This is a genomic window from Tsukamurella soli (genome assembly GCF_039541155.1).
Lineage (GTDB): Bacteria > Actinomycetota > Actinomycetes > Mycobacteriales > Mycobacteriaceae > Tsukamurella > Tsukamurella soli.
This window is the reverse complement of the sequence record NZ_BAABFR010000029.1, coordinates 1-54,838: the sequence shown is the minus strand read 5'-3', so window position 1 is coordinate 54,838 and position 54,838 is coordinate 1. Positions and strand designations below refer to the sequence as shown.

General features: G+C 70.1%; 47 protein-coding genes. 30 read left to right on the top strand and 17 right to left on the bottom strand.

The window, feature by feature from the left end; genetic code table 11:
- Window positions 1–305: 305 nt before the first annotated feature.
- The 3 genes from ABD908_RS11355 to ABD908_RS11345 form a co-directional block, all read right to left on the bottom strand.
- Window positions 306–866, bottom strand: coding sequence for a dihydrofolate reductase family protein (locus ABD908_RS11355; RefSeq protein WP_344995305.1), 561 nt, complete (start codon window positions 864–866; stop codon window positions 306–308).
- 70 nt (window positions 867–936) lie between these two features.
- Window positions 937–3,036: an HNH endonuclease signature motif containing protein gene (locus ABD908_RS11350; protein WP_344995302.1), complete on the bottom strand. Its 2,100-nt coding sequence runs from the start codon at window positions 3,034–3,036 to the stop codon at window positions 937–939.
- 122 nt (window positions 3,037–3,158) lie between these two features.
- Window positions 3,159–4,307, bottom strand: a complete 1,149-nt coding sequence (locus tag ABD908_RS11345; RefSeq protein WP_344995299.1) for a citrate/2-methylcitrate synthase — start codon at window positions 4,305–4,307, stop codon at window positions 3,159–3,161.
- 55 nt (window positions 4,308–4,362) lie between these two features.
- Between ABD908_RS11345 and ABD908_RS11340 the strand changes: the two genes are divergently transcribed.
- The 3 genes from ABD908_RS11340 to ABD908_RS11330 all read left to right on the top strand — a co-directional run bounded on the left by ABD908_RS11340 (window position 4,363) and on the right by ABD908_RS11330 (window position 7,984).
- Window positions 4,363–5,445, top strand: coding sequence for a citrate synthase (locus ABD908_RS11340; protein WP_344995296.1), 1,083 nt, complete (start codon window positions 4,363–4,365; stop codon window positions 5,443–5,445).
- An 83-nt stretch (window positions 5,446–5,528) separates the two neighbouring features.
- Window positions 5,529–6,422, top strand: a complete 894-nt coding sequence (locus tag ABD908_RS11335) for an SDR family NAD(P)-dependent oxidoreductase (RefSeq protein WP_344995293.1) — start codon at window positions 5,529–5,531, stop codon at window positions 6,420–6,422.
- A 2-nt stretch (window positions 6,423–6,424) separates the two neighbouring features.
- Complete coding sequence (locus ABD908_RS11330) at window positions 6,425–7,984, top strand: adenylate/guanylate cyclase domain-containing protein (RefSeq protein ID WP_344995291.1); 1,560 nt, start codon at window positions 6,425–6,427, stop codon at window positions 7,982–7,984.
- On the opposite strand, the gene ABD908_RS11325 is transcribed toward ABD908_RS11330, so the two are convergent.
- On the bottom strand, window positions 7,981–8,688 hold the full coding sequence (locus ABD908_RS11325) for a metal-dependent transcriptional regulator (protein WP_344995289.1): 708 nt from the start codon (window positions 8,686–8,688) through the stop codon (window positions 7,981–7,983). The genes ABD908_RS11330 and ABD908_RS11325 overlap by 4 nt on opposite strands.
- Before the next feature lie 35 nt (window positions 8,689–8,723).
- Between ABD908_RS11325 and ABD908_RS11320 the strand changes: the two genes are divergently transcribed.
- Window positions 8,724–9,686, top strand: a complete 963-nt coding sequence (locus tag ABD908_RS11320) for a bifunctional riboflavin kinase/FAD synthetase (RefSeq protein ID WP_344995286.1) — start codon at window positions 8,724–8,726, stop codon at window positions 9,684–9,686.
- A 136-nt stretch (window positions 9,687–9,822) separates the two neighbouring features.
- Window positions 9,823–10,092: a 30S ribosomal protein S15 gene (rpsO, locus tag ABD908_RS11315; protein ID WP_344995283.1), complete on the top strand. Its 270-nt coding sequence runs from the start codon at window positions 9,823–9,825 to the stop codon at window positions 10,090–10,092.
- 100 nt (window positions 10,093–10,192) lie between these two features.
- On the opposite strand, the gene ppk2 is transcribed toward rpsO, so the two are convergent.
- A complete protein-coding gene (gene ppk2 / locus ABD908_RS11310) occupies window positions 10,193–11,032 on the bottom strand; it encodes a polyphosphate kinase 2 (protein ID WP_344995280.1) in 840 nt (279 codons plus the stop codon).
- A 77-nt stretch (window positions 11,033–11,109) separates the two neighbouring features.
- Between ppk2 and ABD908_RS11305 the strand changes: the two genes are divergently transcribed.
- The gene (locus ABD908_RS11305; protein ID WP_344995277.1) at window positions 11,110–11,595 is read left to right on the top strand and encodes a nitroreductase family deazaflavin-dependent oxidoreductase; all 486 of its coding nucleotides are present in this window, start codon (window positions 11,110–11,112) and stop codon (window positions 11,593–11,595) included.
- Window positions 11,596–11,838: 243 nt separating this feature from the next.
- Here ABD908_RS11305 and lysX read toward each other — a convergent pair whose 3' ends face one another.
- Window positions 11,839–15,267, bottom strand: coding sequence for a bifunctional lysylphosphatidylglycerol synthetase/lysine--tRNA ligase LysX (gene lysX, locus ABD908_RS11300; protein WP_344995274.1), 3,429 nt, complete (start codon window positions 15,265–15,267; stop codon window positions 11,839–11,841).
- 290 nt (window positions 15,268–15,557) lie between these two features.
- On the opposite strand from lysX, the gene ABD908_RS11295 reads away from it, so the two are divergent.
- Genes ABD908_RS11295 through ABD908_RS11285 form a run of 3 tightly spaced genes read left to right on the top strand, consistent with a single transcriptional unit; the run spans window position 15,558 to window position 19,732 of the window.
- Complete coding sequence (locus ABD908_RS11295) at window positions 15,558–17,906, top strand: polyribonucleotide nucleotidyltransferase (RefSeq protein ID WP_344995271.1); 2,349 nt, start codon at window positions 15,558–15,560, stop codon at window positions 17,904–17,906.
- Between the two features lie 2 nt (window positions 17,907–17,908).
- Window positions 17,909–19,273: a M16 family metallopeptidase gene (locus ABD908_RS11290; protein WP_425584371.1), complete on the top strand. Its 1,365-nt coding sequence runs from the start codon at window positions 17,909–17,911 to the stop codon at window positions 19,271–19,273.
- A gap of 9 nt (window positions 19,274–19,282) precedes the next feature.
- The gene (locus ABD908_RS11285) at window positions 19,283–19,732 is read left to right on the top strand and encodes an SRPBCC family protein (RefSeq protein ID WP_344995265.1); all 450 of its coding nucleotides are present in this window, start codon (window positions 19,283–19,285) and stop codon (window positions 19,730–19,732) included.
- Between the two features lie 12 nt (window positions 19,733–19,744).
- Here the strand turns inward: ABD908_RS11285 and ABD908_RS11280 are convergent, their stop codons facing one another.
- From ABD908_RS11280 to ABD908_RS11265, 4 genes are read right to left on the bottom strand one after another with little or no spacing between them, the layout of a single operon-like run.
- Complete coding sequence (locus ABD908_RS11280) at window positions 19,745–21,298, bottom strand: AMP-binding protein (RefSeq protein WP_344995262.1); 1,554 nt, start codon at window positions 21,296–21,298, stop codon at window positions 19,745–19,747.
- A 4-nt stretch (window positions 21,299–21,302) separates the two neighbouring features.
- Complete coding sequence (locus tag ABD908_RS11275) at window positions 21,303–22,430, bottom strand: DUF5938 domain-containing protein (RefSeq protein ID WP_344995259.1); 1,128 nt, start codon at window positions 22,428–22,430, stop codon at window positions 21,303–21,305.
- Window positions 22,431–22,464: 34 nt separating this feature from the next.
- Entirely contained in the window at window positions 22,465–23,226 is a 762-nt protein-coding gene (locus tag ABD908_RS11270; RefSeq protein ID WP_344995256.1) for an SDR family NAD(P)-dependent oxidoreductase, read from the bottom strand.
- On the bottom strand, window positions 23,223–23,978 hold the full coding sequence (locus ABD908_RS11265; RefSeq protein WP_344995253.1) for an SDR family NAD(P)-dependent oxidoreductase: 756 nt from the start codon (window positions 23,976–23,978) through the stop codon (window positions 23,223–23,225). Before ABD908_RS11265 ends, ABD908_RS11270 begins: the two co-directional genes overlap by 4 nt.
- Before the next feature lie 149 nt (window positions 23,979–24,127).
- Here ABD908_RS11265 and ABD908_RS11260 point away from each other — a divergent pair, with 149 nt between their 5' ends.
- Window positions 24,128–24,745 (top strand): TetR/AcrR family transcriptional regulator, encoded by a 618-nt coding sequence (locus ABD908_RS11260; RefSeq protein WP_344995250.1) that lies wholly within the window; start codon window positions 24,128–24,130, stop codon window positions 24,743–24,745.
- A 22-nt stretch (window positions 24,746–24,767) separates the two neighbouring features.
- Here ABD908_RS11260 and ABD908_RS11255 read toward each other — a convergent pair whose 3' ends face one another.
- On the bottom strand, window positions 24,768–25,430 hold the full coding sequence (locus tag ABD908_RS11255; RefSeq protein WP_344995247.1) for a GntR family transcriptional regulator: 663 nt from the start codon (window positions 25,428–25,430) through the stop codon (window positions 24,768–24,770).
- Window positions 25,431–25,615: 185 nt separating this feature from the next.
- Here ABD908_RS11255 and ABD908_RS11250 point away from each other — a divergent pair, with 185 nt between their 5' ends.
- From ABD908_RS11250 to ABD908_RS11240, 3 genes are read left to right on the top strand one after another with little or no spacing between them, the layout of a single operon-like run.
- Window positions 25,616–27,142: an AMP-binding protein gene (locus tag ABD908_RS11250; RefSeq protein WP_344995244.1), complete on the top strand. Its 1,527-nt coding sequence runs from the start codon at window positions 25,616–25,618 to the stop codon at window positions 27,140–27,142.
- A 57-nt stretch (window positions 27,143–27,199) separates the two neighbouring features.
- Window positions 27,200–28,318, top strand: coding sequence for a helix-turn-helix domain-containing protein (locus tag ABD908_RS11245; RefSeq protein WP_344995241.1), 1,119 nt, complete (start codon window positions 27,200–27,202; stop codon window positions 28,316–28,318).
- The gene (locus ABD908_RS11240; protein WP_344995239.1) at window positions 28,315–28,854 is read left to right on the top strand and encodes a PIN domain-containing protein; all 540 of its coding nucleotides are present in this window, start codon (window positions 28,315–28,317) and stop codon (window positions 28,852–28,854) included. The genes ABD908_RS11245 and ABD908_RS11240 overlap by 4 nt, the downstream gene beginning before the upstream one ends.
- A gap of 111 nt (window positions 28,855–28,965) precedes the next feature.
- On the opposite strand, the gene ABD908_RS11235 is transcribed toward ABD908_RS11240, so the two are convergent.
- Entirely contained in the window at window positions 28,966–30,474 is a 1,509-nt protein-coding gene (locus ABD908_RS11235) for an amino acid permease (protein ID WP_344995236.1), read from the bottom strand.
- Between the two features lie 138 nt (window positions 30,475–30,612).
- On the opposite strand from ABD908_RS11235, the gene ABD908_RS11230 reads away from it, so the two are divergent.
- The gene (locus ABD908_RS11230; RefSeq protein WP_344995233.1) at window positions 30,613–32,505 is read left to right on the top strand and encodes a putative nucleotidyltransferase substrate binding domain-containing protein; all 1,893 of its coding nucleotides are present in this window, start codon (window positions 30,613–30,615) and stop codon (window positions 32,503–32,505) included.
- A gap of 35 nt (window positions 32,506–32,540) precedes the next feature.
- Here ABD908_RS11230 and ald read toward each other — a convergent pair whose 3' ends face one another.
- A complete protein-coding gene (ald, locus tag ABD908_RS11225; protein WP_344995230.1) occupies window positions 32,541–33,659 on the bottom strand; it encodes an alanine dehydrogenase in 1,119 nt (372 codons plus the stop codon).
- A gap of 165 nt (window positions 33,660–33,824) precedes the next feature.
- Here ald and ABD908_RS11220 point away from each other — a divergent pair, with 165 nt between their 5' ends.
- Window positions 33,825–34,256 carry an Lrp/AsnC family transcriptional regulator gene (locus ABD908_RS11220; RefSeq protein WP_344995308.1) on the top strand — a complete coding sequence of 144 codons (432 nt, stop codon included), beginning with the start codon at window positions 33,825–33,827 and terminating at the stop codon, window positions 34,254–34,256.
- Window positions 34,257–34,339: 83 nt separating this feature from the next.
- Window positions 34,340–35,269, top strand: coding sequence for a zinc-binding dehydrogenase (locus tag ABD908_RS11215; protein WP_344995227.1), 930 nt, complete (start codon window positions 34,340–34,342; stop codon window positions 35,267–35,269).
- A 28-nt stretch (window positions 35,270–35,297) separates the two neighbouring features.
- Here ABD908_RS11215 and ABD908_RS11210 read toward each other — a convergent pair whose 3' ends face one another.
- Both ABD908_RS11210 and ABD908_RS11205 read right to left on the bottom strand, forming a co-directional pair.
- The gene (locus tag ABD908_RS11210) at window positions 35,298–36,080 is read right to left on the bottom strand and encodes an SDR family NAD(P)-dependent oxidoreductase (protein WP_344995224.1); all 783 of its coding nucleotides are present in this window, start codon (window positions 36,078–36,080) and stop codon (window positions 35,298–35,300) included.
- Complete coding sequence (locus tag ABD908_RS11205; RefSeq protein WP_344995221.1) at window positions 36,080–37,168, bottom strand: S-(hydroxymethyl)mycothiol dehydrogenase; 1,089 nt, start codon at window positions 37,166–37,168, stop codon at window positions 36,080–36,082. Before ABD908_RS11205 ends, ABD908_RS11210 begins: the two co-directional genes overlap by 1 nt.
- Window positions 37,169–37,187: 19 nt before the next feature.
- Between ABD908_RS11205 and ABD908_RS11200 the strand changes: the two genes are divergently transcribed.
- Both ABD908_RS11200 and ABD908_RS11195 read left to right on the top strand, forming a co-directional pair.
- Window positions 37,188–37,937 (top strand): pirin family protein, encoded by a 750-nt coding sequence (locus ABD908_RS11200; RefSeq protein WP_344995218.1) that lies wholly within the window; start codon window positions 37,188–37,190, stop codon window positions 37,935–37,937.
- Window positions 37,938–37,949: 12 nt separating this feature from the next.
- The gene (locus tag ABD908_RS11195; protein ID WP_344995215.1) at window positions 37,950–40,685 is read left to right on the top strand and encodes an MGH1-like glycoside hydrolase domain-containing protein; all 2,736 of its coding nucleotides are present in this window, start codon (window positions 37,950–37,952) and stop codon (window positions 40,683–40,685) included.
- Between the two features lie 18 nt (window positions 40,686–40,703).
- Here the strand turns inward: ABD908_RS11195 and ABD908_RS11190 are convergent, their stop codons facing one another.
- Window positions 40,704–41,663: a magnesium transporter CorA family protein gene (locus ABD908_RS11190; protein WP_344995212.1), complete on the bottom strand. Its 960-nt coding sequence runs from the start codon at window positions 41,661–41,663 to the stop codon at window positions 40,704–40,706.
- A 33-nt stretch (window positions 41,664–41,696) separates the two neighbouring features.
- Here ABD908_RS11190 and dapB point away from each other — a divergent pair, with 33 nt between their 5' ends.
- The 5 genes from dapB to ABD908_RS11165 all read left to right on the top strand — a co-directional run bounded on the left by dapB (window position 41,697) and on the right by ABD908_RS11165 (window position 46,769).
- The gene (gene dapB / locus ABD908_RS11185) at window positions 41,697–42,440 is read left to right on the top strand and encodes a 4-hydroxy-tetrahydrodipicolinate reductase (RefSeq protein WP_344995209.1); all 744 of its coding nucleotides are present in this window, start codon (window positions 41,697–41,699) and stop codon (window positions 42,438–42,440) included.
- Window positions 42,437–42,910, top strand: coding sequence for a hypothetical protein (locus ABD908_RS11180; protein ID WP_344995206.1), 474 nt, complete (start codon window positions 42,437–42,439; stop codon window positions 42,908–42,910). The genes dapB and ABD908_RS11180 overlap by 4 nt, the downstream gene beginning before the upstream one ends.
- Complete coding sequence (locus tag ABD908_RS11175) at window positions 42,907–43,362, top strand: flavodoxin family protein (protein WP_344995203.1); 456 nt, start codon at window positions 42,907–42,909, stop codon at window positions 43,360–43,362. The genes ABD908_RS11180 and ABD908_RS11175 overlap by 4 nt, the downstream gene beginning before the upstream one ends.
- A gap of 159 nt (window positions 43,363–43,521) precedes the next feature.
- A complete protein-coding gene (locus ABD908_RS11170; RefSeq protein WP_344995200.1) occupies window positions 43,522–44,985 on the top strand; it encodes an MDR family MFS transporter in 1,464 nt (487 codons plus the stop codon).
- The gene (locus tag ABD908_RS11165) at window positions 44,982–46,769 is read left to right on the top strand and encodes an ATP-binding cassette domain-containing protein (RefSeq protein ID WP_344995197.1); all 1,788 of its coding nucleotides are present in this window, start codon (window positions 44,982–44,984) and stop codon (window positions 46,767–46,769) included. The genes ABD908_RS11170 and ABD908_RS11165 overlap by 4 nt, the downstream gene beginning before the upstream one ends.
- Before the next feature lie 125 nt (window positions 46,770–46,894).
- Here the strand turns inward: ABD908_RS11165 and ABD908_RS11160 are convergent, their stop codons facing one another.
- Complete coding sequence (locus tag ABD908_RS11160) at window positions 46,895–48,034, bottom strand: FAD-dependent oxidoreductase (protein ID WP_344995194.1); 1,140 nt, start codon at window positions 48,032–48,034, stop codon at window positions 46,895–46,897.
- Between the two features lie 81 nt (window positions 48,035–48,115).
- Between ABD908_RS11160 and ABD908_RS11155 the strand changes: the two genes are divergently transcribed.
- From ABD908_RS11155 to ABD908_RS11125, 7 genes are all read left to right on the top strand, one after another.
- Entirely contained in the window at window positions 48,116–48,781 is a 666-nt protein-coding gene (locus ABD908_RS11155; RefSeq protein WP_344995191.1) for a TetR/AcrR family transcriptional regulator, read from the top strand.
- Window positions 48,782–48,843: 62 nt separating this feature from the next.
- Window positions 48,844–49,470 (top strand): hypothetical protein, encoded by a 627-nt coding sequence (locus tag ABD908_RS11150; RefSeq protein ID WP_344995188.1) that lies wholly within the window; start codon window positions 48,844–48,846, stop codon window positions 49,468–49,470.
- A 224-nt stretch (window positions 49,471–49,694) separates the two neighbouring features.
- Window positions 49,695–50,492, top strand: a complete 798-nt coding sequence (locus ABD908_RS11145) for a thymidylate synthase (protein ID WP_344995185.1) — start codon at window positions 49,695–49,697, stop codon at window positions 50,490–50,492.
- Window positions 50,492–50,983 (top strand): dihydrofolate reductase, encoded by a 492-nt coding sequence (locus ABD908_RS11140; RefSeq protein ID WP_344995182.1) that lies wholly within the window; start codon window positions 50,492–50,494, stop codon window positions 50,981–50,983. Before ABD908_RS11145 ends, ABD908_RS11140 begins: the two co-directional genes overlap by 1 nt.
- 62 nt (window positions 50,984–51,045) lie before the next feature.
- Complete coding sequence (gene dapA, locus ABD908_RS11135) at window positions 51,046–51,942, top strand: 4-hydroxy-tetrahydrodipicolinate synthase (RefSeq protein ID WP_344995179.1); 897 nt, start codon at window positions 51,046–51,048, stop codon at window positions 51,940–51,942.
- The gene (locus tag ABD908_RS11130) at window positions 51,939–53,927 is read left to right on the top strand and encodes a ribonuclease J (protein ID WP_344995177.1); all 1,989 of its coding nucleotides are present in this window, start codon (window positions 51,939–51,941) and stop codon (window positions 53,925–53,927) included. Before dapA ends, ABD908_RS11130 begins: the two co-directional genes overlap by 4 nt.
- Before the next feature lie 85 nt (window positions 53,928–54,012).
- A complete protein-coding gene (locus tag ABD908_RS11125; RefSeq protein ID WP_344995174.1) occupies window positions 54,013–54,630 on the top strand; it encodes a TIGR03085 family metal-binding protein in 618 nt (205 codons plus the stop codon).
- Window positions 54,631–54,838: the final 208 nt, after the last annotated feature.

Sequence of the window (54,838 nt, the reverse complement as noted above, 5' to 3'; positions counted from 1 at the left end):
CAACGGCAGACTCGAGCACCTGCGCGGCTCCGCCCTCGGGTTCCGCAACCTCACCCACTACATCGCACGATCACTGCTGGAAGCCGGCGGCTTCCGACCGCGACTACACCCCGGATTGTGAAGAGCCCGTTTATCCACTGGTGGGCGGCACGGCGATGTCGATGGTTCATGCGCTCCTGCACCCGTACCAGAAGTGCCGGCGGCAGGTGGTGTAGCGCACGACTGATACGGGGACGCCTTCCGCTGGCCGGTGTCGGAGTTGAGTCGGTTGCGCGGACCGGCGGGGCGGGGCTGCGCTCAGACCGCTACCGGCTCGGCAGGTACCGCATCGCCACCGCGCCCGAGTCGAACTCCCGCCGGTCTACCAGTGTCAGGTCGACGGATCGCGAGAGTCCTGCGAACAGCGTCGGTCCGTGGCCCGCGAGCCGGGGATGGACGATGAACTCGTACTCGTCGATCAAGTCCAGCTCCGCCAAGGCCAGTGGGAGGCGGACGCCGCCCACGTACAGCCCGCTGCCTGGTCCGTCGTCTGGTTGTCGCTTGAGTCGCCGAACGGCATCGGCCAGGTCTCCGCGCACCAGTTCCGCGTTCCAGTCGACCTGCGGCAAGGTGCTCGACACGACGTACTTCTTGGCCGCGTCGATCGTTCGGGCGAAGGGCTCCATCCAGTCCGGTCGAGTTCCGACGGGCGTCGGGGGCCGCCACGCCGACTCCATCATCTGGTAGGTCACCCGGCCGAGGAGAAGAGCGTCGACCTGTTGGAGGATCTCGGTCGCATGATGATGCAGGTCTTCATCCGCCGGGATGGCCCGGTGATCGCAGCATCCGTCCACCGTGATGTTGATGGAGTACCGCAGGGGCCGCACGGCGCAAGGATATCGCCGATGCGCCGCTATCCACCGGCGATGGACCGGACCGGCAGCCGGCCGATGCTGATCAGAAGGGCGGCGGTCCGTCGGCTTCGTGGGGTGGCTTCGTGGAGGGCGGCTGGGGTTGCGGTGGTGGGGGTGGCGAGTCTTGGCCGTTCTGCTCGGCAGCTTCGCATTGCCACACCCAGCGGACGTGGTCCCACTCGTAGTCGTCGAGCGCGTTGGTGTACTCGGCGATGTCGCGGTTGTGGATGCGCTTCTGCTCCTCGTACTCGGCGAGGCGACGCTGTTCCTCGGCCTGCTCCTGTGCTTCGTGCAGGAGGCGGGCGTCCTCGTTGGCCCGATGCCGTCGCCGGCGGATGCGTTCGGCGCGTTGGCTGCGGGGTTTCGACGCCGGGGGCTGTCCGTCGGCGGGGGCGGGGGCGGTCCAGGCGAGGTCGACACCGGTAAACAGGTCCGGGAACATCTCCCGCATGGCGGCGCCGGTGTCGCTGCTGAACACCCTCCCGGTGGGGTCGGTCCAGTCGATCACTCCGGGACAGCCGGGACGGGCGGTGCACGCCCAGTCCCCGAACGTCTTCAGGGCGTGGTGGAACTTGCAGAGCGGCTGTAGGTTCGACGCACTGGTAGGGCCGCCGCCCACCGGGTTCCGGTGGTCGTACGCGATCCGGTGATCCAACTCGCACCCCGCCGCGGGACGGGTGCAGCCGGGAAAGGTGCACGCGGGAAACACGATCCGCACCAACCGCGCCAACGACACCGACGGCCGGTACCCGGCGGACACGGCACCGGATGCCGAAGAGTCGTTCACCGCACCGTGTTTCGTGGCACCGGAGTCCGACTCGACCCATTCCGGTTCGGTCGGAACAAGCTGGGTCGGAACAAGCTGGGTCGGAACAAGCTGGGTCGGAACAAGCTGGGTCGGAACAAGCTGGGTCGGAACAGGCTGGGTCGGAACAGGCTGGGTCGGAACAGGCTGGGTCGGAACAGGCGCGGGATGCTCGGGGCTCTGGACGTCTGTCACCCCATCGTTTGTCACCGTGCTGCCAGCGGCCACCGCCTCGTCGGCCGCCGACGCCTCCGACGCAGCAGGCCCGGCGGGTCCGACGGCTGCGGCGGGTGCCGACGCGCCGGTGTCGTCGGGTGTGGTGGTCCCGTCGGGCACGGTGACCGGCCGCAGGCGCGCATCCGGGCGGGCGGCGAGATCCCGCACATGCCCGGCGGAGATCACCCCGTGCCCCGCCAGATACCCGGGCCGCTGGTCCGTACCGGCCAGGGTCGCAGCGTTGGCGACGACCAGGATCTCCACGATCGTGTCCAACCCGGCCCCGCCACCCCGACGCCGCTCCCGCAACGTGCAGCCGGCGAGCGGGCAGCGGCAGCCCAGGGTGGCGTAGCCCTCCATCACCGCCATCAGCGCGTCCGCCCACAACTGATCCCGAGTCCGCGGATCCTCCGAGCAGACGGTGCCGGCGAGCTTCTCCAACCGTCCGTGCACCTCCCGCGCCTCACTCGCCGTCAGATGCGCGTTCACCCACGCCATACCGTCCAGGTCGGGGGTGAACTCCACCCGCCGGTCCTGCTTCGCCGTCTCGTTCTGCTGCTCCACCCCATCCGGATCGATGTGATGCACCAGCCGGTCACACAGGTCGATCAATTGCCCCTTGGAGAAGATCCGCTCCGGTTCCGCCTCCAACTCGCCCGCGAGCAGCGCATCGAACCGGGCCGCCTGCTCCGTGTCGAGGATCCGGGCACGGTGCAGGATCAGCTCCACCCGGTAGTACGGGATCACCGCCAACCCGGCCAGAGCGAACACTCGCGGCAGGCGTTCGACGAGGGCGACGGCGGTGTCGATCTGCGCCCGCGCTGCGAACGTGGACACCCGCAGCCGGACCGCGATCGCCGCATACATGTCGGCCTCGCGAACAGCCAGTCCCTGCCGTTTCCGCGCTGCCTCCGCCGCCGTGCCCTGCGGCGCGGCCAGGATCTGCTGTTCGATCCGCCCGTACATCTCCTGATACAGCACATACACCGCCACGATCCGGTGCGCCCACCCCGCCGCCTCACCGACCACCCGCGCCCGCAACACATCCCCGGCACCCGTCACATCCCCCGCGGGGGCCAGCGCGGGCACCAGGTGCGGTGCGAGGTGTTCGATCGATATCATGCGACCCACATTACAGTTCGATCAACGCGTTAGTCTGAGAACTATATGAGAATGCATGTTCGATTATCGATGGGTTCGAGGTGTGTGCTGTGCGAGCGCCGGGCCGGCGTCTCGGACCGGTGTCAGGCGTGCGCGGGCGCCGCGACCGGCGGCCCCACGTACCGGGCCGACGGCCGGATGATCTTGCCGTCGCGGGCCTGTTCGAGGATGTTCGCCGTCCAACCGACGGTGCGCGCGACGCAGAACGTCGGCGTGAACATCTCCGGCGCGAGGCCGACGAGGCTCATCACGACCCCCGCGTAGTACTCGACGTTCGCGTACAGGCGGTGGTCGGGTTTGAGCTCCGCGATCGCCGACTCGATCTCCTCCTCGACGGCGCCCGCCCGCGTGACAAGATCCGCCGCTTCCGTTCCCGGCGCCGAACGATATTGCTGTGCAACTGTCTTCAATAGTTCGGAACGGGGATCGTGCGTGCGGTACACGGCGTGCCCGAATCCCATCACCTTCTCGCCCGCCGCGATCTTCGCCCGCACCCACGCACGCGTGTTCGCGGGATCGCCGATCTCGTCGAGCGCCGCCAGGGCACGGCTCGGTGCGCCGCCGTGCAGCGGCCCGAGGAAGGCGCCGACCGCGCCGAGTAGGCACGACGCCATGTCCGACCCCGTCGACGCCACGACTCGGCCGGCGAACGTGGACGCGTTGAAGCCGTGGTCGACGGTGGCGATCAGGTACGTCTGCAGCGCGGCGACATCGTCGGGAGCGGCGGTGCCCGTGCTCATCCGCAGATAGTCGGCGGCGTGCCCGGCCGCCGGATCGGGCGCGAGAACGGGTAACCCCTGCGAGACCCGGTGTGCCGCAGCGAGGATCGTCGGCGCCGCGGCGGCGTACCGCAGTGCGGCCGCACGCCGTTCCTCTTCGTCCAGGTCGTACATGGGACGGTCGGCCAGGCCCATCGCTGCGATCGCCAGCCGCAGCACGTGCAGCGGGTCGATCGATGGGCCGGCGTGCGAACGCACCAGGTCGACGACCGTCCCCGGCACCTCCCGCAGCACGCCGACCCGCCGGGCGAACGCCTCCTCGCCATCGGGCCCGGGCAGTTCCCCGAACAGCATGAGGTGCCACACCGCCTCGAACGACGCGGTCTTCGCCAGCGTCACGGCGTCGTATCGTCGGTAGTGGTAAAACCCCTCAGCCCCGCGCACGTCGCCGAGCGCGGTGTCGGCGACGACGACGTTCTTCAGTCCTCGTGGGACGGTGATCTGTTCGGTCATGCCTCGACTATGGCGCTGTTGATCAACACCGGTCAATCTTGATTGAATCAACATCGTGGATCAGTGGATCACCACGTCGGAGGCGGCGCGCCGCCTCGGCGTCAAGCGCGGCACCCTGTACTCCTACGTCAGCCGGGGCGTGCTCACCTCGGTCCGACGGCCGGGGCAACAGGAGTCGCTGTTCGACCGCACCCAGGTCGACTCGCTCGCGGCGGTCAAGCACGACGGCCGGCGCGCGGGAGAGCGGCTGCTGCGGTTCCGTTCGGTGGCCACCCGGGTCTCGGCAGTCCGGGACGACCGTCTCTATCTGCGTGGGCGCGATATCGAGACCGTCTGCGCAACGATGTCGTTCGGCGAGGCGGCGCGACTCACGCTGCAGTACGACGGTGCCGTGCCGCCCGCGCCGGCGCTCGACGCCGCCCGCATCCGCACCGTGCCGCTCGAGCGACGGATCCCGCTCGCCGTCGCCGAGATCGCCGCCCGCGACCCGTGCCGCGGCGAACGCGCCGAGGTCGAGGCTCGGGTGCTCGCGCTGCTGCCGGCGCTCGCCACGGTCGTACCCGAGGTCCCGCTCGCGCACCCATGGGTCGACCTGCTCGCCACCTGCCTGATCGACAACGGGCTCGCGGCCTCGACCACCGCCGCCCGGGTCGCCGCGAGCGCCCGCGCGGGCGTGTACGACGCGCTGCTGTCCGGGCTCGGGGCGATGGCCGGTCACCTGCACGGCGGGGCGCCCGTGCGCGCCGCGCGGCTGCTCGGCGCGGTTGCGGCGTCTCACGGTGGGGGTGCCGCCGTCGACGCGGCGATCGCGGAGGCGGTATCGGTGGGTGGGCGACTGCACGGCTTCGGCCACCTGATCTACACCGGCGATGATCCGCGCGCCACCGTGGTGCTGGACCGCATCCGCGCCGACGACCCCGGCAGTCCTGCGTTGGAAGCGGTTGCCGCGCTGGTAGATCGAGTGCACCAACCGGTCAACGTCGACCTCGCCGGCGCCGTCGTGGCCGTGGCGCTGGGTTTGCCCGCGCACGCCACCGAGGTCGTGTTCCAGTACGCGCGGATCGTCGGCATGGCCGCGCACGTGGTGGAGGAGTACGACGAGACGCCACTGCGGTGGCGCGCCCGAGGCGAGGGCTGATCGGCGCGGCTGAGGGGGGACCGATGAGGCGCTGGTCCGTCGGTTCCGGTCGGCTGGGCGGTGACCGACGATACGCTGTGCGCGTGACGGAAGTGGCGGTGGTGACGGGGACCTCGTCGGGGATGGGCCTGCACGCGGCGGTGGAGCTGGCGCGCCGCGGCATGACGGTGGTGGCGACGGTGCGTGAGCCCGGTCGCGCCGATCGTCTACTGGCGGAGGCCGAGCGTGCCGGCGTCGCCGTCGACGTCCGGGCACTGGAGGTCACCGACCGCGAGGCGGGCACGGCCCTCGTCGCCGGAGTGCTCGCCGACCACGGCCACATCGACGTGCTGGTCAACAACGCCGGCCGGGGCGCGGTCGGCACCGCCGAGCAGCTCACCATGGCGGAGATCGAGGCGCAGATGGAGCTGAACTACCTTGCGCCCGTGCATCTCACGAAGGCCGTGCTGCCCGCCATGCGCGCGGCCGGGCGGGGTCGGGTGCTCACGGTGACCAGCGTCGGCGGCGCCGTGGGGCAGCCGTTCGCCGACGCGTACTGCGGCGCCAAGTTCGCCGTCGAGGGCTTCATGCAGTCGCTGGCGCCCGTCGCGGAGCGGTTCGGCGTGTGGGTCAGCGTGATCGAGCCGGCGGCCGTCGCCAGCGAGTTCACCACGAACGCCGCCCGGCCGGAGGTGGTCGACGGCGACCCGTACACCCCCTACCTCGTCGGCTACCTGTCCCGCACCGCGGGGGCGTTCGCCGCGGCCCAGCCGGCCTCCCGCGCCGGGGCCGCGATCGCCGACGCCGCGACCTCCGCGGAGTACCGGTTCCGCTGGCAGACGTCGGATGTGGCCCGGCAGTTCGTCTCCGCGTCGTTGGCCGATGTCGACGGTGCCCGAGTGCTCGGCTTCACCCGCTCCTGGATCGACAGCCCGGCATCCGCGGAAGCGGCGGCCCCGGGCCGCCCGGAAGAGCCGGCCCCGGGCGGCGCCGGGTGAGGGTGGGACGTGTCGCCGAGTTCGGCTCGATCCTGCTCGGCTCGCGCTCCGATTCGCCGACCCGCAGGCGGCTGCGGGTGCAGATCCTCATCACCGCCGGGGTCCTGATCGCCAACGCGGTCGGGGTGGGTGCGGTGGTGCTGCTGGGCACCGTCGGGATCCCGAACCCGTCGGTCTTCACACGCAACCTGCTGGTGGTCGACTTCGTATACGTCCCGATCTACATCACGCTGGCCTTCCTCGTCGGCGTGCTGTGGGGGACGATGGTCGTGGTCCGGATGCTGCGCTGGGCCGCAGACGACCGGCCGACGATCACCGCCCGCGACGCGCGGTCGGTCTTCCGTGCGCCGCGGGTGCTCACGTTCCTGGAGGCGGTGCTGTGGGTGGGCGGCGCCGGGCTGTTCATGCTGCTCTACGGGCTGCGCGACCCCGACCTGATCCTCAAGGTCGCCCTCGTATCGCTGTTCAGCGCCGCGGTCGTGTGTGCTGTGTCCTACCTGGTCACCGAGTTCGCCCTGCGCCCGTACGCCGCCCTGGCGCTGGCCGAGTTCCCGACGATGCGGCGCCGCGGGCTGGGGATTCGTGCGATGGTGACGTGGATGCTCGGTTCCGGGGTACCCCTGGCCGGCATGGTCCTGGTCACCGTGTTCGGCGCCGCGAACCCCGAGACCAGCAAGTGGAACCTCGCGATCTCGGTCTCGATCCTGGGCGCCACGGCGCTCTTCACCGGCCTCCTGCTGACCTACATGGGAACCGACCGGGTGGGTGCGCCGCTGCGGTCGGTGATCAACGGGATGGCGCAGGTCCGCACCGGCGAGCGTGGATCCGCCCTCGCCGTGTACGACGGTACCGAACTGGGCGAGTTGCAGGCGGGGTTCAATGCGATGGTCGAGGGTCTGGCCGAGCGCGAACGCCTGCGCGATCTGTTCGGGCGCCATGTGGGGCCGGGCGTGGTGCAGGAGGCGCTCCAGCGCGGCGTCCAGCTGGGCGGCGAGACCCGCACGGCCGGCGTGCTGTTCGTGGACGTCGTCGGGTCGACCGCGCTCGCGATGCGGCTCGCGCCCGAGGACGTGGTCGCCCTGCTCAACAGGTTCTTCGCGGTCGTGGTGGGTGCCGTGAACCGCAACGGCGGACTGATCAACAAGTTCGAGGGTGACGCCGCACTGGCGATCTTCGGTGCGCCGACCGCGCTGGACGACCCGGCCGGCGCGGCGCTCACGGCCGCCGCGGAGATCGCCCGCGAACTCGGACGGGCGGAGATCGGTCTACAGGCCGGGGTGGGCGTGTCCTACGGCGAGGTCGTCGCCGGCAACGTCGGCGCCGAGGACCGATACGAGTACACGGTGATCGGGGACCCGGTCAACGAGGCGGCGCGGCTGACGGAGCTGGCCAAGCGCGACACCTCCCTGCCGCTGGCCTCGGCCCGGGCCGTCGCCGCGGCGTGGCCCGGAGTGGCGAAACAGTGGCGGGCAGCCGACACCGTCGTCCTGCGCGGTCGGCACGAGCCGACGCAGCTGTATGAGCCGCTGCAGCGGAGCCGTGTCCTCGGTGGTCGTGGCTAGGCCCTGATCCAGATCGATTCGGCGGCGATGTCGCCCAGGTCCAGCAGCGCCGCGGGGGTGCTCGCCCCGTCACCGTCGTCGCCCACGCGGACGGCGACGGTGCCGAGGAAGCGGCGCAACTCGACCACCTGCACCCGCGCGTCCGGGGCGATGCCGACCTCCTCGAAGTACCGCAGCATCTCCGGGTCGGCGTCCGAGATGCGGGCGACGGTGCCGGACTCGCCCGCCTCCAGCTCGGTGAGCGGCCGCGCGTCCGGTGCGGCGATCGTGCCGTCGGCCTTGGGGATGGGGTCGCCGTGCGGATCGCGCTCGGGGAACCCGAGGCGCTCGTCGAGCCGCGAGAGGAACCGGTCGGACACGGCGTGCTCGAGCACCTCGGCCTCGTCGTGCACCTCGTCCCAGCCGTACCCGAGCTCGGACACCAGGAAGGTCTCGAGCAGACGGTGCCGGCGCACCATGGTGACCGCAGCGCTGCGACCGGCGTCGGTGAGCGTGACGGCACCGTACTTGGCGTGGTTCACCAGCCCCTGGTCGGCGAGCTTGCGGATCGCCTCGGAGGCGGTCGACGCCGACACCCCCAGGGACTCCGCGAGCGACTTGGTACTCACCTTGGCGGGGGACCATTCCTGCGCGGTCCAGATCCGCTTGAGGTAGTCCTGCGTCACTGCGGACAGCTCCGTCACGGGCGGCGGGGGTTTGCTCACGACACCAGCTTAGGTGGTCCTATAGGCTTGGCCGCGTGCTTCGCTGGCGAGGGCTAGACGACGTTCCCGCGGACTGGGGACGCTGCGTGGTGACGATCGGCGTATTCGACGGGGTACATCGTGGGCACGCCCAGTTGATCGAACGGGCGACCGACGAGGCCGCTGCGCGGGGGGTACCGAGCGTCCTGATGACGTTCGACCCGCATCCCGCGGAGGTGGTCCGGCCAGGCTCGCACCCGCCGCAGCTGACGACCCTCACCCGCCGGGCGGAGCTCGCCGAGGAACTGGGCATCGACGTCTTCTGCGTCATGCCGTTCACCCCGACGCTGGCCGCGCAGCCGGCCGAGGACTTCGTGCACTCGGCCCTGGTCGAGCGGCTGCACGTGGCGTTGGTCGTGGTGGGGGACAACTTCACGTTCGGTTACAAGGCCCTCGGTGACGTCGCGATGCTGCGGACTCTGGGCCGACGGTTCGGTTTCTCGGCCGATATGGTGCCGCTGCTCACCGAGCACACCGTCACCTACTCGTCCACTTACATCCGCTCGTGCGTCGACGCGGGCGACGTCGCGGCGGCGGCCGAGGCGCTGGGTCGGCCCCACCGGGTCGAGGGCGTCGTGGTGCGCGGCGACGGCCGCGGGCGTGAGCTCGGATTCCCGACGGCCAACGTCGCGCCGCCCATGTACGCCGCGATTCCCGCCGACGGTGTCTACGCCGCCCGGTTCACCGTCCTGGGAGTGGGACCGGTGGTGGGTCAGGTGACGCCGGGGGAGAGTTACCCGGCCGCGGTGTCGGTGGGCAGCAACCCCACGTTCTCCGGTCGCACCCGTACCGTCGAGGCCTTCGTCCTGGACACGTCCGCGGACCTGTACGGCCAGCACGTCGCCGTCGACTTCGTGGATCGGATCCGCGGGATGGAACGGTTCGCATCCGTCGACGACCTGATCACGGCCATGGACGGCGACGTGGAGCGGACGCGGCAGATCATCGACGGGGTCTGAGCCGGGTCGCAGGCGATTAGGGTGCGACCAGCCCGGCTGGTAACCTGGATGATCGTGCCTGCTGTGGTTCGCGGCGGCGGCACGGAGTCTTGCAACGCGACACTGGAACAACGACGCTGAAACAAGGAGTCACCCGATGGCGCTGACCGCTGCCGAGAAGAAGACCATCCTCACCGAGTACGGCCTGCACGAGAGCGACACGGGCTCGCCCGAGGCGCAGGTCGCGCTGCTCACCAAGCGCATCACCGACCTCACCGAGCACCTCAAGGAGCACAAGCACGACCACCACAGCCGCCGCGGCCTGCTGCTGCTGGTCGGCCGTCGTCGCCGTCTGCTGAAGTACGTCGCCGAGGTCGATGTGAAGCGCTACCGCTCGCTGATCGAGCGTCTCGGCCTGCGTCGCTGAGTACGCCGCTCCGAGGTCGCTGAGCGCAGCCTCCTACGAGAAGGCCCGTCCCGAGATCGATTCGGGTACGGGTCTTCTCGGTTGTCTGGAGCACGTGGCGTCACGTCTCGAGCAGGCGCTGCGCAGCGTCGGGCACGTAGCGGAAGCCCGCACGCGGGGGGCGCTCGTAGTCGCGGGCCTTCGGCCGCTTGGGGATCGGCACCTCGGGCGGGGTGAGGTGCTCGTACGGGATCAGCGAGAGCAGGTGCGTGATCACGTTGATCCGCGACCGCTTCTTGTCCTCGCTCTCCACCGTGTACCACGGAGCCTCGGGGATATCGGTGTGCACGAACATCTGATCCTTCGCCCGCGAGTAGTCCTCCCACCGGCTGATCGATTCGACGTCCATCGGCGAGAGCTTCCACCGGCGCATCGGATCGGTGGCGCGGGAGCGGAACCGCTTCTCCTGCTCGACATCCGACACCGAGAACCAGTACTTCAGCAGCAGGATCCCGTCCTCTACCAGCAGCCGCTCGAAGATGGGCGCCTGATGCAGGAAGCGGCGGTACTCGTCGGCGGTACAGAATCCCATCACATGCTCGACCCCGGCACGGTTGTACCAGGATCGGTCGAACAGCACGATCTCACCGGCGGCGGGCAGATGCTCGATGTAGCGCTGGAAGTACCACTGCGTCCGCTGCCGCTCGGTCGGCGCCGGCAGGGCGACGATCCGGCAGATGCGGGGGTTGAGGTATTCGGTGATCCGCTTGATCGCCGAGCCCTTGCCGGCGGCGTCGCGGCCCTCGAACAGCACCACCACGCGGGCGCCGGTCTCCCGGACCCACTGCTGCATCGCGACGAGTTCGCTCTGCAGGCGGCGCAGCTCGGCCTCGTACCGGTCGTTGGGCAGCTTCGGTGGCTTGTTTCTCGTCTTCGTCTTCTTGACGATCGTGTCGGTCATCTGCGCGAGGCTACCGATATCCGCGCCCGCGACCAGGCGTTTCGCCGGATCAGGGTGCGGCAGGCCAGAATCGAGGAATGCCCTCACCGCTGTATGTGACCCGCGCGGCGGTCGCCTGGGTCTCTCGTACCCAGCTGTTCCGCACCGTCGGACCCACCGTCGTCCCGCCCCTCGAACACGTCCTCGCGTTCGCCACCGGTGGCCGCGTGCAGCTGAGCGGGCTGCTCGTGCCGTCGCTGGTGCTGCACACGACGGGCGCCAAGAGCGGTGTGGAGCGCGAGAGTCCGCTGATGTACTGTCCCGAGCCGGGCGGCCGGATGCTGGTCACGGGCAGCAACTTCGCGCGCCAGACGCACCCGGCCTGGACCTTCAACCTGCTCGCGCATCCGGACGCCGTGGCGGTGGTGCACGGCAGGCGCGTGCCGGTGCATGCCGAGCTCGTCGACCCCGACGAACGGGAGGCGGTGTGGGCTCGGATCGAGCGCCAGTGGCCCGGTTATCGCGGCTATGAACGGTCCAGCGGCCGGGAGCTGCGGATCTTCCGCCTCACGCCCGTCCGGTAGTGGGATGTCGCCCGTCGTGTGCACTTCTTCCACACGAGCGCCTGTGTGGGAGATGGCTTTCGATGAGGCGCCGGCCGTCTTCGCCGGGAGAGTGCGGACAGGGGTCGGCGATTTCGGTAGGCGGCTGCATCGTCGGTACGCGATGACGCCTCGTCGTCCGGGGTGGGGCGGGTCACGGCGATCCCGCGATCCGCGCCCGAACATCCTTTGCTCAGGCGACTCCGGCCGGCTGCACGACTCCGTTCAGTCGCGCGGCTTCACGAACGGGAACGCGAGGGTGGCGCGGATGTTCACGCCGGCCAGCAGCATCACGATGCGGTCGACCCCCAGGCCGAGGCCGCCGGTGGGCGGCATGGCGTAGGCGAGGGCCTCCAGGAACGACTCGTCGAGCTGCATCGCCTCCAGGTCGCCGGCCGCGGCGGCCAGGGACTGCCGGGTCAGGCGCTCCCGCTGGTCGATGGGGTCGGTGAGCTCGGTGTAGGCGCAGCCGAGCTCGGCGCCGAAGCCCACCAGGTCCCACTGCTCGGTGAGCTGCGGGTCGTGGCGGTGCTTGCGGGCCAGCGGCGAGACCTCGATGGGGAAGTCGCAGTAGAACGTGGGGAAGTGCGTCTGCTTCTCGACCAGAGCCTCGTACAGCTCCATCACCAGCTTGCCGGCCGAGGCCCCGGGTGGCACCGCGAGGTCGAACCGGGCGCACACCGCGGCCACCTCGTCGCGCGGTGTCGACGAGGTCAGCGTGGTCCCCGTCGCCTTCGACACGGCAGCGTGGATCGTCACTACAGGCCACTCGGGCGTGAGGTCGACCTCCTGGAGGACCCCGTCACCGTCGGGCCGCAGCGCGACCGGCCGCCCGTTGACCGCCGTGGCGACGGCGAGGATCACCTCGCGGGTGAGCACCCGCATCGTGTTGTAGTCGCCGTACGCCTCGTACGCCTCGAGCGCCGTGAACTCGGGGTTGTGCGTGGCGTCGGCGCCCTCGTTGCGGAAGTTGCGGTTGATCTCGAAGATGCGGCCCAGGCCGCCTACCGCGAGGCGCTTGAGGTACAGCTCGGGCGCGATCCGTAGGAACAGGTCCATGTCGTAGGCGTTGATGTGCGTCGTGAACGGCCGGGCCGCGGCGCCGCCGTGCACCGCCTGCAGCATCGGTGTCTCGACCTCGGTGAAGCCGCGCCCGGTGAACGCCTGCCGCAGCGCCGCGACACCCGCCGCTCGCCGGTACAGCAGGTCCACCGCCCCGCGGTTGGTGATCAGGTCGAGCGGGCGGTTGCGGATCCGCGCCTCCTCGGCCAGCCGGGCCCGCAGACCCGGCACCGGGCTGAGGCACTTGCCGGCCATCGCCCACGAGTGCAGATGAATCGACAGCTCACCTGTGCGGGACGTCATCACCTCGCCGGTCACCGACACCAGATCGCCGAGATCGGTGCCCGAGCGCCAGGCGGCGCGCGTGTCGGCGGGGGATCCGTCGCGGTCGGCGAGCGCCTGCAGTCGCGCGCCGTCCTCCTCGAGCACCGTGAAGGTGACGCCGCCGTAGTCGCGGATCGCCCGGATCCGCCCGGTCACAGAGACGACGGTGCCGGTGTGCTCGCCGGCCGCGAGCCCTTCGTGGGCGGCCCGCACCTCGGCGAGCGTATGCGTGCGCGGGACGGACGCCGGGTAGCCCGGGATACCGGCCCGCTCCAGGGCGTCGAGCTTGCGGCGCCGCACCCGCTGCTGCTCGGAGAGCCGCACCAGAGGCACGACGGGGGTCAGTAGCCGTTGCTCCTCGGCGATCAGGAGATCGTTGAACTCCGCGTCGCGCGGCTCCTGCCGATCGGGCACCTTGGGGCCGGCGAGGAAGCCCGGGCCCAGCCGCGGCAGGAAGCCTTCGGCCGTGCCTACGGCGATCCCGGCGCGGACCGCGGTGAGCGCCGGGTCGTAGCACATCACCCGCGGCACCCACTCGGGCCGATACTTGTCGTTGGACCGGTACAGCGTCTCGAGCTGGTAGAACTTCGATGCGAAGCTGAGCAGCGCGTCGGTCAGCCGCGTGATCGGCCCGGCGCCCACGCGGTCGGCCTCGAAGAACACGGACCGGAACACCGCGAAGTTCAGCGAGATCCGGCGCACCCCGATCGTGGGGCAGAACTCGGCGAGCCTGGCCACCATGAACTCGTTGAGGCCGTTCTCAGCGGAGCGGTCCCGGCGCATCAGGTCCAGGGACAGGCCGCGGGTGCCCCACGGGACGAATGAGAGGAAGCCGCGGACGGTGCCCGTGCGGTCGTTGGCGGTGATCACCACGCATCGGCCGTCGACGGGGTCGCCCACGCGGTTGAGCGCCATCGAGAAGCCGCGCTCGGTCTCCTCGCCCCGCCAGGCGTCGGCGAGGCGCTCGAGCTCGGCGAGTTCGGCGGGGCTGAGGTCGGCGTGGCGGCGCACCTCGACCGTGTACCCGGCCGCGGTGACGCGGGCGACGGCCTGGCGCACCTGGCGCATGGACCGGCCCTTGAGAGTGAACGTGTCGACGTCGATGATCGCCTCGTCGCCGATGGTCAGCGTGCGGAGACCGGCCTCCTCGTAGACCTTGGCACCGTCGGCCGACGCCGCGAGTACGGCGGGGTAGTGGCTGCCGCGTCGGCAGTCATCGAGCCATACATCGACCGCGGCCGCCCACGACGCGCGGTCGCCGATCGGATCGGCGCTGGCCATCGACACGCTGCCGAGCACGCGATAGGTGACTGCGGCCTTGCCGTCGGGGGAGAACAGCGCGCTCTTGTCGCGGCGGGTCGCGAAGTAGCCGAGCGAGTCGTCCTCGCCGTACTCGAGCAGGAGGCGCCGCACATGCAGCTCCTCGTCCTCCGAGATCATCGGGCCGCCGTGGCTCGCGCGCCAGAACACCATCAGGGCCAGCACCAGCGCCGCCGCGGACAGGACTCCGGACACCGAGTAGATCCAGTGATAGCCGGTGCGCCCGCCCAGTACGAGGTCCGAATCGCGCCCCACGACCACACCGAACGTGCCGCGCAGTGCCCACGCCGTCTTGTCGCCCAATCCCTGGAGGGTGCGCGGGAAGCTCAGCGTCAGCGCGAACGTGACGAGGAAGGACACGACGAAGCCGCCGATGAGGACCCCGACGGCCGCGGTCCGCGAGCCGCGGGCCAGCTTGGCGGGAAAGGATCGACGCGCTGCGATGACGGCGACGAGCACCGCGAGGCTGACGACCACCGCGATCGCGGTGCCCCACACCGACTCGCGTGGAGTCCAGTACACGCCGTGCTGGAGCGGGGTGTCGCTGTCGACGTCGACGTCGACGTCGATCTGTTTCGCGCCGCCCACCACGATCGAGAGGAGGTCGGCCACGTTGCTCAGGACGGTGAGCGCCATGAGCACGACGGCGACGGTGTGCGCGGCTCGCAGGCGACGACGAAGCGCCCCCGCGAGAACCGCTAGGAGGGCCACCACGAACACGCTCGGGGCGGTCGGGATGCCGAGCGTGTTGATGATGTTGTTCAGCACCCCCAGACCGTGGACATCCCGCACGAACACGGACAGCAGCGACACGATCGCGGCGAGCAGCACGGCACGTGCCAGCCACACCGCCGTGACCTCGGAGAACCGGCTGCACCGCCGTCGATTCGACCTCGGCGTATGCGGATCCGGCGCGACGGTTCGGCGGCGCGCGACGGTCAGCGACATGTAGTCCTCCCGGTTGGCAGGAGCCCGATGATAGCCTTGTAACCAGTCTGTTCGACGTTGGTGTTTGCTGTGAGGCAGCCGAGACGATGTGGTCGCGCCCTCAGTGGGTGGTCCTCGGTAGTGGTCGCCGGAACGACTCTGTCAGGAACGATGCTGTCAGGTCCGGCGACTTCGATCGATGGCCGCGCCCGGGTGGGTGTCACCGCAGCCGCGTCGTGCGACGAGGCCCTGCGCTCCGCGCGTGGCCGGGCACGGACAGACGCGTAACCGAAAGGTCTACTTCTTCCTCCATGAGTGAGAACTCCACCATCTCCGACGCTGCCGTCGAGGTCGATCTCGACGATTCGATCACCGAATCCGTCGCCGTCATCGACAACGGAGCGTTCGGTAAGCGCACCATCCGCTTCGAGACCGGGCGCTTCGCGCTGCAGGCCGCCGGCGCCGTCGCCGCCTACCTGGACGACGACACGATGCTGCTGTCGACCACGGCCCACAGCAAGCACCCGAAGGACCACTTCGACTTCTTCCCGCTCACCGTGGACGTCGAGGAGCGGATGTACGCCGCCGGCCGCATCCCCGGCTCGTTTTTCCGCCGCGAGGGCCGCCCGTCCACCGACGCGATCCTCACCTGCCGCCTGATCGACCGGCCGCTGCGCCCGTCGTTCGTCGACGGCCTCCGCAACGAGATCCAGGTGGTCGTCACCGTCCTGTCCCTGGACCCTAAGGACCTGTACGACGTCGTCGCGATCAACGCCGCGTCGGCCTCCACCCAGATCGCGGGCCTCCCGTTCTCCGGCCCCGTCGGCGGCGTACGCGTCGCCCTGATCCCCACCCCGAGCGAAGCGGGCGATTCCGGCACCGCCGGCCAGTCCGCTCAATGGGTCGCGTTCCCCACCGTCGAGCAGCTCGAGGGTGCGGTCTTCGACATGGTCGTCGCTGGCCGGGTGGTCAATGCAGGCTCGGGTACGCCCGCTTCCGCCGCCGACGTCGCGATCATGATGGTCGAGGCCGAGGCCACCGAGAACGTGATCGAGCTGGTCGCGGGCGGCGCGCAGGCGCCGACCGAGGCCGTCGTCGCGCAGGGCCTCGAGGCCGCCAAGCCGTTCATCGCCGTGCTGTGCGAGGCCCAGCGCGAGCTGGCCGCCGGTGCCGCGAAGCCGACCGGCGAGTTCCCGCTGTTCCCGGCGTACCAGGATGACGTCTTCGCCGCGGTCGAGGCCGCGGCCGCCGGCAAGCTCGACACGGTGCTGTCCATCGCCGGCAAGCAGGAGCGCGAAGAGGCCACCGACGCCCTCAAACGTGAGGTGCTCGAGGCGCTGGCCCCGAACTTCGAGGGCCGCGAGGGCGAGATCGGCGCGGCCTTCCGCTCGCTGACCAAGAAGCTGGTGCGGGGGCGCATCCTCACCGACCACTTCCGCATCGACGGCCGCGGCATCACCGACATCCGCGCCCTGAGCGCCGAGATCGGCGTGGTGCCCCGCGCCCACGGCAGCGCACTGTTCGAGCGCGGCGAGACCCAGATCCTGGGTGTCACCACGCTGGACATGGTCAAGATGGCGCAGCAGATCGATTCGCTGGGCCCCGAGACCAGCAAGCGCTACATGCACCACTACAACTTCCCGCCGTATTCGACCGGTGAGACCGGACGCGTCGGCTCGCCGAAGCGCCGCGAGATCGGCCACGGTGCGCTCGCCGAGCGCGCGCTCGTGCCGGTGCTGCCGTCGGTGGAGGAGTTCCCATACGCCATCCGTCAGGTCTCCGAGGCGCTGAGCTCCAACGGCTCGACCTCGATGGGCTCGGTCTGCGCGTCGACGATGTCGCTGCTCAATGCCGGCGTGCCGCTCAAGGCGCCGGTCGCGGGCATCGCCATGGGCCTGGTGTCCGACACCGTCACCGGCGCCGATGGCACTCAGGAGAAGCGTTACGTCGCGCTGACCGACATCCTCGGCGCCGAGGACGCGTTCGGCGACATGGACTTCAAGGTCGCCGGGACCAGCGAGTTCGTCACCGCGCTGCAGCTGGACACCAAGCTCGACGGTATCCCGTCGCAGGTGTTGGCCGGCGCGCTCGCACAGGCCAAGGACGCCCGCACCACGATCCTCGAGGTCATGGCCGAGGCGATCGCCGAGCCCGACGAGATGAGCCCGTTCGCGCCGCGGATCACCACCATCAAGGTGCCCGTGGACAAGATCGGTGAGGTCATCGGCCCCAAGGGCAAGACCATCAACGCGATCACCGACGAGACCGGCGCCAGCATCTCCATCGAGGACGACGGCACGGTGTTCGTGGGTGCGGCCGACGGCCCGTCGGCCCAGGCGGCGATCGATCGCATCAACGCGATCGCGAACCCGCAGCTTCCCAAGGTGGGCGAGCGGTTCCTCGGGACCGTGGTCAAGACGACCGCCTTCGGCGCGTTCGTGTCGCTGGTGCCCGGCCGTGACGGCCTGGTGCACATCAGCAAGCTGGGCAACGGCAAGCGGATCAACAAGGTCGAGGACGTGGTGAACGTCGGCTCCAAGCTGCAGGTGGAGATCGCGGACATCGACGACCGCGGCAAGATCAGCTTGATCCCCGTCGTCGAAGAAGGCACTGCGGACGCGTCGTCCGCTTCTGCCTCGGCGTCGGCCGCAGGGGAGTAGATCTGACGACCAGTCGCGCCGGCGCCGCTCGCACAGCGGCGCCGGCGCGCCCGTCTCCCCAGACGCGGGTCACCGGCACCCGCGAGCCGGCGGTGCGCCGCACGGTGCTGCCCGGGGGACTGCGGATCGTGACGGAGACGGTGCCGGGGTCGCGCTCGGCCGCGGTCGGCCTGTGGGTCGGTACCGGCTCGCGGGACGAGCACCCGGCGTCGGCGGGTGCGGCGCACTTCCTCGAGCACCTGCTGTTCAAGTCGACTCCCACGCGTACCGCGGCGTCGATGGCCGCAGAGATGGACGCCGTGGGCGGCGAGTTCAATGCCTTCACGTCCAAGGAACTCACCTGCTACCACGCGCACGTGCTGGACACCGACCTCGAACTCGCCGTCGACCTGGTCACCGACGTGGTGCTGCGCGGCGAGTGCCGCTCCGCCGATGTCGAGATCGAGCGCGAGGTGGTGCTCGAGGAGATCGCGATGCGCGACGACGACCCGGAGGACCTCGCGATCGACTGCGCGTCGGCGGCGCTGCTGGGCGACAACCCGCTAGGCCGACCCGTCACCGGCACCGTCGAGACCGTGTCGGCGATGAGCCGGGACCGGCTGCGCGGCTTCCACCGCCGCAGGTATACGCCGGAGCGCATGGTGCTCGCGGTGGCCGGAAACGTCACGCACGCCCAGGTCGTGCGTCTCGCACGGCGCGCGTTCGCGGGGCATCTGGACGAGGCCGCGGAGTCGGCGCCCGTACGGGCCGGCACCCGGCGCCTCACCGGCCTGCCCGAGTTCGATGCGGTGGGCCGCGACAGTGAGCAGGCACATCTGGTCGTGGGGGTGCGATCGTTCGGCAGGTTCGAGCGCGACCGGTGGGCGCTGTCGGTGCTCAACTCCGCGGTGGGCGGGGGCCTGAGCTCGCGCCTGTTCCTGCAGATCCGTGAGGAGCGGGGGCTCGCCTACAGCGTCTACTCCGCCGTCGACACCTACTCGGACACCGGCATGTGGTTCCTGTATGCCGGCTGCTCGCCCGAGCGGCTCGGCGAGGTGACCACGCTCGCCCGTGGCGTGCTCGAGGACGTCCGGGACAACGGCATCGCCGCCGACGAGCTGGCCCGCGCCAAGGGCTCGCTGCGCGGGGGGCTGGTGTTGGGGCTCGAGGACGCGCAGTCCCGCATGCATCGCATCGGGCGCAGCGAGATCCGCTACCAGAACCAGCGATCGGTGGCCCGCACCCTGCGGGATATCGATGCTGTGCGGCTCGAGGACGTCAATCGTGTTGCTCGTGAGTTGTTCTCGCGTCCCGTGGGCGGTGCGTTGGTGGGCCCGTACCGCAATCGGCGGACGCAGCCGCCCGCGATCCGTAGCTGGCTCGGGTAGGTTGCGGTCGTGACCACGATCTCGCACACCGCGGTGGCCCGGGTGCTCGTCGGTACCGCGTTCGCGTATGTGGCCGACTACCGTACCGTCCCCGACTGGTTCTTCGGCGTCTCGCGGTTCGTGCCCCTCGGCCACCTCGACCACGGGCTCGGCGCGTGCTTCGACGTCGCGATCAAGGTGGGGCCCAAGGCGATCCGGACCACCGTCGAGGTCACCGAGTTCGAGCCCGACCGGTTGATCACGCTGCAGTCGCAGGGCACGCACGGGGCCGTGTCGCGGTGGACGTTCGCACCCGGCGTCGACGTGGGCACGACCGCGCTGTCGGCCGAATTCGTCTACTCGTTACCCGGCGGATTCGCGGGCCGGGCCCTGGGTGCGCTCGTCGACCCGTTCGCGACGCAGGCGATCCGCGCCACGGACGCTGCGCTGCGCCGGAACCTGGAGCGCGCGGCGGGCTGAGTCGGCCTCGGCTCAGCCCGCCGTGATCTGCTGTTTGATCTCGTTCTTGAGCACCTTCCCCAGCTTCGAGCGGGGCAGGTCGTCCCACACCCGCACCTCCTTCGGGCTCTTCACGCTGCCGATCCGCTCCTTGACGAACGCCTTGACCTCGGCCGCGTCCACCGTCTGTCCCGTATGCAGCTGCAACACCGCGGTGACCCGCTCGCCCCACTTGTCGTCGGGCAGGCCGATCACGGCGCAGTCCCGGACGGAGGGGTGCTGCATCAGCGCGTTCTCGACCTCGATCGAGTACACGTTGAAGCCGCCGGTGATGATCATGTCCTTCGCGCGGTCCACGACGAACAGATAGCCGTCGTCGTCGAGGTAGCCGATGTCGCCGGTGTGGTGCCACCCGAACCGCGACGCCTCGGCAGTGGCGTCGGGATTCCGGTAGTACCCCGGTGACACCAGCGGCCCGCGCACGACGATCTCGCCGCGTTCGCCGGTGGGGAGTAGGTCGCCGCGCTCGGACATGATCGCCACCAGCGTCAGCGGGCTTGGGCGCCCCGCGGATCGCAGGCGCTCGGCCGCGAGCGAACCGTCGGGCAGGAAGTGCTCCGCCGGCGACATCGTCGAGATCATCATCGGGGCCTCAGATTGCCCGAACAACTGCGCCATCACCGGCCCGATCCGCGTGATCGCCTCTGTGAGCCGGGTGGCCGACATCGGCGCGGCGCCGTACCAGAAGCATTGCAGCGAGGACAGATCCGCGTCCGGCAGCCCTGCGTGATCGAGCAGCAGATAGATCAGCGTGGGCGGCAGGAACGTGTGCGTGATCCGGTGTCGCGCGATCGCCGCGAGGAAGTCGCCGACATCGGGTCGCCGCAGCACCACGATCTCGCCGCCCAACGCCATGATCGGGAAGCACAGCACGCCCGCCGCGTGCGTGAGCGGGGCGAGCGCCAGGTACCGCGGGCGACCCTCGAACGGGTAGCTCATCAGCGTGATCGCGCTCATCGCCTCGACGTTGTGCCCCGTCAGCTGCACGCCCTTCGGCGCGCCCGTGGTGCCGCCGGTGCCGACGAGCATCGCCACGTCGTCGACGGTGTCGGCCTGCCACGGCCCGTCGTCGGAGTCGGCGAGCCAGGCGGTCAGCGCCACGGCCCCCGCCACGGCACCGTCTGCGGCGGCGCCGTCTGCGTCCAGGCACACGAGGGTCGTCATCCGTGGCAGGTCGGTGCGGATCCGGCCGATCACCGGCGCGAAGGCCGATTGGTACAGGACCGCCGAGCAGTCGAACAGGTCGAGCAGCTGGCAGTTCTCGGCGGCCTCGTTGCGCGGGTTCACCGGGCACCACACCGCGCCGGCCCGCGAGATCCCGAAGACACACGCGAAGGCCGTCGGGTCGTTGGCCGAGAGGATCGCCACCTTCTCGCCCGGGTGGATCCCCGACCGCTCCAGCGCCCGCGCGACCCGCCACGACAGCGCCTGGACCTGGGCGTAGCTCAGCGAAGCGTCGTCGGCGGTGAGACAGAGTGCGTCGGGGCCGAGGCTCGCGCCCTTGTCGAGGTAGTCGATCAACCGCATCGCGTCACCGGTGGACCGTGAGCACCGGTTCGAGCACCAGCCCGAAAGCCCGCAGCTGCCCGAGCAACGTGCGGTGGCCGAACGCCTGGCACGCGGATGCGAAGCCGGTGCGTCGCGGCGCCTGCTGCAGCAGCGAGTATGCGCAGTACGCCTGGAGCAGGGCCGTCTGCTTGTAGTTGCAGTTGCCGTAGATGACGCAGTGCGCGCGCCCGAGCGGCCCGGAGGCGTACACGGAGTCGGTGGACGTGTTGATGCGCGTGTTCTCGCGCGGCGGCATCTCGGAGCGCACCTGGGCGGACGTCGCGGCCAACACCTCCAGCTTGGCGGCCTCGTCGAGGCCGGCGACCTGCTCGACCACGCCGGCGACGATCTGCGGCACGCCCAGCATGAGCGGCTTGTTCTGCACGCCGCCCAGGACCCGCACGTTCGCCACGCGCGGATCCCGCCTATACCAGACCGGGTGGCTGGTGCCGCCCCACGGCAGGGCCAGCCCCGTCTCGTGCTGCCCCGGCACCGTGACGGTCTCGAGGCCCTGGTCGGCCGGCCATTCGACGTACTGGTTCTGCTCCAGGTAGTACGCCTTCGCCAGCGCGGCGTTGACCAGGATGGTCAGGGTGGACGCCACCGTCGGGAAGCCCTTCCAGAACACCTGGATGTCGAGGGTGTCGAGGCCGTGGTTCTCGAGGCAGATCTCGGCCGCGATCTCACCGGTCGTGTACATCTGCGCGGTGCCGGGGGCGAGTAGCAGGCCCTTGTCGGCCATTCCCGCGGAGTACTTCTCGTCGCAGTCGATCAGCCAGTCCTGCTCGCCCGACGTGTCCAGGTAGTGGACCCCGGCCGCTGTGGCCGCCTCGACCACCTCGTGGCCCAGCGTCGCGAACGGTCCGACCGTGTTGCACACCACCTGCGCACCCGTGAACAACTCGGTCAGCGCGGCGACGTCGTTTCCCACCTCGGCGATCTCGTACGTCGCGGTCTCGATGCCCGGGACCCTCGCCAGCGTCTCCTCGAGCCGGGCGCGGTCCCGCCCGGCGGCGATGAACGGCACGTTGAACTCGCGCAGATACTCACATACCTGCTTTCCGGTGTAACCCGTTGCGCCGTAGACGATCACGGGGTGCTTGGTTGCCATATCGGCGGTCCTTTCGGGGAACTGGGGATCGGGGTCAGACCAGGGACGCGGTGGCGCCACCGTCGACGACGTAGGTGCCGCCGGAACAGAACGACGAGCGATCGGAGGCGAGGAACACCGCCAGCGGCGCGATCTCGGCAGGCTCGCCGAGCCGACCCTGCAGGTGGCCGATCACCGCGCCCATGTCGACGCCGAGAGCGCTCTCGAGCTCGGCCGTGCGGTCGAAGACCATGTCGGTGCCGATCCAGCCGGGGCAGATGGCGTTCGCGCGGATGCCGTGGTCCCGCATCTCGAGCGCGAGGGTCTTGGTCAGCGAGACGACGCCGGCTTTGGCCGCGCCGTAGTGGCCGATCGCGGGGGAGCCGCCGAACGCCTTGATCGAGGCGATGGTGATGATCGACCCGCCGCCCGTGGTGGACATCGCCGCGGCGGCGCGCGTCGCGCACAGGAACACCCCGTCGAGGTCGACGGACAGCACCGAATGCCAGTCGGCCAGCGACATCCCGACCAGGGGCCCGACTCGTGCGACACCCGCCGCCGCAACGAGGACGTCGACGCGGGAGCGCTCCGCGACCACCTCGTCGAACAGACGCCCGACTGCCGCCTCGTCGCGCACGTCGCACTGCTTGGCGGTCGCCGAGGCCAGCGCGGCGGCGGTCGCGGCGGCACCGTCGCCGTCGATGTCCACCGCCACGACGTGTGCGCCTGCGGCGGAGAGCGCCTCGGCGACGGCCCGCCCGATTCCCTTCGCCGCGCCCGTCACGACGGCGGTCTTGCCCTCGAGTACGCCGTTCATAGCACCCTCGCAGTCAGTGTGTTGTCCAAGGTGTAGAAGGAGCCGGTGATGAATCCGGCGTCGTCGGAGACCAGGAAGGCGGCCATCTCGGCTACCTCCTCGGCGGTGCCGAGGCGGCCCTGCGCGGCCGCGACCAGGTCGCCGAAGTCGGCGCCGGTCGCGGCCTCGAACGGGGCTACCAACCGGTCGACCATCGCGGTGCCGATGAAGGCCGGGCACAGCGCGTTCACCCGGATGCCGGCGTCGCGCAGCTCGATCGCCGCGGTCTGCGTCAACCGGATCACCGCGGCCTTCGTGGCGCAGTACGCGCCGAGCAGCGGTACGCCGGCGAGACCCGCCACGGACGAGAGGTTGAGGATCGTCCCCCTGGTCTGCGCCAGCGCGGCGATCGAGTACTTGATCCCGTAGAACGTGCCCTTGACGTTGACGTCCAGGATCTGCGCGAACTCCTCGTCGGACGTCTCGGGGATCGGCTTGCCGATCTCGATGCCGGCGTTGTTGACCATCACGTACAGCGCGCCGAATGCCGCGACCGCACCGTCGATCGCCGCACGCACCGATGCGGGATCCGTGACGTCGCACGCCAGGCCGACGGCGCCGCCGCCGATGGCCGTCGCGGCGGCGCGCGCGGTGTCGCCATCGATGTCTGCGAGCGCCACCCGGGCACCCCCGGCGGCGAATCGCTGCGCGATCGCCAGCCCCAGTCCGCGCGCCGCGCCCGTGATGAGTGCGGTCTTGCCGTCCAGTTCCACGTGTACCTCCTCGGTGAGATGTAGATCACACTAGAGACGGATTTGGACGGTCGTCAAGACTTTCCTTGACGAGCGTCCAAATCCGGCTTCCAGCGAGCCGTGCCGGGCGGCTACACTCGTGCCACAGCAGGGGATCCGAGGCGGGAACGATGGTGATCGACGATTCGCGGGTCGGCCGAACGCGTTCGCGGGTCGACAAGTTCGAGACGCGCCGCGTCCAACTGGCCGCCGCCGCGCTGCAGACCCTCGCCGAACTCGGCTATGCCCGCACCAGCCTGCGCGAGATCGCGCAGCACTCGGAGTTCTCGCACGGGGTGTTGCACTACTACTTCGAGGACAAGGACGACCTGCTCGCGGAGAGCGTGCGCCAGTTCGAGGCGGCGTGCGTGGGTCGGTACGACGACATCGTGGCGACGGCCGGATCCGCGGAGGGGTTGCGTCTCGACTTCGGCGAGGCCGTTGCGGCGACGCTGCGCGCGGATGCCCCGGTGCACCGGCTCTGGTACGACCTGAGGAACCAGAGCATGTTCGTCGAGTCGTTCCGCGCAGACGTGCTCGACATCGAGCAGCGGCGTTTGGAGATGATCTGGAACGTCGTGCACAGGCACGCGGAGCTGGGTGGGCGTGAGCCCACGGTCTCGCCGGAAGCCGCGTACGCCACTCTGGACGGGTTGTTCCAACGGGCGCTCCTGCGGCACATGGACGGCCGTCCGGAGGCCGCGGACGAGCTACGGACGGCCGTGCGGGCGGCGCTGGCGGGGATGTGACCGCAGCGTCTGCCGGGTAGCGTCATCCCGTGGACGGTCGGCGCAGCGTGCGCACCAGTCGGCTGAACTCCTGGACCTGCACGAGCACGTGCTCGCGGGCGGCCTCCTCGGCCGTCGCCGCGTCGCCCGCGGCGACCGAATCGGCGATCCGGCGGTGCTCGGCCAGTGAACGGCGCATCCGGTCGGGGACCCGTAGCTGCAGCCGACGGTACGGCTGTAGGGCTCGCGTCAGCGCCGCGGCCTGGTCACGGAGGAACTCGTTGCCACACGAGTCGTAGACGACGCCGTGGAACCGTTCGTTGGCGTGGTAGTAGGCGTCGGCGTCGCCGGCGACTGCGTACCGCTCGCAGTCGGCGAGCGCTGCGCGTAGGTCGACCAGGGTCGCCGCCTCGATGCGACGCGACGCGAGCCGGGCGGCCATACCCTCGAGCTCGGCCATCACCTCGAACCGCTCGGCGAGCTCGAGCGCGTCGAGTTCGGTGACGTACGTGCCCTGCTTGGGGCGGATATATACCAGGCCGGAGCGTTCCAGTGCCTGCAGCGCCTCCCGGATCGGCGTGCGCGAGCAGCTGAACTCCTGCTCGAGCCGGGCGGGATCCAGGCGGTCGCCGGGGCGGTAGCGGCCCTCGACGACGGCGGCCTCGATCGCCTCGCGCACTCGCTGGGACTCGGGGACCCGCGCCATCCGGCACCTCCGTTCGTTCAGCCATTGTGCCCGCTACATCCATACCGTATGGTCGATGTTATATATAACAGAGATGGTATCGAATACAGCGGGGGTCGCATGCCGTCCGGCGCAGGTCCGGCGTCGGTCGTACGGCGTGATGATCGACTACCGGTACGACCCCGCCGCGCAGAGAGGAACCCCGCATGACCTTCCAGGCCATCCACCGCTCGTTCGCCGGCCGCGTGGCGGAGCGCCCCGACGCCACGCTGTTCGAACTGCCCGGCGGCCGGGTCGTCACGTACGGCGAGACCGCCGAGCTGGCGCAGCGCATCGCTGCTCGCCTGGTGGCCGACGGCGTCGTGGCCGGCGACCGGGTGGCGATGCAGGTGGACAAGTCGTGGGAGGCGATCGCCCTGTACCTCGCGGTCCTGCAGGTCGGGGGCATGTTCCTGCCGCTGAACACCGCCTACACCGGCCACGAGATGGAGCACTTCCTCACCGACGCGGAGCCCCGGGTCCTCGTGTGCTCGCCGGCGCGACTCGGCGAGTACGCCGGCCGCGCGTCCGAGTCGCTGGTCGTCGAGACCCTCGGCGCCGACGGTGACGGCACGCTGCTCGCCGGGCTCGACGCCGTCGCGCCGCACACGGACGTGTACGCGGCGGCACCGTCGGACCCGGCCGCGATCCTGTACACCTCCGGCACCACCGGCCGTTCCAAGGGCGCGGTGCTCACGCACCGTAACCTCGCCTCCAACTGCGCGGCGCTGACGGAGGCGTGGCGCTACACGTCAGGCGACCGACTGATCCACGCCCTGCCGATCTTCCACACCCACGGCCTGTTCGTCGCGATGAACCTGACGCTCACCACCGGCGCGTCGGTGTTCTACCTGCCCAGGTTCGACCTCGACACCGTCATCGCGCTGCTGCCGAAGGCCACCGTGCTGATGGGCGTGCCCACCTTCTACACCCGGCTGGCGGGCGACGGTCGGTTGGACCGCGAGCGCGTGGCGACGATGCGGCTGTTCGTCTCCGGCTCGGCACCACTGCTCGCGAGCGACCACGAGGCGTTCGCCGGGCGCACCGGCCAGGCCATCCTCGAGCGCTACGGCATGACCGAGACCTGCATGAACACCTCGAACCCGTACGACGGCGCGCGTAAGCCCGGCACCGTCGGGCCCGCGCTGCCCGGCATCGAGGTGCGGGTGGCCGACCGTGAGACGGGTGCGCAGGTGCCAGACGGCGAGGTGGGCAGCATCGAGGTCCGCGGCCCCAACGTGTTCGCCGGCTACTGGAGGCTGCCCGAGAAGACGGCCGCCGAGTTCCGCGCGGACGGCTTCTTCATCACCGGCGACGTGGGCCGGATCGACGAGGACGGGTACGTGGTGATCGTGGGCCGCGACAAGGACCTGGTGATCTCCGGCGGGTTCAACGTGTACCCCAAGGAGATCGAGGAGCTCATCGATGCGCATCCCGACGTGCTCGAGTCGGCCGTGATCGGTGTGCCGCACCCCGACTTCGGCGAGACCGTGGTGGCGGTCGTGGTGCTGCGACCGGGTGTCGACGCGGGAGCCGTGGACGGTGCCGGGATCCTCGCGTTCATCGCGCCGGATCTGGCCCGATTCAAGCAGCCCCGGGCGGTGCAGATCGTCGAGTCCCTGCCGCGCAACGTGATGGGCAAGGTGCAGAAGGCCGAACTGCGCAAGCGGTACGCCGGGCTGTTCACGGCCTGACCTGGGACGAGCCTGATCCGGCGGCCGCTCCGAGCAGAATGTTCTAGAATCGCACACATGGTTCTGGATTTCGCTGCCCTCGGCGAGCGGGTCGCTCAGGCTCGGCTACGCGCGGGCCTGACACAGGCGGAGCTCAGCGCCGCGATCGACGTGGACCGCTCCGGCGTCGCGAAGATCGAGACCGGGTCTCGCCGCATCGGTGCGCTCGAGCTCGCGCGTATCGCGGAGGCCACAGGGGAACGTATCGAGTGGTTCGTCACGGACACTCCCGCGGCGATCGTGTCGCACCGCAATGCCTCGTCGTCAGTCGATCGTGCGCCGACGATCGATGCGGTCGTCGAGCGCTGCGCGCGTGCCGTGGAGTTCGTCATCGCCCACGACCAGCGATTCGGTCAGTCTGCCGTGCGCTTGCCTGCGTATCCGATACCGACCTCAGGAAACGATGCCGAGACCCTCGCCGTCGCCGCGCGGCAGTTGCTCAAGGTCACGCCGCACGAGCCTGTGCGCGATCTGGTGGCGATGCTGAGCGGCATCGGTGTCTTCGCGTTCAGCGTGGAGTTGGGCCTGGACTCACCGGATGCGGCGACGATCCTGCTCGACCAGGGCGCCGTCACCGTCGTCAACGGGACCCGGTACGGCGGACAGCGGAGGCTGTCGCTGGCACACGAACTGGGCCATGTCCTCGTAGCGGACCAATACACGGTGGACTGGCGGGTGGCGGGCGACAGCGGCAGTTGTGAGGGCCTGCTCGACCGGTTCGCACGCGCGCTACTCCTGCCCGAGGCGGATCTCATCCATCGCTGGGTGGAGTGGCGCGGTGGTGACGGCGGCCTGCGCCAAGCGGCAGTCAAGGCGGGCAGCTGGTACGGCGTCGACATGACGACCTTGGCCCGGCGTCTGTCGGAGCTGGCGATCGTGTCCACAGAGGACGCCGACCGGGTCCGAGCTGTCCGAACGACGCAGGCCGACATCGTCACCCACGGGCTCGTGGTCCGCGACTCGGCGGCCGCCGGCGCTGTGCCGCGGGCCTACGCGGCCGCCGTCGTGCGACTGTACGAGCGCGAGGCCGTCAGCCCTGAGCGCGCGTTGGACCTGATGTTCGACACATGGGGCCCGGATGACCTGCCTCCGCTGCCGACGCTCCCGGAATCGGCGATCTGGCAGTTCGTCTCGTGACGGATGTCGAGGGCGCCCTCGTCCTCGACACGGGTCCACTGAGCCACCTCGCGCAATCCGGGTGGCTGGGCGTTCTGCGATCTGTGGCGGGGGAGCGGCAGGTCGTGATCACCGACGCGGTCGAGGCGGAGCGACGCATGGGACTGCCTGGCCGACCGCACCTTCAGATGGTGCTCGACTCGGACTGGATCGTTGTCGAGCGATTGGAATCGCCGAGCGAGATCTCCGCGTTCGCCGATGTGGCCGCGCGGCTCGTGGTCGGCGATCGGAACGTCGGCGAGGCGTCGGTCCTCGCGTACGCCCGGGTACACCGTGCGACCGCGGTGGTCGACGACGGTGCGGCTCGCACTGCGGCACAGGAGATGAGGATCGCACGGAAGGGAACACTGGCTCTGCTGTGCGACGCGATCCGCGGTGGACTGCTCACCATCGACCTGGTGAGCGACATAGCCGATCATCTGCTCGCCACAACCTACCGCCTCCCGTTCGCGCCTGGCGGCTTCGAGCGATGGGCTTCGGAGCAGGGGCTGGTGTGACAGCCTGAGCGGGCGTCCGCTGAGCGATCGTAAGAACAGGCCCTACGGGAAGCGCCTACCCACCTGCAGATGCAGGCGGGTAGGCGCTTCCCGTGGGGGAGTGGGCCGGGGCTACTTGTAGGTCGGTCCCGAGTTGTTCCACATCGGGGCGATCTGGCCGTCGGTGTTGTCGATCACGCTGCGGCGCACGGCGAACCAGCCGGCGACGAGCAGGACCGCCAGTACCGGGATGCCGATCACCACCACGATGAAGTCGGTCTTCTCCCAGAAGTGCGTCGAGCTCTGCCAGCCGGATATCGCCATGCCGGCGAGCACGAACACCAGGAACGCCAGGCCGATGTAGCTCGTCCAGGGCGAGAGCGGTGCCCGGAAGGAACTCGGCGGCAGCACACCGCGGTCCGTCAGCTGCCGGAACCTGATCTGGCAGGCGAAGATCGAGCCCCACACGAAGACGATGGCGACCGACGCAGCCTCGAGCGCGATGTCGAACGCGTCCCCGGGGAACTTGTAGTTGAGGAACGCGCCGAGCAGGTAGATCACGGAGGTGCCGACGATGCCGACCCACGGCACGCCCGACGGGCTCATCTTGGTGGCGATCCTCGGCGCCTCCTTGCTCATGCCGAGGCTGCGGAGGACTCGCCCGGTGGTGTAAAGACCGGAGTTCAGCGAGCTCATCGCCGCCACGATCAGGACGGCCTGGATGACGTCGGCCATCCATCCGAGCCCCATCCTCCCGAACACCGTGACGAAGGGAGACACGTTGACGCCGTTGACCTTCTCACCGTAGACGGTGGCCGGCAGCATACACACGAGCAGGAGGATCGAACCGCAGTAGAAGATGGCGATACGCATGATCACCGCGTTCACGGCCTTGGGGACCTCACGCGCCGGGTTCTCCATCTCGCCGGCTGCGATGCCCACCATCTCGATGGCCGAGTAGGCGAAGACGACGCCGGACATCACGAGGATCGGCCCGTACCAGTGGAAATCGCCACTGGTGGGCCAGAAGCCGCCGGGATTGCTCCACAGGTTGGAGATGCCGGCCCGGTGCGCGCCGGCGCCGGAGCCGATCTTGATCGAGCCGACCACCATCACGATGCCGACCACGAGGAAGATCACGATCGCGCCGACCTTGAGCACGGACGCCCAGAACTCGAACTCGCCGAACGCGCGGGCCGAGAGCAGGTTGATGACGAGCACCACCGCGAGCGCGATGAGAACCGTCAGCCAGGACGGCATGTTGGCCCACCAGTGCTTGACGTAGGCGCCGACGGCAGAGAGCTCGGCGATGCCGGTGAGCGCCCAGTTCAGCCAGTACATCCAGCCGGTCACGTAGGCGGCCTTCTCGCCGAAGAACTCCCGCGCGTACGAGACGAACGCGCCCGATGTCGCCCGATACAGCACCAGTTCGCCCAGTGCGCGCATCAGGAAGAAGGCGATCACGCCGACGAACGCGTAGCTGAACAGCAACGCGGGGCCGTTGCTGCCCAGCCGAGAGGCGGAGCCGAGGAAGAGGCCGGTACCGATGGCGCCGCCGATGGCGATCATCTGCACCTGGCGGCGGCCGAGGGATTGCTTGTAGCCCTCCTGCTCGGCGGCGAACTTGTCGACCTGTGTCATGGGTTCACTTTCTTGAGATTCGCATTAGGTACTTATCGCGTTCGGATGGCAAATCTAGCCCTGTGCCACCGTTGCGTGGGGACGTTACGTGGATATGACCGGATGATGACTGGGGGACCTGATGTGTAAACATGTGGCATGACCGACTTCTCGGCCCCTGAGCAGCTGGTGGCGTTCCTGGGGCGGTACGCGCCGTTCGACGGCCTCGACGGTGACGAGCTGGGCCGCCTCATCGAGGAGTCGGCGCTGCGCGACTTCCCCGAGAACGCGGTGATCCTCGACGGGCTCTCGTCGTCGCCGGAACACGCCTGGGTGGTGCTACGGGGGAGGGTGGGGCTGTGGAACTTCCCGACGGTGCCGCTCGCCCAGGGTGCTGAGCTGCCCGGGCTGGACGACGTGGTGGGTCCCGGTGGGGTGTTCGGCTATGTGGTGATCCTGGCCGGCGCGAAGGGCGGCCCGCGCGCGGTGGCGCTGTCCGACGTGACCCTGCTCCGTCTGCCGGCGTGGTCGGTGGCCCCGATGTTCTCCACGCCGGCGGGCGCGGCGTTCCTCGCGAGCGAGCTCGCGCGGGAGCCCGTCGTGCAGGGCGTCGCGTCGGAGCGGCGAGAGCGCACCGCGGCCGAGATCGTGCGGCGCGACCCCGTGGTCTGCGGGCCGGACGTGACGATTCGGGACGCGGCCGTGCAGATGACGGGAGCCAGGTCCGGCTACGTGGTGGTGAGCGGGCCCGACGGTCCGGCCGGCATCGTCACCGACCACGACCTGCGCGCACGGGTGATCTCGACCGGTCGCCCCGTCACCGACCCCGTCGGAGAGGTGATGACGGCGCCGCTGTATTCGGTGCAGGCGCAGGCGATCTCGTCCGACGTGCTGATCGATATGCTGGACCGCAAGCTGCACTACATGCCCGTGCTGGACGACGGTGGCGGACTGCTCGGTGTCGTGCAGGACGTCGACTTCCTGACGTCGCCCACCACGTCGACGTTCGCGCTGCAGCGGCAGATCGAGCACGCGCCTGCGTCGGATCTGCCCGAGCTGGGCCGCCGGATCCGCGACATCTTCCCGGTGCTGTTGCGGCAGCAGGAGAATCCGCGGCACATCTCGGGCGTCGCGTCCGTGGCGACGGAGGCGATGGTGCGGCGGTGCATCGAGCTCGAGCTGCCGGTGCATCCCGACCTGCAGGAGGGCGACTTCACGTGGCTGTCGCTGGGGAGCGTCTCGCGGCGCGAGGTGATGCCCAGCTCGGACGTCGACAGCGCGATCATCCTCACCGACCTGCCGGAGGGCACCCCGCGAGCGGACGTGGAGCGGAAGAGGTCGGCGGCGCTGGCGCTGGCCGCGGCGGTTCACACGCGGCTGGAGGAGTGCGGCATCCCGTCCGACACCAACGGCGCCGTGGCCGCGACGCCCCGGTTCTGCCGCACCGAACGGGAGTGGCTGGAGGCGGCGTCGGCGTGGATCGCCGACCCGCTCACCAACCAGGCCATGATGATGGCGTCGCTGCTCATCGACGCGCGGCCGGCATGGGGCGACCTGGCTCTGCAGCCGGTCGCGGGTGTGTATCAACACCTCTCGGAACATCCTCGGGCATTCAGGCTGATGTTGCGCGAATCCCTGACCACGAAGGCCAGGATCCGGTCGCTGCGGGACGTGATCTCGTTGCGGGGCGGCACCTTCGACATCAAGTCGCACGCGCTGGTTCCGATCGTGAACATCGCCCGCTGGGCGGCACTGGCACGGGGGTCCACCAAATTGCAGACCAGGAGCCGACTCGCTGCCGGATCCGATTCGGCTGTCCTGCCGGATGATTCGGCGCAGGTCCTGGCAGAGGTCTTCTCGGTGTTGATGCGGCTGCGGCTCGAGCACCAGGTGGCGCAGATGAACGCCGGCCGGGGGCCCACCGACATCATCGCTATCCGGAGCATCTCGCCGCTGTCCCGGAGTCTGCTCGAACAGTCCGTCCGAGAGATCGCGGCCGTGCAGCGCCGGATGAGCAACCTGGCGACCTATCTCGACGGCTCCGAGTGGTGAGGAGCCGCCGAGGACGGTTCGCCGGGTGCCGTGGGTCAGGCGCGCAGCAGCGTCCGGTAGTCGACCGCATCGATTCCGAGCGCCGCACCGACCTTCGCGTTCAGCAGGTCACCGTCGTGCGTCGAGAGGCCGGCGGCCAGCGCCGGGTCCGTCGCGCACGCAGCACGCCAGCCGGAGTCGGCTAGCCGCAGGACGTACGGCAGTGTCGCCCCCGCGAGCGCGAAGGTCGAGGTGCGCGGCACCGCGCCAGGCATGTTGGCGACGCAGTAGAAGACGGTCTCGCCGACGGTGAACGTGGGGTCGTCGTGCGTCGTGGGGCGCGAGTCGGCGAAGCAGCCGCCCTGGTCGATGGCGATGTCTACGAGCACGGCGCCCGGCTTCATCCGGTGCACCAGCTCGGTCGACACCAGCTTCGGCGCGGCCGCGCCGGGGATCAGCACTGCGCCGATCACGAGGTCGGACTCGATCACCGCCTCCTCCAGCGCGAGCGCCGTGGAGTAGCGGGTCTGGACGTGGCCGCCGAACTGGGCGTCGATGTGGCGCAGCTTGGCGATGTCGAGATCGAAGACGGTCACCTGGGCGCCCATCCCGGCCGCGATGTGCGCGGCATTGACGCCGGACACGCCGCCACCGATCACGGTGACCTTGGCCGGCGCGGTGCCCGGGACGCCACCCATGAGCTGGCCGCGACCGCCGTGGGCACGCATCAGGTGATAGCTGCCGACCTGCGGCGCGAGGCGCCCGGCCACCTCGGACATCGGAGCGAGCAGTGGAAGCGACCCGTCGGCGAGTTGCACGGTCTCGTAGGCGATGGACGTGGTCTTCGACTTCAGCAGCGCGTCCGTGCACGGCCGCGACGCGGCGAGGTGCAGGTAGGTGAACACGGTCTGGCCCGCGCGCATCAGCGCGTACTCGGGCGCGATCGGCTCCTTGACCTTCAGTAGGAGGTCCGCCTGCTCCCAGACCTGCTCGGCGGTGGCGAGGATCTGCGCGCCGGCGGCCTTGAAGTCGTTGTCGGTGATGGCCGAACCCAGTCCGGCGCCGGCCTCGATGACCACCTCGTGCCCTCGGCGCGCCAGCTCGGCGACGCCGCCGGGGGTGATGGCCACGCGGTACTCGTTGTTCTTGATCTCGGTGGGGATTCCGACGCGCATGGTCTCAGCTCCTGTGACGTGGTGTGCGGTACGACACAAGGATGAATAACGTTCGACCACATCGCAATACTGCTGTCGAAAATTCTGTAAGGTGATGGTATGGGTAACGGATCACCGGCGGAATCGGATTTTTCGACTCCGCAGCTGAACAATCCGCGGCCGGTCATGGACGAGGTCGACCGCCGGCTACTGGGGCTCTTGCAGGTGGACGGGCGGATGTCGAACGTGGCATTGGCCGAGGCCGTGGGGCTGGCACCGTCGACCGTGCACGCGCGCGTCCGACGCCTGGTGGACACCGGCGTGATCCGCGGCTTCTTCGCCGACGTCGACCCCGCAGCGGTCGGCCGACCGCTGCGGGCCATGATCGCGGTGTCCCTACGGTCCGAGCATCGCGGCCGGATCCGTGACTTCGTCGCCACGGTGACCGGCCTCGACCCGGTCATCGACGCGTACTTCCTGGCGGGTAACGACGACTTCCTGCTGCATGTCGCGGCATTCGATACCGACGACCTGCGTCGGTTGGTGGAGTACCTCAACTCCCGCGAGGAGGTCGCGAGCACGCACACCTCGCTCGTCTTCGACCACGTCCGCGGCTGAGCCGACTCGGTCCCGACCACACCTTGCATTGGTTGGTAGTACCTACTATATTTTGGTTGGTACTACCAACCGAAGGAGCAGTCATGCATGCCGCAGTCGTCACCACATTCGATGCCCCGCCCCGCTACCTCGAGTACCCGGAGCCGGTCGCCGGGCCTGATGAACTGGCGGTCGATGTGGTCGCCGCCGCCCTGCACCAGCGGGTCCGTTCGCAGGCCGACGGCTCGCACTACACCAGCACGGGGGAGCTCCCGATCGTTCCCGGCATCGACGCCGTCGTCCGCGATGCCGACGGCCGGCTGCGGTACGCGCTGCTCGACGACACGGCGTTCGGCACCATGGCGGAGCGGACGGTGATCGAGGCGCGGCGCAGCGTGATCCTGCCCGACGGCGTCGACCCGGTCGCCGTCGCTGCGGCGATGAACCCCGCGATGTCGTCGTGGGTCGCGCTGCGGCGGCGGATCGACTTCGAGGCGGGGCAGAGCGTCCTCGTGATCGGGGCGACCGGCAACGCCGGGCGCGTGGCGATCCAGGTCGCCAAGCGGTTCGGCGCGGCTCGGGTGATCGCCGCCGGCCGCAATCGCGAGCGGCTCGCGGAGCTCGGCGCGCTGGGCGCCGACGAGGTGTGCACCCTCGACGGGCTCGCCGCCGCCGCGGATGTCGACGTCGTGATCGACTACCTCTGGGGCGCCACTGCCGAGCACGGCCTCGTGGACATGCTGACCGCGCGCGCCGACCGCGGCCGACCACTCACCTGGATCCAGATCGGGTCGATCACCGGTGCGACGGCGGCGATCCCCTCCGCAGCGCTGCGGTCCGCCCGCCTGAGCATTGTCGGCAGCGGCGTCGGATCGGTACCCGGCCGCGACTACATCGCCGAGCTGCCGGCCATCGCGGAGGCCGCGAGCGCCGGCGCCTTCGACGTGCGCACACGGACCGTTCCGCTGCGCGACGTCGAGTCCGCCTGGACCGAGCCGCTCGCATCGGACGAGCGGATCGTGTTCACGCCGTGACGATCACGGCGTGTCCGGGATGGCGCGATCAGACGTACAGCGTGCCCGGCCGGCCACCGTCGGCCTCGAGGACCGCGCCGTTCAGCGCGGCCGCCCGCGGGGACGCGAGGAAGCAGACGATGTCGGCGATCTCGGCCGCGTCGACCACTCGGCCGAGCGCGTTCGCCTCTGCGGAGGCCAACCGCCCGGGCGTGAGCTCGCGCGAGTCCGTGCGCGTCATGCCCGGGTGGACGACGGTGACGGCGATGCCGTCGGGTCCCAGCTCGTCCGCGAGGTTCTGCGCCAGCGCGACGACGCCGATGTTGCGGATCGACCCGGCGATCGAGCCGGTGCGGCGCGCGTTCATACCCGAGACGTTGATGATGGCGGCGCCGGCCGGTGCCCCCGCCGCCGCGCTCGCCCGGACCGCGGCCCGCAGGTACGGTGCCGCGGCGCGGGCGACGCGCAGGTAGCCGAGCACCTTGGTGTCGACCTGCGCGAGGGCCTCGGCGGGATCGGTTCCCTCGATACCGGTGCCCACCGAGCTCACCGACGCGGGCTGCGCGGCCGAGTTCACCACGATGTCCAGGCGGCCGAACTCCGCGACCACGGCGTCGACGGCGTTCTGCACCTGCCGCGCGTCGGTGGTGTCCGCGCGCACCGTGAGCACGCCCGTCCCCAGCTCCGCGGCCGCGGCCGCGAGCGCGTCGGCTCCCCGGGCCAGCAGGGCGACGTGTGCCCCCTCGGCGAGAAGCGCCCGCGCGCAGGCCTTCCCGATGCCCCTGCTGCCTCCGGTGACGAGGGCCACGCGGCCCGCCAGCCCGAGGTCCATTACAGGACGATGACCGAGCGCAGGACCTCGCCGGCCTTCATCTTCGCGAAGGCGGCCTCGAGGTCGTCGATGCCGACGCGCTCGGACACGAACTTCTCCAGCGGCAGCCGCCCCTGCTGGTACAGGTCGATCAGCACGGGGAAGTCGCGCTCGGGCAGGCAGTCGCCGTACCAGGAGCTCTTCAGCGCGCCGCCGTGGCTGAACAGGTCGAGCAGCGGCAGCTCGAGCTGCATCTCCGGGGTCGGCACGCCCACCAGGACGACGGTGCCCGCCAGGTCGCGGGCGTAGAAGGCCTGCTTCCAGGTCTCCGGCCGGCCCACCGCGTCGATCACCACGTCGGCGCCGAACCCGCCGGTGAGCTCCTGCACGGCCTCGACCACGTCGGCGGCCTGGGAGCCGTCGATCGTGTGCGTAGCGCCGAGGTCCCTGGCCCACGCCAGCTTCGCCGTATCCCGGTCGATCGCGATGATCGTGGAGGCGCCGGCCAGCCGCGCGCCCGCGATGGCGGCGTCGCCCACGCCGCCGCAGCCGATCACGGCCACCGAGTCGCCGCGCGAGACCGCCCCGGTGTTGATCGCCGCGCCCAGGCCGGCCATCACGCCGCAGCCGAGCAGACCCGCGATCGCGGGGTCGGTGTCGGGCGCGACCCGGGTGCACTGCAGCTCGTGCACGAGCGTCTTCTCGGCGAACGCACCGATGCCCAACGCCGGGGTGAGGACGGTGCCGTCGGCCAGCGTCATCGGCGTGCTCGCGTTGAAGGTGTCGAAGCAGTACCAGGGGCGGCCGCGCCGGCACGCGCGGCAGCTGCCACACACCGCGCGCCAGTTGAGCACCACGAAGTCGCCGGGAGCCACGTGCGTCACATCGTCGCCCACCACCTCGACGACGCCCGCGGCTTCGTGCCCCAGCAGGAACGGGTACTCGTCGTTGATCCCGCCGTCGCGGTAGGCGAGGTCGGTGTGGCACACGCCGCACGCCGCCACCGACACGATCACGTCGCGCGGTCCCGGATCGGGGATCACGACGGTCTCCTTGGTCACCTCGGCGCCCTTGGACCGTGCGACCAGACCTGCCACTTCATATGCCATGGTCGTAATGTATCGGGCGATGAGCGAGATGGTGGTCGTGCCTGCCGAAGAACGGAGCTTCTGGCGCGGGGACGGGATCACGACGCGGCAGTCGTTCCCCTTCACCGGCAACTTCGACCTCGCCGCCAACGCGCACGGCCTGCTGCTGGTGCACAACGACGACCTCATCGACCCCGCGATGGGCGTCGACATGCACCGCCACCGCAACGCCGAGATCGTCACCTGGGTGGTGGAGGGCGAGATCTCCCACCGGGATTCGTCGGGGATGCGGGGGATCGTGCGCGCCGGGCAGGTGCAGGCCATGAGCGCCGGCTCGGGTGTCACGCACGCTGAGACCAATACCGCTCCGCGGCGCGGCGGCACCGTCGCCCGCGTCATCCAGATGTGGCTGCCGCCGGACGCGCCGGGCGGGGAGTCCGAATACCGGACCGCAGACGTCGCGTCGGCACTCGACCGTGGCGGGCTGGTCACCGTCGCCTCCGGGATGCCCGGGCACGTGCCTGCCGTCGCCATCCGCAACGACGCCGCTGCGCTGCACGCCGCGCGGCTGTCGGCGGGCCGCACCGTCGTCCTACCGGAGGCGCCGTACGGCCACCTGTTCGTGGTCACGGGCACCGTCGGCGTATCCAACGGCAGGGCCGGGGTCCACGCGTTGGGCGACGGTGACGCGCTGCGCACGCGGCGTGCGGGCGAGCTTTATGTGACGGGCGTACAGGACGCGGAGATACTCTACTGGGAGATGCACGCTGCGGCGCTGACCGCACTGTAGGAGGATCGCAGTGTGACTGTCGACCAGAGCGGCACCGACCATCCCGGTCCGACCCCGAACGAACACCCGTCCGTCGAGCATCCTTCCGTCGAGCACCGCCGGCTCGCCGAGGCGCCCGGACCCGACGGTCCATGGCGGCTGTGGGGGCCGTACCTCGCGGGCCGCCAGTGGGGCACCGTCCGGGAGGACTACAGCGACAGCGGAGACGCGTGGAGCTCCTTCTCGTTCGAGCAGGCGCACCGACGCGCGTACCGCTGGGGCGAGGACGGTCTGGGCGGGATCTGTGACCGCTACGGGTTCGTGAACTTCGGCCTCGCCCTGTGGAATCGGCACGACCCGATCCTCAAGGAGCGCCTGTACGGGCTGACCAACGACCAGGGCAACCACGGTGAGGATGTCAAGGAGTACTGGTGGCCCGTCGACGGGACGCCCACGCACAGCTGGATGCACTGGATGTACCGGTATCCGCAGGCCGAGTACCCGTACCGCGAGTTGCGCGAGGCCAATGCGGCGCGGGGCCGCGAGCAGCGCGAGTTCGAACTCGCCGACACCGGGATCATGGCCGATGACAGGTTCTTCGACGTCCACATCCGATACGCGAAGGCCGCGCCGGACGACCTGTGCATCGAGATCGAAGCCGTGAACCACGGGCCGTTCGCGGCGCCGCTCGACATCCTGCCGACGGTGTGGTTGCGCAACACCTGGGCGTGGGGGGGCGACGACCGGCGCGGCGATATCGCGCTGGTCGACGACCTGGCCGTGGGAGACGCTGCGGCGGTGCGGATCCGGCACGGGATGCTCGGGGAGTACTACCTGGTCGGGGAGGGCGCGCCCGAGGTGTTGTTCTGCGACAACGAGACCGACGCGGTGGCGCTGTTCGGGAAGACGGAGAACCTGTCGCCGTACCCGAAGGACGGCATCAACAGGCGCGTCGTGGAGGGCGACGCCGACGCGGTCGATCCCGCCGGAACCGGCACCAAGGCGGCGTTCTGGTACCGGTTCGGGTCGGTGCGGCCGGGCGCGAGTGTCACAGTGCGGCTGAGGCTCTCGCACATGCCGCCTTCGCTGGACACCTTCGGGCGCGGCTTCGACGCGGTCTTCGCCGACCGGCGCGAGGAGGCCGACGAGTTCTACTCGCACGTGATCCACGACGCGCTGCCCGACGCGGACAAGCACGTCGCGCGGCGGGCGTACGCCGGAATGCTGTGGAACAAGCAGCTGTACCGCTACGACGTCGAGAGGTGGCTGGCCAGCGACCCGGTCTCGCCCGCCTCGCCGGCCCGTGAGGAACCCGGCCGCCGCAACACCACGTGGCGGCACTTCTCACTGGCGGACGTGATCTCCATGCCCGACGAGTGGGAGTATCCCTGGTTCGCCGCATGGGATCTCGCGTTTCACTGCATACCGCTGGCGCACGTCGACCCCGAGTTCGCCAAGGAACAGCTGGTGCTGATGTGTCGTGAGTGGGCGATGCACCCCAACGGCCAGCTGCCCGCCTACGAGTGGGAGTTCGGCGATGTCAACCCGCCCGTACACGCGTGGGCGGCCTGGCATGTGTACCGCATCGACGGGTACCGCGACCAAGACTTCCTGGTGCGGGTGTTCACCAAGCTGCTGCTCAACTTCTCGTGGTGGGTCAACCGAAAGGACTCCGACGGCACCGGCGTCTTCGAGGGCGGGTTCCTCGGGATGGACAACATCGGCTTCTTCAACCGGTCCGCGCCGCTGCCCCCCGGGTTCCGGCTCGAGCAGTCCGACGCGACGAGCTGGATGGCCTTCTACTGCCAGCAGATGTTCAAGATCGCCATCGAGCTGTCGCGACACGACCCGGCCTGGCAGGACTGCGCGACCAAGTTCCTGGAGCACTTCCTCACCATCTCCAAGGCGATGAACTCCTTTGGCTCGCATAATATCTCGCTGTGGCACGAGGGGGACGGCTTCTTCTATGACGTGCTGGTGCGGCCCGACGGCACCGCCCTGCCGATGCGCGTGCGGTCGATGGTGGGGCTGCTGCCGATCCTGGGCGCCACCGACGTGCCCGCGTGGGTCGCCGAGCAGTGCCCGGACGTCACGTCCCGCCTGCGCTGGTTGCGCAAGCGCCGGCCCGAGCTGGTGGAGCCCGTGCTCTCGGCCGGCGACGGTGCCGATGGGTCGCGGATGCTGCTGTCGCTCGTGTCGCCGGAGCGACTGCGGCGGATCCTGGAGCGGATGTTCGATCCCACGGAATTCCTTGCGCCCTACGGCATCCGGTCGCTGTCGAAGGCCGAGCAGACGGTGTCCGAGGACATCGACGGCCGGCAGGTCACGATGCAGTACGAGCCGGGGGAGTCGTCCACCGCACTGTTCGGCGGCAACTCGAACTGGCGTGGGCCCGTGTGGTTTCCGGTCAACGTGTTGCTTGCCGACAAGCTGCGCACCTACGGCCGGTACTTCGGCGACGAGTTCACGATCGCCATCCCCACCGGCTCGGACAACATCTGCACTCTGGAACAGGCGGCCGACGTGATCGACGGTGGGCTCACCGGCCTGTTCCGGCCGGTGGACGGGCTGCGGCCGGCGGACGGCAAGCGGATCGAGGGGAGCCCCAACCCGCTCTGGGCCGACCACCCCTCGTTCTACGAGTACTTCGACGGCGACACCGGCGAGGGCCTCGGCGCCACCCACCAGACCGGGTGGACGGGCCTCGTCGCCCACCTGCACAACCCGCGCCTGCCCATGGAGCCGCCGCATCGGTCCACGGGACTGTAGGGATCGGGCGGCGCGCCGCTACAACCAGTTGCGGCGCCGGAACGACACGTACAGCGCCACGACGAGCACGATCATCAGGATCAGGCTGAACCAGAAGCCCGCGGGCTTGCCGTCGCCGGGGAACGGGACGTTCTGGCCGAAGTAGCCGGTGATCAGCGTGGGGACGGCGATGATGCCGGCCCAGCCGGTCAGCTTCTTCATCACCACGTTCATCTGGTTGTCCATCAGCGCGAGGTTGGTGGACCGCACCGACTCGACACCGTCGCGCAGTCCCTCCACCCAGTCGGCGGCGCGCATGGTGTGGTCGTAGACGTCCTCGGCGAACGGCAGCATGTCGCGCAGGCGCTCGTCGGCCGCTGTGCGCCGCACCAGCGTGCCCGCCACGTCCCGGACGGGCAGCACCATCCGACGCAGCTCGCCGACCCCCTTGTGCAGGGCGAAGGTCTCGGTGGCGATGCGCCTGCCCATATGATTTTCGAACAGGATGGACTCGAGGTCGTCGAGTTGCTCGTCGATGGACGCGATCCGATCGGTGTACCCGTCGACCACGGCGTCCAGCAGCGTGAGTTCGAGCATGCGGCAGCCGAACCGCTGCATGCCCGAGTTCTCGGTGATAGCGTCCGCGACGGCGTCGATGTCGAGGCCTTCGCCGAGCCGGATGGTGAGCATTCCGCCCGGCATCGCGAACATCGAGATGCGCGCCGAGCCGCCGTCGACGTCCACCGTGTAGAGCGCCGCGAACAGCACCTCCCCGTACCGCACGGCCTTCGGGCGCTCATGCGCCGTCAGCGCGTCCTCGATCGCGTGCGCGTCGAGTCCCAGCTTGCCGGCCAGCGGGGCGAGGTCGTCGGCGGTGGGGTCGAGGATGTCCGCCCACACCAGCGTGTCGGGGTCGTCGAGGAGGCCGGGAATGGTCGGGACGTCGGCCGGCAGCGACTCCTGCGCGCCGTCGCGCCATGCGTACGCGGTCACCTTCATGGCGGTAACCGTAGCGCCGGTAGGCTGGTCGGCATGCTGAACGTAGGTGTTCTGGGGGCCGGCGGCAAGGTCGGGCGGGCGATGGTGGAGGCGGTGGAGGCCGCGGACGATCTCGCGCTCGCCGGGAAGGTCGACGTCGGTGCCCCGCTCACCGACTTCCTCGACGCGGGCACCCAGGTGGTCATCGACTTCACCCACCCCGACGCTGTGATGGACAATCTGAAGTTCCTCGTGGACAACGGGATCCACGCGGTGGTGGGAACCACCGGGTTCACCGACGACCGGCTCGACACCGTGCGAGGCTGGCTCGCCGACAACCCCGGCGTCGGCGTGCTGATCGCGCCCAACTTCGCCATCGGCGCCGTGCTCTGCATGCAGTTCGCCGCCCAGGCCGCCAGGTACTTCGACTCCGTCGAGGTGATCGAGCTACACCACCCGCACAAGGCCGACGCCCCCTCGGGCACCGCGTACCGCACCGCCGAGCTGATCGCCGAGGCCCGCGAGGCCGCCGGGCTCGGCAAGGTACCCGACGCGACCACCGCTGAGTTCGACCGGGCCCGTGGCGCGCGCGTCGACGGTGTCCGGGTGCACTCGATCCGGCTCGCGGGGCTGGTCGCGCACCAGGAGGTGCTGCTGGGCACGCAGGGCGAGACGCTGACGATCCGGCACGACTCGTTGGATCGCAGCTCGTTCGTCCCCGGGGTGCTGCTGGGCGTGCGGAACATCTCCGACCGGCCCGGGCTCACCGTCGGGATCGAGCCGCTGCTCGACCTGTGAGCGGGCCTGCGGGCCGCTCGGTCCTGCCACAGCTCAGCGTGATCGCGTTCCTGGTGGTCGCGGCGATCGCCTACTTCTGCGTGATCGCGTTCTGGGCGTGGGACATCCTCAGCGCCGGCGGTGCCGCGAACATCGGCCTCGGGGTGGCGATCCTGGTGCTGCCGCTGATCGGGCTGTGGGTGCTGTGGGCCGTGCTGCGCAACGGGTTCGCGCATCAGCGTCTGGTCCGGCTGGCGCGCGAGGCCGGCCGCGACCTGGACGTCTCAGGCCTGCCGACGATGCCGTCCGGCCGCGTCCAGCGCGCCGCTGCCGACGAGTTGTTCGCCTCCGTGAAGGCGGAGTACGAGGCCGATCCCGACTCGTGGATCGCGACGTACCGGTTGGCGCGCGCGTACGACTATGCCGGCGACCGGTCCCGCGCGCGGACGTGGATGACCAAGGCCGTCGGGCTGGAGCGCGACCAACGGTGAGCCGCCTGCTGATCGTGCACCACACGCCCTCCCCGAACTGCCAGGAGATGTTCGAGGCGGTGATCGCCGGCGCCACCGATCCCGAGATCGAGGGGGTGGAGGTGGTGCGCCGCGCGGCGCTGGCGGTGACCGCCGCCGACGTGCTCGGGGCCGACGGATACGTGCTCGGCACGCCGGCGAACCTCGGATACATATCGGGCGCCCTCAAGCATGCGTTCGACACCGTCTACTACCCGTGTCTCGACTCCACCCGCGGGCGGCCGTTCGGGCTGTACGTCCACGGGAATGCGGGCACCGAGGGCGCCGAGCGGGCCGTGGACTCCATCACCGCCGGGCTCGGCTGGGTCAAGGCGACGGGGTACGTCGTCGTGTCCGGGACGCCGTCGAAGGAGCAGCTCGAGGCGTGCTGGAACCTCGGCGCGACGGTGGCCGCCCAGCTCATGGACGGGTAGTCGCGTCCGCGGCGGGGCGCTGCGTCCCGTGATGCGGGCCGGGGCACATCGTGGTCCCGCCGGCTCGTCGTACACCCACGATAAGAGACGTTTGTATTTCTTCGCTAGAGCGTCTATGGTCGGACTTAAGAAATGGATTCGACTCTTAATGGGGGTGTGATGTCCGACGCGAAGCCTGAATCGACCAAGGTCGATCCCGCCGTGTGGCGCGCAGTGGGGGCGGTGCTCGTCGGCGGGTTGGCCGTGTTGTTCGACACGACCATCGTCGCCGTCGCCCTGCACACGCTGGCACACGATCTGCACGCCTCCGTCGCGACGATCCAGTGGGTGACTACCGGCTATCTGCTCGCCCTGGGGGTGACGATCCCCATCGCGGGCTGGGCGCAGCGGGTGCTGGGCGGAAAGCGGCTGTGGATGATCGCTCTCGCGCTGTTCCTCGTCGGATCGATCCTTTCGAGTCTCGCGTGGAGCGCCGGGAGCCTGATCACCTTCCGCGTCGTGCAGGGTATCGGCGGCGGGATCATGCTGCCGCTCATGTCGACCCTGGTCGTCCAGGCGGCGGGTGGGAAGAATCTCGGCAGGGTCATGTCGGTCGTGAGTCTGCCCGCCGTGCTCGGACCGATCCTCGGCCCGGTGGTCGGCGGCCTGATCCTGAAGCATCTGCACTGGTCGTGGATGTTCTGGGTGAACGTGCCGTTCTGCGTCGTCGGGCTCGTCCTCGCCCTGATCGTGCTGCCGAAGGACGGCCCGGTGCGCCGGGTGCCGCTCGATATCATCGGCTTCGCGCTGATGGCGCCCGGTCTGGTCGGCGTGCTGTGGGGTATCTCGAACTCCAGTAGGACCGGCGGATTCGGCCGGACTGACGTCCTCGCGCCGCTGATCGCCGGGCTCGTGTTGCTCGCCGCGTTCGTGGCCTGGGGGCTGCGGCGCACGGCCCGCGCCCTGGTCGATGTGCGGCTACTGAAGCACTGGCCGCTCGCCTCGTCGTCGCTGCTGCTGTTCCTCTCGGGTGTCACGCTGTACGGCGCGATGATCCTCTTGCCGCTGTACTTCCAGGAACTGCGCGGCACGAGTGTGCTCATGGCCGGCGTGTTGCTCGTCCCGCAGGGCCTCGGCACGCTCGCGAGCCGTTCGCTGGCGGGCACGCTCTCCGACGTCATGGGCGCGCGCCGGCTGGTCCTGGCCGGTTTCCTCATCGTGCTGCTGGGCACGCTGCCGTTCGGCTTCGCCGACGCACACACCAACGAGTGGTGGCTGATGGCCGCACTCTTCGTGCGCGGCATCGGCCTCGGCGTCGTGACGATTCCGCTGATGGCGCTCGGGTTCCGCGGACTCGAGCGCTCCGAGGTGCCCGACGCGAGCATCATCACCCGAATCGCCAGTCAGGTGGGCGGTTCGTTCGGCGTGTCCGTGCTCGCGGTGATCCTCGCCGGCGCCGCATCGACCGGGTCGCTCGCCAGCGCGTTCCAGCAGTCGTTCTGGTGGGCCGTCGGGTTCGCAGGAGTCGGCGTGTTGGTCTCGTTTGCGCTGCCCGGGCGCCCCCCGGATGCGACGGACCTCTCGCCTCAGGCGTCCGCGCCGGTCCGCGGCCGGGTCGGGAGTCCAGAGAGGGCGGGTCGATGAGCCCCATCGAGGCGCGGGACCTCACGAAGCGCTTCGGCGAGGCCGTCGCGGTGGACGGCGTGACGTTCTCGGTGCGGCCGGGCGAGGTCACCGGATTCCTCGGCCGGAACGGTGCGGGCAAGAGCACGACGCTGCGGATGATCCTCGGCCTCGAGCGGCCGACGTCGGGGTCGGTCACCGTCGACGGCGGGCCGTACGCCGACCTCGTCGCCCCACTGCAGCAGGTGGGTTCGCTCCTCGACGCGCGGGCGGTGCAACCCGGTGCCACCGCCACCGATCACCTGCTCGCGCTCGCGCGGAGCAACGGCATCGGGCGCCGTCGTATCGGTGAGGTGCTCGACAGCGTGGGGCTCGGCGAGGTCGCACGGAAGCGGGCGGGAACCTTCTCGCTGGGCATGCTCCAACGTCTCGGTCTCGCTGCGGCACTGCTCGGCGACCCGCCGATCCTCGTGCTCGACGAGCCGCTCAACGGGCTCGATCCCGAGGGCATCATCTGGTTCCGCGGTCTGATGCGTCGGATGGCCGCCGAGGGGCGGACGGTCCTCGTGTCGAGTCACCTCATGACCGAGATGTCGGTCACCGCCGATCGCCTCCTCATCATCGGCGAGGGGCGGTTGCTCGTCGACAGCGACATGGTGACGTTCCAACGGGAGCACGAGCACGAGGAGATCCGTGTGCGGACACCGGACCCGCAGTCCCTGCGTAGTCGCGTCGTCGGCGCCGGCGGCACCGTCCGAGACCTCGACGCCACGTCCTTCGCCGTGAGCGGCCTCGACGGCCCCACGGTCGGGGGACTGGCCCTGCGTGCGGGCATCGAGCTGCACGAGCTCGCATCCGTGCGGCGTTCGCTCGAGGACGCGTTCATGGAGCTGACGGCGCCCGGTGCCCAGCGTGCACCCGCGCCCGCTCGTCCGGTTCCCATGCCTGCTCGTCCGGTGCTCGCGGACGTTTCGCCTACGCGGCCGGGCCTGTCGGACGGCGATCCCGCCGCGCTGGAGCGGCCGGCCACGCGATTCCGCGACATCGTTCGATCCGAGCTCATCAAGTTCCGCAGTACCCGCCCGGGGCCGCTCATCGTCGCGGGCTCGCTGATCGCAGGTGCCGGGTCTGCCCTCTTGTTCGCCGACTCGACCGCTCGGCGATACCCGGACTTCGACGTCGACGAGCGGCGCTTGTTCGATCCGACCCTGACCATCCTGCGCGGCCGGACCGTTCTCGAGGTGACGATGGGCGTACTCGGTGCGCTCGCGGTGACGTCGGAGTACGGGGCCGGCACGATCGCGCCGAGCCTCGCCGCGGTCCCCGACCGCGACCGCCTCCTGGCAGCGAAGGCGCTCACTACCGCCGGCATCGCGCTCGGGACCGGGCTCGCTGCCGGTGCCGGCGGATTTCTGGCCGGGCAGGCGCTGCTCGCGCGACGCGGCGTGCCGCACGACACACTCCGCAGTCCCGGCTCCGCCCGCGCCGTGCTCGGCAGCGGCCTCCACGCCACCATCGCCGCACTGCTCGGCCTCGGGATCGGCGTCCACACCCGCTCGACCGCCGGGGCGGTCTCGACGCTCTTCGCCGCCGAGTGGCTCGTGCCGGGGATCGGCCCCGCGTTCCCCGAACCCCTGCCCGCCCTGCTCACGAAATACTGGCTCACCGAGGCCGGCGCCAGCATCTTCGTCACCCGACCCGACCCTGAAGTCCTCGGCCCGTGGGCCGGCCTCGGGGTGATGACGGGGTCCACTGCGGCGGTGTTCGGGTCCGCGCTCGCCGCGTTCCGCAGGCGCGACGTGTAACGCGAGACCGTTCGCGGATGTCGGCTACCAGCCGTGATATGGCTGCGACGCGCCGAGATCGACCTGTGGGGCCCCGAATCCACCGCTGAGCGGCCCACGGGGCCGGATCCGAGGGGGCGCGCCGCTCAGCGGTTGATTTCGGTGCTGGCGCCGGTGAAGAACTCGACGAAGCCGAACGGTGCGCGCTGCCCGATGCACAGGTCGAGGATCTCCCACGCATCCACGGCGGTGGCGGCGCTGCGCGCGAACATCGCGGCCTCGTAGGCGGCGAGTGCGGTCTCGATGTCGTCGGAGTGCGCGGCGATCGCGGTGCCGAGCTCGGCACCGTCGAACATCGCCAGGTTCGCGCCGTCGCCGGACGGTGGCATCAGGTGCGCGGCGTCGCCGAGCAGCGTCACGCCCGGCACCCGCGCCCAGTGGTGGTCGTTCGGCAGGGAGTGGATCGTGCGGAGCACCGGTGCGGTCTCACCGTCGGTGAGCAGCGCGGTGAGTTCCGGTGCCCACCCTTCGAACTCGGTCGCGATTCGGGCAGTCGCGGTGTCGGCGTCGGCGAAGTCGATGTCCGCGAACCACTCGAGGGGACGGGCCAGCTGGACGTAGGTGTGCAGGACGCCGCCCGCCTCGCGGTGCGCAGCGATGGCCTTGCCCGGGACGGCGGCGTGCATCGCGCCGGTGCCGACCACCTCCGCGGCGGCGGGGTGGCGTTCGTCGGCCTCGTACAGGTAGGTCTCGACGAACGAGGTGCCCGTGTACTCCGGCCGGGCTTCCGAGAGCAGTGGCCGGACCTTCGACCAGGCACCGTCTGCGCCCACCAGGAGGGTGGTGACGACGGTGGCGCCGTCGGTGAAGGTCACCTCGTGCCGGCCGTCGCCGCGGGACCGGACGCCGGCGACCTTGCGGCCCCACTGCACGGTGCCGTCGGGGAGCGCCTCGAGCAGGATCCGGCGGAGGTCCCCGCGCAGCACCTCGGGGCGTCTGTCGGTACCGTCGTCGGGTTCGTCGTACAGGAGGTCGCCGCGCTGGTTCAGGATCCGCAGCGCCTCGGCGCCCTCGTGGATGATCGCGCGGAACTCGGGCGTGAGGCCGGCGGCTGCGAGGGCGGCCTGGCCGTCCTGGACGTGGATGTCGAGCTGGCCGCCCTGCCTGCGGGTATCGGGCGAGGCGTCGGCCTCGTAGACCGTGGCCGGGATGCCGTGGACGTGGAGGACTCGGGCGAGGGTGAGGCCGCCGAGGCCTGCGCCGATGATCGTTACCGGTGTCGTCATGATGGTTCCTCTCAAAGATTGGAATGGTGTTCCATAGAACACAGTTTGGAACATCATTCCAATCGTGTCAAGATGGGATCCATGAGCAGGACATCGCGCGCCCCGCGCCGCGCCGACGCGCTGTCGCGGGACCGGATCGTGGAGGCCGCGATCGAGATCCTCGACACCGACGGCGAGGGCGCGCTCACCTTCCGCGCGCTCACGACACGCTTGTCCACCGGCGCCGGCGCCATCTACCACCACGTCGCCAACAAGGACGAGCTGCTCGCGGCCGCGACCGACGGCGTGATCGCCGGCGCCCTGGCGGGACGCGACGCCGGTGAGCCGCGGGAGGCGGTCCGCGGCGTCGCGCTCGCGGTGTTCGACGCGATCGACGGGCACCCCTGGGTGGGGACACAGCTGTCGCGGGAGCCGTGGCAGCCGGCGGTCCTGCGGATCTTCGAGGGCATCGGCGGGCGGCTCGGGGTGCTCGGCGTCGCCGAGGCGGCACAGTTCGACACGACGACGGCGCTGTTGAGCTACATCCTCGGCCTCGCCGGGCAGTACGCGGCCGCCGCCCGCCTCCTCGAGCCCGGCACCGATCGGGAGGAGTATCTGTCCGCCATCGCAGACCGGTGGGGTCGGCTCGATCCGGTGGTGTATCCGTTCGTGCACCGGATGGCGGCGCAGCTGTCGACCCACGACGATCGCGAGCAGTTCCTGGCCGGTGTGGATCTCATCCTCGCGGGGATCGACACCTTGCGATAGGCGTGCGGCATACTGGGCGGCAGTCCGGCAGTCCGGCATTTCGGGCGGGAGTCGGGGGACTGGTGGACATCGAGGAGCGGCCGCCGTGGTCGGGGAGGAAGCTGGCGAGGCTGGGGGAGGCGCTCGTCGTCGGGACACCCGTGCCCGACGGGTGTCCGTCGTACGACGAGGTCGCCCTGTGGCACTTCGACCTCTGCGGGGAGGTGAAGATGAGGATCGCCGGCCGCAGCGATTGGGAATCGTTCGACGGCATGTTCAACGTGACGGCGCGGCCGAAGACGATCGATACGCTGCGGGACAAGCTGATCCGCGAGAACCGCTTGGCGCTCAACCACGTGCGGGATCTGGCAGGAGTTCGCGTGGAACTCGACGGTACGCTCGCGGAGCAGACCGCGTTCGCGGTCGAGGTGGATCGCGTCGTCGGCCACCTCGCGGAGATCCGGCGTGGCCTTGAGAGCACGACATTTCACCGAGCGAGGAAGCAGCATGCCGGGTATCTGGTCCAGTTCAACAAGCGGACGGGGCAGCGGCGGGTCGAGGAGTTCGCGGTCCCGCGTGATGCGATGCTTCGTCGGCTCGAACTCGAGCAGAGCGACGTAACACCGACATCGAGATCTGCGCCCTGGTCGGAGACTCGCTTCAGACCCTCCGGAGCACGCACTCGCGCTACTTCGGTGGTGAGGAGATGACCGACGCCGAGGCGGACCGTACGCTCCGGTCGGCACCCGCTGCACAGGCCACCCGCGCGTAACGCTCGTCGCGGGCACCGCGTTTCCGTCGGTGGCGGAAGTCGCCGCCCGAAGTGGTCGATATGTATCGCTGAACGAGCATGATCGACCACTCCGGCCGCCGCCACAACCCACCCGCGGGTGTCGACCCGGCCGGCGGATGCTGCGCACGTAGACTCGGGCCCGTGATCGAGACGCCGTACGAGGACCTGCTGCGCGACGTGCTGGCCACCGGGACGCACCGTCCGGACCGTACCGGCACGGGGACACGCAGCGTGTTCGGGCGGCAGCTGCGGTACGACCTCGCGCACGGCTTCCCCCTGATCACCACCAAGAGGGTGCACCTGAAATCCATCGTCTACGAGCTGCTGTGGTTCCTGCGCGGCGACTCCAACGTGAAGTGGCTGCAGGAGAACGGCGTGACCATCTGGGACGAGTGGGCGAGCGACGAGGGCGAGCTGGGCCCCGTCTACGGCGTGCAGTGGCGCAGCTGGCCGACACCGTCGGGCGAGCACATCGACCAGATCTCCGCAGCCCTGGAACTCCTGAAGACCGACCCCACGTCGCGGCGCAACATCGTCTCTGCATGGAACGTCGGCGAGATCCCGCAGATGGCGCTGCCGCCGTGCCACGCCTTCTTCCAGTTCTACGTGGCCGACGGCCGCCTGTCCTGCCAGCTGTACCAGCGCAGCGCCGACCTGTTCCTCGGCGTCCCGTTCAACATCGCCTCGTACGCGCTGCTGACCCATATGTTCGCGCAGCAGGCCGGGCTGGCGCCGGGCGACTTCGTGTGGACGGGCGGCGACTGCCACATCTACGACAACCATGTCGACCAGGTCCGAGAGCAGCTCTCCCGCGCGCCGTACCCGTATCCCCGGCTCGAACTGCGGCCTCGCGCAAGCATCTTCGACTACGAGTACGAGGACGTCGTGATCCACGACTATCGGCACCACCCCGCCATCAAGGCGGCGGTCGCCGTCTGATGATCGGGCTGGTCTGGGCGCAGGCCGAGAACGGAGTGATCGGGGCCGGCGGCGCTATTCCGTGGCGGATCCCCGAAGACGCCAAGCACTTCCGCGGCGTCACCGTCGGGCACCCGGTCGTGATGGGGCGCCGCACATGGGACTCGCTGCCCGACCGCTTCCGCCCGCTGCCGGGCCGAACCAACATCGTCGTGACGCGCGACCGCAGCTGGGCGGCCGACGGTGCCGTGCCCGCGGCGAGCGTCGACGCGGCGGTCCGGGAGGGGGTGCCTGCGGGCGGCGACCTGTGGGTGATCGGCGGCGGCGAGATCTACCGGGCTGCACTCCCTCTGGCCGACGTGCTCGAGGTGACCGAGGTCGCGGGGGAGTACGACGGTGACGCGTACGCCCCGGCGATCGACCCCGCCGTCTTCACGGTCGCGGCGCGGACCGAGTGGCTGGCGTCGTCCGCGGGGCCCCGGTACCGGTTCGTCACGTACCGGGCCCGCTGACACAGCGGCTTGCCAGCGGCGGTGTATCAGACCGGCATGACCGCCCGGTAGCCTTGTGACTCATGACCGCGTCTTTGCCCACCACGCCATTCGGTGCCGTCGCCGTCGCGATGGTCACCCCCTTCACGAGTGACGGGAAACTCGACGTCGCGGCGGGGCAGAAGCTGGCGGTGCACCTCGCCGACCAGGGCGTCGACGGGCTGATCGTCGCCGGGACCACCGGCGAATCACCCACCACCCAGCCCGTCGAGAAGATCGAGTTCCTTCGGGGGATCGTCGACGCCGTCGGCGACCGGGTCAAGATCACGGCGGGCTGTGGCACGTACGACACCGCCGAGTCGGCGGAGTTCGCCCGCGACGCCGCCGACGCCGGCGCACACGGCCTGCTGGTCGTGACCCCGTACTACTCGAAGCCGCCGCAGGCGGGCCTGCTCGCGCACTTCACCGCGGTGGCCGACGCGACCGACCTGCCTGTCCTCCTCTACGACATCCCACCACGCTCGGTGGTAGCCATCGAGACCGATACCCTGCGCAGACTCTCCGAGCACGAGAACATCGTGGGCGTCAAGGATGCCAAGGGTGATCTGGGTGCCGGTGCGGACCTCATCGCCTCGACCGGGCTGCAGTTCCTGTCGGGCGACGACCCGCTCAACCTGCCCTGGCTGTCCGTGGGAGCGGTCGGCTTCGTCTCGGTGATCGGGCACGTCGTCGCGCCGCAGCTCGTGGCGCTGCGCGAGGCGTACTTCGCCGGTGACGTCGCCGGGGCCCGGGACATCAATGCGTCGCTCGTACCGGTGTTCAAGGCGATGGCACTGGTGGGTGGTGTGACGTTCGCCAAGGCCGCGCTGGGCCTGCAGGGCATCGACGTGGGGGTGCCGCGGTTGCCCCAGGTCGCGCCGTCGGCCGAGCAGCTCGACCGGATTGCTGCGCTGCTGCAGCAGGCGGGGGTCGTCGCGTGACCTCTTCTCAGCGTCCGCGGTCCCGCAAGGTCTCGCGCAAGGCGGGTCCGCCGGAGGTGGCCCCGCCCGTGCCTGAGCCGGCCGCCCCGCCGGTCGTGGCCGAACCGCAGCATCAGGCTGCCCCCGCGCCCGTCCTCTCCGCACCTGCCGCGTCCGCGCCGCCGCCCGTTGCGCAGTCTCAGCCGGCACCGTCGGCGCCCGCTGAGGGGCGGAGCCCCCGTGCTCGCGGCGGACGGAACAACAAGGGCGGCAAGAACTCCGGACGCAGTCAGGGCGCGCCAGGCGGGCGCCCGACACCGTCGGCGCCCGAGCGGCTGGGCGTGCCGCCCAAGCTGAAGCGCGGGGCGCTGCGCATCGTGGCGCTGGGCGGGATCAGCGAGATCGGCCGCAACATGACCGTCTTCGAGTACGACGGCAAGCTCCTGATCGTCGACTGCGGCGTGCTGTTCCCCGAGGACCAGCAGCCCGGCGTGGACCTGATCCTGCCGGACTTCCGGCACATCGAGGACCGGATCGCCGACGTCGAGGCGATCATCCTCACGCACGGACACGAGGATCACATCGGCGCCGTGCCGTTCCTGCTGCGCCTGCGTCCGGACATCCCGGTGATCGGTGCCAAGTTCACCCTCGCGCTGGTGAAGGCCAAGTGCGATGAGCACCGCCTGCGGCCCAAGCTGATCGAGGTTCGCGAGGGCGAGTCGACGCAGCACGGCCCGTTCGAGTGCGAGTACTTCGCCGTCAACCACTCGATCCCCGACGCCATCGCCGTGGCGATCCACGTGGGCGGCCAGGTGGTACTGCACACCGGTGACATCAAGCTCGATCAGCTCCCGCTGGACGGCCGCCTCACCGACCTGGCCGGCTTCTCCCGGCTCGGCGACGCCGGCGTCGACCTGTTCCTCGTCGACTCGACCAACGCCGAGGTGCCCGGCTTCGTGACTCCCGAGCGGGAGATCGGGCCCGTGTTGGACAACGTGATCGGTCGGGCCAAGGGCCGCGTGATCGTGGCGTCGTTCGCGTCGCATGTGCACCGGATCCAGCAGATCGTGGACGTCGCGGTCGCCCACAATCGGCGCGTCGTGTTCGTGGGCCGATCGATGGTCCGCAACATGCAGATCGCGCAGGACCTCGGCTTCCTGCACCTGCCCGACGGGGTCGAGGTCGACCTGGACACCGCCGCGACGCTTCCCGACCACCGCATCGTGCTGGTGTCCACCGGGTCGCAGGGCGAGCCGCTGTCGGCGCTGTCCCGGATGGCGCGCGGCGAGCACCGCAACATCACCATCTCGCCGCAGGACCTCGTCGTGCTCGCCAGCTCGCTGATCCCCGGCAACGAGAACTCGGTGTTCGCGGTGGTCAACGGCCTGGCCAAGCTGGGCGCCACCGTCGTCACCCAGCAGAACGCGAAGGTGCACGTCTCGGGTCACGCCAGCGCGGGCGAGCTGCTGTACCTCTACAACGCGGTGCGCCCGCGCAATGCTATGCCCGTGCACGGCGAATGGCGGCACCTACGCGCCAACGCCGCCCTGGCCGTGGCGACCGGGGTGCCCGAGGACCGGGTCATGCTCGCCGAGGACGGCGTGGTGGTCGACCTGATCGACGGTGTCGCGAAGATCGTCGGACAGGTGCCCGTGGGGCACGTGTACGTGGACGGCCTGTCGGTGGGCGACGTGGGCGAGTCCACGCTGTCCGACCGCCTGGTGCTCGGCGAGGGCGGGTTCATCTCGATCACGGTCGTGGTCGATGAGGCGGGCCGCGCGGTCTCGACGCCGGAGGTGTCGGGGCGTGGCTTCTCGGACGACCCCGGTGCGCTCAAGGAGGCGGCCAAGCTGGTGGAGGAGACGCTGGGGCAGCTCGCGTCCGAGGGGGTCAAAGCCCCGCACCAGATCGCCCAGTCCGTGCGGCGCACCGTCGGGCGCTGGGTGGCTGCGACCTACCGGCGCAAGCCGATGATCGTGCCCACCGTGATCGCGGTGGGGGAGTAGCGACTACAGCGCCGTCTCGATCCGCTGGATCCGGCGGCGCGCCACCACCCGTCGCGCCGGCGGCCCGGCGACTAGTGTTCGGGGGGTGAAACCCGCTCGTATCGAACGCGCCGCCCTCGTCGAGGCTGCGCGCGCCGCCGGCCCCGACGCGCCCACCCTGTGTGACGCCTGGACTGTCCGTGAGCTGCTGGCTCACCTGGTGGTGCGCGAGTCGCGACTCGACGCGGCGCCCGGCATCCTGATCAAGCCGCTCGCCAAGTACACCGAGCATGTGCAGGCGGGGGTCGCTTCCCGGTCGTTCGATCGGCTGCTCAGCGAGGTCGCGGGCGGGCCGCCGCGGTTCTCGCCGTTCCGGTTGATCGACGAGCAGGCCAATCTGGCTGAATATTTCGTGCACACCGAGGACATCCGGCGTGCATCCCCGGGCTGGCGCCCGCGCCGGCTCGATCCCGCCGTCGAGCGCGGTCTCATCGCCGCCGTCGCCCGCATGGCGCGCCTGACCCTGCGTGGAGCGCCGCTGCGGATCTCGCTCACCACCGAGCGCGGGACCGTCGTCTCGGCCGGCAAGGGCAACCCGGTCGCGGTGATCGGCGCGCCCGGCGAGATCACGATGTGGGCGTTCGGCCGCGACGACGCACTGGTGACGTTCGAGGGCAAGGACGCGGATATCGACCTGTTGGCCAAGGTCACGCGCTCGCTCTGATTCGTGCGGCGGGCGAGTCCGTCTGTTACAAGTGTTGCGGTTGAGACGGGTGGGGCTCCTGACGATAAGCTGGGGCCATGGCAGGCAAAACGACCACGCGCACGCGGGCCTCGTCGGCGGGCACCGGCACGGCGCGCTCCGGGGGCGGTCGCCCGGCCGGGACGCGGGGAAGTCGGGAGGCCAAGCGGTCTTAGGAAGACAACCACTA

Bases quoted from the DNA above. Each gene is read 5' to 3' on its own strand.
- ABD908_RS11295 (WP_344995271.1), top strand. From the start codon at position 15,558: ATGAGTGAGAACTCCACCATCTCCGACGCTGCCGTCGAGGTCGATCTC.
- ABD908_RS11270 (WP_344995256.1), bottom strand. From the start codon at position 23,226: ATGAACGGCGTACTCGAGGGCAAGACCGCCGTCGTGACGGGCGCGGCG.
- ABD908_RS11280 (WP_344995262.1), bottom strand. From the start codon at position 21,298: ATGCGGTTGATCGACTACCTCGACAAGGGCGCGAGCCTCGGCCCCGAC.
- ABD908_RS11210 (WP_344995224.1), bottom strand. From the start codon at position 36,080: ATGGACCTCGGGCTGGCGGGCCGCGTGGCCCTCGTCACCGGAGGCAGC.
- ABD908_RS11215 (WP_344995227.1), top strand. From the start codon at position 34,340: ATGCATGCCGCAGTCGTCACCACATTCGATGCCCCGCCCCGCTACCTC.
- ABD908_RS11345 (WP_344995299.1), bottom strand. From the start codon at position 4,307: ATGACCGAACAGATCACCGTCCCACGAGGACTGAAGAACGTCGTCGTC.
- ABD908_RS11250 (WP_344995244.1), top strand. From the start codon at position 25,616: ATGACCTTCCAGGCCATCCACCGCTCGTTCGCCGGCCGCGTGGCGGAG.
- lysX (WP_344995274.1), bottom strand. From the start codon at position 15,267: ATGTCGCTGACCGTCGCGCGCCGCCGAACCGTCGCGCCGGATCCGCAT.
- ABD908_RS11305 (WP_344995277.1), top strand. From the start codon at position 11,110: ATGCCCTCACCGCTGTATGTGACCCGCGCGGCGGTCGCCTGGGTCTCT.
- ppk2 (WP_344995280.1), bottom strand. From the start codon at position 11,032: ATGACCGACACGATCGTCAAGAAGACGAAGACGAGAAACAAGCCACCG.
- ABD908_RS11200 (WP_344995218.1), top strand. From the start codon at position 37,188: ATGAGCGAGATGGTGGTCGTGCCTGCCGAAGAACGGAGCTTCTGGCGC.
- ABD908_RS11230 (WP_344995233.1), top strand. From the start codon at position 30,613: ATGACCGACTTCTCGGCCCCTGAGCAGCTGGTGGCGTTCCTGGGGCGG.
- ABD908_RS11220 (WP_344995308.1), top strand. From the start codon at position 33,825: ATGGACGAGGTCGACCGCCGGCTACTGGGGCTCTTGCAGGTGGACGGG.
- rpsO (WP_344995283.1), top strand. From the start codon at position 9,823: ATGGCGCTGACCGCTGCCGAGAAGAAGACCATCCTCACCGAGTACGGC.
- ABD908_RS11155 (WP_344995191.1), top strand. From the start codon at position 48,116: ATGAGCAGGACATCGCGCGCCCCGCGCCGCGCCGACGCGCTGTCGCGG.
- ABD908_RS11260 (WP_344995250.1), top strand. From the start codon at position 24,128: ATGGTGATCGACGATTCGCGGGTCGGCCGAACGCGTTCGCGGGTCGAC.
- ABD908_RS11165 (WP_344995197.1), top strand. From the start codon at position 44,982: ATGAGCCCCATCGAGGCGCGGGACCTCACGAAGCGCTTCGGCGAGGCC.
- ABD908_RS11350 (WP_344995302.1), bottom strand. From the start codon at position 3,036: ATGATATCGATCGAACACCTCGCACCGCACCTGGTGCCCGCGCTGGCC.
- ABD908_RS11190 (WP_344995212.1), bottom strand. From the start codon at position 41,663: ATGAAGGTGACCGCGTACGCATGGCGCGACGGCGCGCAGGAGTCGCTG.
- ABD908_RS11160 (WP_344995194.1), bottom strand. From the start codon at position 48,034: ATGACGACACCGGTAACGATCATCGGCGCAGGCCTCGGCGGCCTCACC.
- ABD908_RS11170 (WP_344995200.1), top strand. From the start codon at position 43,522: ATGTCCGACGCGAAGCCTGAATCGACCAAGGTCGATCCCGCCGTGTGG.
- ABD908_RS11275 (WP_344995259.1), bottom strand. From the start codon at position 22,430: ATGGCAACCAAGCACCCCGTGATCGTCTACGGCGCAACGGGTTACACC.
- ald (WP_344995230.1), bottom strand. From the start codon at position 33,659: ATGCGCGTCGGAATCCCCACCGAGATCAAGAACAACGAGTACCGCGTG.
- dapA (WP_344995179.1), top strand. From the start codon at position 51,046: ATGACCGCGTCTTTGCCCACCACGCCATTCGGTGCCGTCGCCGTCGCG.
- ABD908_RS11235 (WP_344995236.1), bottom strand. From the start codon at position 30,474: ATGACACAGGTCGACAAGTTCGCCGCCGAGCAGGAGGGCTACAAGCAA.
- ABD908_RS11140 (WP_344995182.1), top strand. From the start codon at position 50,492: ATGATCGGGCTGGTCTGGGCGCAGGCCGAGAACGGAGTGATCGGGGCC.
- ABD908_RS11255 (WP_344995247.1), bottom strand. From the start codon at position 25,430: ATGGCGCGGGTCCCCGAGTCCCAGCGAGTGCGCGAGGCGATCGAGGCC.
- ABD908_RS11205 (WP_344995221.1), bottom strand. From the start codon at position 37,168: ATGGCATATGAAGTGGCAGGTCTGGTCGCACGGTCCAAGGGCGCCGAG.
- dapB (WP_344995209.1), top strand. From the start codon at position 41,697: ATGCTGAACGTAGGTGTTCTGGGGGCCGGCGGCAAGGTCGGGCGGGCG.
- ABD908_RS11245 (WP_344995241.1), top strand. From the start codon at position 27,200: ATGGTTCTGGATTTCGCTGCCCTCGGCGAGCGGGTCGCTCAGGCTCGG.